Annotated in this window: 33 protein-coding genes, 1 tRNA gene and 1 riboswitch; of the genes, 18 read left to right on the forward strand and 16 right to left on the reverse strand. The window is 62.9% G+C overall.

The features are described 5' to 3' along the window. The first annotated feature begins 182 nt into the window (after positions 1-182). The 6 genes from JW929_08845 to JW929_08870 all read left to right on the forward strand — a co-directional run bounded on the left by JW929_08845 (position 183) and on the right by JW929_08870 (position 9,335). On the forward strand, positions 183-1,403 hold the full coding sequence (locus JW929_08845; GenBank protein MBN1439503.1) for a carbohydrate kinase family protein: 1,221 nt from the start codon (positions 183-185) through the stop codon (positions 1,401-1,403). A 126-nt stretch (positions 1,404-1,529) separates the two neighbouring features. Next, positions 1,530-3,395 (forward strand): glycoside hydrolase family 3 C-terminal domain-containing protein, encoded by a 1,866-nt coding sequence (locus JW929_08850; protein ID MBN1439504.1) that lies wholly within the window; start codon positions 1,530-1,532, stop codon positions 3,393-3,395. 34 nt (positions 3,396-3,429) lie between these two features. Further along, entirely contained in the window at positions 3,430-5,997 is a 2,568-nt protein-coding gene (locus JW929_08855) for a hypothetical protein (GenBank protein ID MBN1439505.1), read from the forward strand. Then, complete coding sequence (locus tag JW929_08860; protein MBN1439506.1) at positions 5,994-7,193, forward strand: endo-1,4-beta-xylanase; 1,200 nt, start codon at positions 5,994-5,996, stop codon at positions 7,191-7,193. The genes JW929_08855 and JW929_08860 overlap by 4 nt, the downstream gene beginning before the upstream one ends. Positions 7,194-7,338: 145 nt before the next feature. Further along, a complete protein-coding gene (locus JW929_08865; protein MBN1439507.1) occupies positions 7,339-8,937 on the forward strand; it encodes a hypothetical protein in 1,599 nt (532 codons plus the stop codon). Between the two features lie 86 nt (positions 8,938-9,023). Then, positions 9,024-9,335 carry a hypothetical protein gene (locus tag JW929_08870; GenBank protein MBN1439508.1) on the forward strand — a complete coding sequence of 104 codons (312 nt, stop codon included), beginning with the start codon at positions 9,024-9,026 and terminating at the stop codon, positions 9,333-9,335. A gap of 59 nt (positions 9,336-9,394) precedes the next feature. Here JW929_08870 and JW929_08875 read toward each other — a convergent pair whose 3' ends face one another. Continuing rightward, positions 9,395-10,408 carry a flippase-like domain-containing protein gene (locus tag JW929_08875; GenBank protein ID MBN1439509.1) on the reverse strand — a complete coding sequence of 338 codons (1,014 nt, stop codon included), beginning with the start codon at positions 10,406-10,408 and terminating at the stop codon, positions 9,395-9,397. A 59-nt stretch (positions 10,409-10,467) separates the two neighbouring features. Between JW929_08875 and rdgB the strand changes: the two genes are divergently transcribed. Next, on the forward strand, positions 10,468-11,085 hold the full coding sequence (gene rdgB / locus JW929_08880) for an RdgB/HAM1 family non-canonical purine NTP pyrophosphatase (GenBank protein MBN1439510.1): 618 nt from the start codon (positions 10,468-10,470) through the stop codon (positions 11,083-11,085). 43 nt (positions 11,086-11,128) lie between these two features. Here rdgB and JW929_08885 read toward each other — a convergent pair whose 3' ends face one another. Both JW929_08885 and JW929_08890 read right to left on the reverse strand, forming a co-directional pair. Further along, positions 11,129-11,764, reverse strand: a complete 636-nt coding sequence (locus JW929_08885) for a hypothetical protein (GenBank protein MBN1439511.1) — start codon at positions 11,762-11,764, stop codon at positions 11,129-11,131. Continuing rightward, positions 11,764-13,500 (reverse strand): GAF domain-containing protein, encoded by a 1,737-nt coding sequence (locus JW929_08890; protein ID MBN1439512.1) that lies wholly within the window; start codon positions 13,498-13,500, stop codon positions 11,764-11,766. Before JW929_08890 ends, JW929_08885 begins: the two co-directional genes overlap by 1 nt. Before the next feature lie 116 nt (positions 13,501-13,616). Between JW929_08890 and smc the strand changes: the two genes are divergently transcribed. Then, positions 13,617-17,219 (forward strand): chromosome segregation protein SMC, encoded by a 3,603-nt coding sequence (gene smc / locus JW929_08895; GenBank protein ID MBN1439513.1) that lies wholly within the window; start codon positions 13,617-13,619, stop codon positions 17,217-17,219. Between the two features lie 215 nt (positions 17,220-17,434). Continuing rightward, a riboswitch (SAM riboswitch) is annotated at positions 17,435-17,533 on the forward strand. Positions 17,534-17,683: 150 nt separating this feature from the next. After that, positions 17,684-18,607, forward strand: coding sequence for a homoserine O-succinyltransferase (gene metA / locus JW929_08900; protein ID MBN1439514.1), 924 nt, complete (start codon positions 17,684-17,686; stop codon positions 18,605-18,607). Between the two features lie 302 nt (positions 18,608-18,909). Here metA and JW929_08905 read toward each other — a convergent pair whose 3' ends face one another. The 10 genes from JW929_08905 to JW929_08950 form a co-directional block, all read right to left on the reverse strand. Next, entirely contained in the window at positions 18,910-22,158 is a 3,249-nt protein-coding gene (locus JW929_08905) for a PAS domain S-box protein (GenBank protein MBN1439515.1), read from the reverse strand. A gap of 136 nt (positions 22,159-22,294) precedes the next feature. Then, entirely contained in the window at positions 22,295-23,218 is a 924-nt protein-coding gene (locus tag JW929_08910; protein MBN1439516.1) for an ABC transporter ATP-binding protein, read from the reverse strand. Then, positions 23,215-24,162, reverse strand: coding sequence for an ABC transporter ATP-binding protein (locus JW929_08915; protein MBN1439517.1), 948 nt, complete (start codon positions 24,160-24,162; stop codon positions 23,215-23,217). The genes JW929_08910 and JW929_08915 overlap by 4 nt, the downstream gene beginning before the upstream one ends. 89 nt (positions 24,163-24,251) lie before the next feature. After that, complete coding sequence (locus tag JW929_08920; protein MBN1439518.1) at positions 24,252-25,598, reverse strand: efflux RND transporter periplasmic adaptor subunit; 1,347 nt, start codon at positions 25,596-25,598, stop codon at positions 24,252-24,254. Between the two features lie 72 nt (positions 25,599-25,670). After that, positions 25,671-26,804, reverse strand: a complete 1,134-nt coding sequence (locus JW929_08925) for an ABC transporter permease (GenBank protein ID MBN1439519.1) — start codon at positions 26,802-26,804, stop codon at positions 25,671-25,673. Between the two features lie 2 nt (positions 26,805-26,806). Continuing rightward, on the reverse strand, positions 26,807-27,424 hold the full coding sequence (locus tag JW929_08930; GenBank protein ID MBN1439520.1) for a TetR/AcrR family transcriptional regulator: 618 nt from the start codon (positions 27,422-27,424) through the stop codon (positions 26,807-26,809). Between the two features lie 399 nt (positions 27,425-27,823). Continuing rightward, positions 27,824-29,383 (reverse strand): hypothetical protein, encoded by a 1,560-nt coding sequence (locus JW929_08935; protein ID MBN1439521.1) that lies wholly within the window; start codon positions 29,381-29,383, stop codon positions 27,824-27,826. 22 nt (positions 29,384-29,405) lie between these two features. Then, on the reverse strand, positions 29,406-30,704 hold the full coding sequence (locus JW929_08940; protein ID MBN1439522.1) for an FAD/NAD(P)-binding protein: 1,299 nt from the start codon (positions 30,702-30,704) through the stop codon (positions 29,406-29,408). A 123-nt stretch (positions 30,705-30,827) separates the two neighbouring features. Further along, positions 30,828-31,952 (reverse strand): ABC transporter substrate-binding protein, encoded by a 1,125-nt coding sequence (locus tag JW929_08945; GenBank protein MBN1439523.1) that lies wholly within the window; start codon positions 31,950-31,952, stop codon positions 30,828-30,830. Further along, positions 31,949-32,425 carry a redoxin domain-containing protein gene (locus tag JW929_08950; protein MBN1439524.1) on the reverse strand — a complete coding sequence of 159 codons (477 nt, stop codon included), beginning with the start codon at positions 32,423-32,425 and terminating at the stop codon, positions 31,949-31,951. Before JW929_08950 ends, JW929_08945 begins: the two co-directional genes overlap by 4 nt. A gap of 481 nt (positions 32,426-32,906) precedes the next feature. On the opposite strand from JW929_08950, the gene JW929_08955 reads away from it, so the two are divergent. Then, positions 32,907-33,509 carry a hypothetical protein gene (locus JW929_08955; protein ID MBN1439525.1) on the forward strand — a complete coding sequence of 201 codons (603 nt, stop codon included), beginning with the start codon at positions 32,907-32,909 and terminating at the stop codon, positions 33,507-33,509. 108 nt (positions 33,510-33,617) lie between these two features. Here the strand turns inward: JW929_08955 and JW929_08960 are convergent, their stop codons facing one another. Together JW929_08960 and JW929_08965 are read right to left on the reverse strand one after the other, a co-directional pair. After that, positions 33,618-35,117, reverse strand: a complete 1,500-nt coding sequence (locus JW929_08960; protein MBN1439526.1) for a DUF2867 domain-containing protein — start codon at positions 35,115-35,117, stop codon at positions 33,618-33,620. Positions 35,118-35,120: 3 nt separating this feature from the next. Then, positions 35,121-36,065 carry an aldo/keto reductase gene (locus JW929_08965; protein MBN1439527.1) on the reverse strand — a complete coding sequence of 315 codons (945 nt, stop codon included), beginning with the start codon at positions 36,063-36,065 and terminating at the stop codon, positions 35,121-35,123. 105 nt (positions 36,066-36,170) lie between these two features. Between JW929_08965 and JW929_08970 the strand changes: the two genes are divergently transcribed. The 8 genes from JW929_08970 (at position 36,171) to JW929_09005 (ending at position 41,601) form a co-directional block, all read left to right on the forward strand. Further along, positions 36,171-37,208: a hypothetical protein gene (locus JW929_08970; protein MBN1439528.1), complete on the forward strand. Its 1,038-nt coding sequence runs from the start codon at positions 36,171-36,173 to the stop codon at positions 37,206-37,208. Positions 37,209-37,269: 61 nt separating this feature from the next. Further along, positions 37,270-37,341: transfer RNA gene (locus JW929_08975), tRNA-Gly, on the forward strand. Positions 37,342-37,398: 57 nt separating this feature from the next. Continuing rightward, the gene (locus tag JW929_08980) at positions 37,399-38,310 is read left to right on the forward strand and encodes a tyrosine-type recombinase/integrase (protein MBN1439529.1); all 912 of its coding nucleotides are present in this window, start codon (positions 37,399-37,401) and stop codon (positions 38,308-38,310) included. Positions 38,311-38,412: 102 nt separating this feature from the next. Beyond that, positions 38,413-38,994 (forward strand): hypothetical protein, encoded by a 582-nt coding sequence (locus tag JW929_08985; protein ID MBN1439530.1) that lies wholly within the window; start codon positions 38,413-38,415, stop codon positions 38,992-38,994. Positions 38,995-39,171: 177 nt separating this feature from the next. Then, a complete protein-coding gene (locus JW929_08990; protein ID MBN1439531.1) occupies positions 39,172-39,774 on the forward strand; it encodes a hypothetical protein in 603 nt (200 codons plus the stop codon). Between the two features lie 84 nt (positions 39,775-39,858). Beyond that, positions 39,859-40,053 carry a hypothetical protein gene (locus JW929_08995; protein MBN1439532.1) on the forward strand — a complete coding sequence of 65 codons (195 nt, stop codon included), beginning with the start codon at positions 39,859-39,861 and terminating at the stop codon, positions 40,051-40,053. A 431-nt stretch (positions 40,054-40,484) separates the two neighbouring features. Continuing rightward, entirely contained in the window at positions 40,485-41,246 is a 762-nt protein-coding gene (locus JW929_09000; protein ID MBN1439533.1) for a helix-turn-helix domain-containing protein, read from the forward strand. Continuing rightward, positions 41,221-41,601: a hypothetical protein gene (locus tag JW929_09005; protein MBN1439534.1), complete on the forward strand. Its 381-nt coding sequence runs from the start codon at positions 41,221-41,223 to the stop codon at positions 41,599-41,601. The genes JW929_09000 and JW929_09005 overlap by 26 nt, the downstream gene beginning before the upstream one ends. A 1,235-nt stretch (positions 41,602-42,836) precedes the next feature. Here the strand turns inward: JW929_09005 and JW929_09010 are convergent. Further along, entirely contained in the window at positions 42,837-43,595 is a 759-nt protein-coding gene (locus JW929_09010) for a hypothetical protein (GenBank protein ID MBN1439535.1), read from the reverse strand. Positions 43,596-43,902 lie beyond the last annotated feature (307 nt).

Genomic DNA, 43,902 nt, shown 5'->3' on the forward strand with positions numbered 1-43,902 from the left:
AACTCCGGAATGGGTGGCCGGATAACTCCGGAATCACCGGCCGGATAACTCCGAAACGGGCGGCCGGATTAGGCCGGAAAATGCACGGAAAAAAACCGGGCAAAATGTCTTTTTTGCTTGACACGCCTCTATGTAAGCGTTAACATACGCAAATTCCACGCTTATTCAAGGAGCTCCTGTAGATGAACAAGGATATCGACATCGTCGCCGCAGGCCATACCTGCCTGGACTTGATCCCCGCGTTCACCATCGACGGGACCGTCGACAAGCTGACCGACGTGCTCGTGCCCGGCAAGATGATCAACATGGGCGAGTGCGTGGTCGTGGGCGGGGGGCCGGTCACCAATGCGGGGGTATCGATCCGCCGGCTGGGTGTGAAGACCGAACTGATCGGCAAAGTGGGTGACGACGATTTCGGCAAGCAGATCCTGCAGTGGTACGAGGACAAGGAAGGCCACTTTGCGGGGATGAGCGTGGTCAAGGGCGAATCGACCTCCTACACCATCGCGATCTGCATCCCCGGAATCGACCGCTTCTACCTGCATCACACCGGCGCCAACGACACGTTCGGCTATGAAGACATGAACTGGACCATCGTCAACCGGGCCCGCTTGATGCTGTTCGGCTACCCGCCGTGGATGCGCAAGATCTACGAAAACACCGGCGCCGAGCTGACAAAGATCCTCAAGAAAACCCGCGAACTCGGAACCACCACCGCCCTCGACATGTCGATCCCCGACATGGAAAGCTACGCCGGGCGGCAGGATTGGTATGCCATCTGCAAGGCCTGGGTCCCGCTGACCGACATCATGGTCCCCAGCGCGGAAGAGCTGTTCTTCTTCCTATATAAGGACCAATTCCTGAAGAAGAAGGCCGCCCTCGGCCCGAAGGAAAGCGTGCTCGATCACCTGAGCGTGGCCGAAATCTCGCAAATGGGCAAGGACCTGCTGGACATGGGCACGGGGGTGGCGATGGTCAAATGCGGGGTCCGCGGCCTGTACGTCCGCACGGCGGGCAAGGAGCGGCTGGCCAAGTTCGGCGCGGCGGCCTGCGGCGACCTCGACAACTGGGCCGAGCGCGAGCTGTGGTTCCCGGTCTACGAGGAAGAGAAGTTCGTCGGCGCGCTGGGTTCGGGAGATTCGGCGATCGCCGGGTTCCTCTCCGCTTTCGTGCGCGGCCACACGATCGAATCCTGCCTGCGCTACGCCAACGCCGCCGGCAGCATGAACGTGACCGTCCCCGACGGCCTCTCGTGGAACAAGGGATTCGATGATCTGACCCGCCGGATCGAATCCGGTTGGAAGACCAAGCCGATGAAGATCGCGGAATCCGGCTGGAAGAAGGAGCGCGAGTTTTGGGCCGGGCCGAACGACCGCGGCAAGTGGGAAGCCGCAAAACCATAAGCGCCCTTCCGGAGACCCCGGCGTAGAAGGGCCGGAAGCCCGCTCCGCAAACCTCCCCGCCGGGAGGCGGGGGCGGCGCGGTCCGACGGCGTTTCGGCGAAGAAGCACAATTCCAGGAGGAAAGCGATGTCGAACGGACGGGAAGAATTCGTTTCCAAAAAGCTGGCCCAGATGAGCCTGGCGGAAAGGGTCGGGCAGCTGCTCACCTTCACTTGGCGCGGCGCCTACCTCACCCCCTCGGGGATCGAGCAGGTCACCAAGCTGAACGCCGGCGGCTTGTGCTTGGAGCCGTACGGCCTGGAAACCTGCAAAAACCTGTATTGGGGCCACTCGCAGGTGGACAAGACCTTTAAGAAGCCGAAGGACTACTTCGACATCGCCCACACCTACTTCGACGACCACAACTACGGCGTGTCCGTCACTCCGGAGGAGCTGACCGAGGCGCTGAACAACCTCCAGAAGATCGCCCTGGGCCGGCCCTCCGGCATCCCGCTCCACATCACCATCGACATGGAGGGGGATTTTAAAAACGACTACACCTCCGGCGGGATCCGGCAGTTCATCCCCCCAATGGGCCTCACCGCCATCGGCGACATCGACCTCGCCTACAAGCTGGCCAACGCCCTGGCGCGGCAGATGGCCGCGATCGGCGTGACCCAGTTTTACCACCCGGTGTGCGACATCAACATCAATCCGCTCAACCCGGAAATCGGCGTGCGTTCGTTCGGCGACGATCCGGAAGTCTGCGCCCGGTTCGTCGAAGCCACCGTCCGCGGGTACCAGGATGCCGGCGTCGTCGCCACCGCCAAGCACTTCCCCGGCCGCGGCGATTCGGCCACCGACGCCCACGACGTGCTCGACGTCTGCCGCGCGGACCTGGCGCGGATGAAAGCCGTCGAGCTGGTCACTTTCGCGGCCGCGATCCGAGCCGGGGCGAAGGCGGTGATGACGGCCCACACGATCTACCCGCCCTACGACAAGACCTACCCCTCGACCCTATCCCCGGCCATCCTCACCGACCTCCTGCGCCACGAACTCGGCTTCCAGGGCGTGATCGTCTCCGATGCGATCGGCATGGCCGCGATCCTCAAGAAGTGGCCGCTGCCCAAGGCCTGCGCGATGGCGATCAAGGCCGGGGTCGACACCATCCTGCTTAAAGCCGACGATGAATCCCGCTCGCAGTGCTTCTTCGGGATCAAATCCGCCGTGGAAAGCGGCGAGCTTTCGGAAGACCGCGTCAACGACGCGGTCCGCCGCCTGCTGTCGATGAAGTACGACCAGGGTCTGTTCGAGAAGGTCGGCCAGAACGACCCGGCCAAGACCACCGCCGTCGCCCGCGGCCGCGAGATCATCGACCTTTCGCGCGAGGCGGCGCACAAGGCGATGTTGATCGTGCGCGACGACAAGCATCTGCTGCCCCTTTCCAAAGAAAAGAAGATCCTCGTCATCGAGCAGTGCATCCCTTACCCGTTCCTGGGCAAGGACCTCTACAGCCATCCGCACATGTTTTGCGAGGCGATGACCAAGCACTCCACCAACCTGATCCTCGACGACACCGCCTTCCACGCCGACGAGGAGGAGGGCGAGGTGAAGGAAGCCCTCGAGCTGGCGAAGCAGACGGACTTGGTGGTGATGACCAACTACTACGCGCGCATCGAAAAGCGCGGCAACAATTCGCACTTGGTCAAGGCGCTGAAGAAGGCCGGGCACACGGTCGTCGTCGTGACCAATTCGCCCTACATTATGGGCACCACCCGCGAAGCCGACGCGGTGCTGTGCAACTTCAGCGGATCCCCCGATTCCATCCGCCTTTCGGCCGACATCCTCTTCGGAGCGATCCAACCGTATCCGACGACCAAGATGCCCGTCAAACTGCCGCCCGTGGCGCCGGAGCCTCCGGCCAGAAAATCCGCCGCCAAGAAACCGGCCGGCAAGAAGGCCTCGAAGAAGTCGGCGCCCAAGAAGGGTTTCGCCTTCGGCGGGAAGTGCTAGGGGGTATCCGGAGCCACCGACAAGGGAAACGCCGATGCCGAAATCCGCTGCCTTCCGAGTGAGCGACATCTTCACCATCACGGGCTCCAAAGCCGCCGCCGTCTACGAAAAGAACAAAATGACGGTGCACTTTCAGGGCATGTCGAAGACCCTGCAGTTTCCGCAGACGGTGGCCCTGCAGGGCGCCCCGACTTGTTCGGTCGGTATTTCCCCCTACGGCCTCTACAACCGCTTTAACGACGCGGGCCGGCTGATCCTGTTAAACCAGAAGGCGATCCAATTCGGATCCGCCCCGTTCGTCCGGATCGGCGAGAAGTTTTTCATGCTCACCCAGCTGCCGCCGCAGCGCGCCGAAGTCCCGGACGACATCCCCGCGGTCGAGAACTACTACCATCCCCCGGTAGCCGAAAGCGCGGTTTCCATCACCATCGCCCCGCCGTCGCTGGTCCTGGCGTACAAACTGGGCAAGGTCAAGGTCACCCGGACTCTGATCTCGCCCTTCCTTTCCGGCGGCGGGCAGACCCTGATGCCGCTCGGCGTGGAGGAGTATGAGGTCGCCAACGCCTCCGACAAGCCGCAGGAAATCACGCTCGTCGTCCCGCGCCCGTCGCTGGTCAACCTCCAGGAAAAGGAGCTGAAGCCGACCGACCAGGACAGCATCTACATCTGCTCGGCGCCGGTCCATGGCCACCGGCATGAGGAGATCCGCACCGCGGACGTGCAAGGCGTGGTGATGGGCAGCGCGGAAAGTCCGAACCGGATGGCGCTGGCGGTTCCGGGGGAGTTGCCAGACGTGGCGGTGGATGTCCAGCCCTACTTCTGCCTGAACCGGCTGGCGCAGGACCTGCTGTTGAACGACGACGGCAGCTTCTACGAAAAACGCGAACCGGTCCTGCGCAGCGACTACGGCGCGGCCGTCAGCCTGAGGTTCACGCTGGAGCCGAAGGAATCGCGGAGGATCCCGGTCGCGGTCGTGCTGGATTTTCCGGAACAGGTCTACATCGACGGGGTGAAATTCGAGCGCAAGTACGTGAAGAGCTTCCCGGAGGCCGAAGGGCGGACGGCCGCGATGGCCGCCCTCGCGTTGCGGGAATACCCCCGCTGGCGGGAGCGGACCGAGTCGCTGCAGAAGAAAGTCTGCGAATACCTCCTGGCCGGCCCCTCCTACAAGGGCGACCGGGCCGGAGCCCTGCGCCTCACCCGCCTGATGTTGAACGAGTTCCACTTCCCGCTTTCCAACGCCGCCGTCTGGGTGGAGGACGCGCGGCACGGCGAACGCGCCCGCTTCCTGGAATGCTTCGACTACTCCTACATCAACCCGTCGGACGTGGATTGGTATTCGATGGTGCTGCTGATGCTGTTCCCGCGGGTGGAAAAGGAGCTCTGCCAGAGCTTCATTGATTCGATCCTGGCCGAGGATCCCACCCCGCGCTTCTACCACTACCATTCCTCGTTCGTCGAGGCGCGCAAGCACTTCTTCGAGCACCCGGAGGAGTACGAGGGCGAATCGATGACCCAGATCCGCGGCCCGTTCAAGGTCAAGGGCAGCGTCGCGCACGATGTGGGCATGATGACCAAGGGCCACCCCTTGCGCAACGTCAGCGACTACTCCTGGTACAACAATAACTACTGGGTCGACCTCTTCCCCAAGCTGGCGATGCGCGTGATGCGCAACGTCAAGTTCACCGGCGATACCGAATTCCTGCGCCGGAATTGGGAGACGCTCAAGTTCGGGCTGGATTCCCTGCTCCAGCTGGATTTCGACGGCGACGGCGTGCCCGAGGGGTATCCGGACGAAGTCAAGAACACCTTCGACAACCTGGTGCTCTTCGGCGCCGACGCCTACGACGCCACCCACTTCCTGGCCGCCTGCCAGGTGATGATCCGGATGGCGGAGATGATGGACGACCGGGAAGCCAAGCAGTGGATTCAACGCGCCTTCGACAAGGCCCGCGAAAGCCTCGAGCTGTTGTGGCGGGATTCCAAAAACCGCAAAGGCGAACGGCTCCAGTACTACATCACCTGCTACGATCCGCAATCCGGAAAGACCAACACCGACGTATGGACCAACCAGCTCGACGCCCTGTGGTACCTGATCGCCATCGGCGAGGAGCCGGCCTTCATCCCCGAGGACCGGGTCCGCAAGATCCTGCGCACGATCTACCGCAACAACCGCACCTTCATGGGCTGGGCGATGACCCGCACCGAGAACGGCGGAAAGGTCGAATCCGAACAGGGGCAGGACGTCTACACCACCTCGAACTACGTGCTGGCCCAGCTGTTGGATTATTACGGAATGGTCCGGGAAAGCAAGGACGTCTACAAGCATATGGACCGGGTGGTGTTCGAATACGGCAATTCGCTGATCACCCCCGACAACCTGCGGGCCGAGTTGGAAAAAGAAGCCGGAGAGCCCAAACCCGGACCGCACTACATCGTCGCCGCCTATCCGCGCCCCGGCGCCGTCTGGACCCACTTGGTGCTGCAGCACGTCAAGCAGCAGCAGGCCAAGCGGAAAACCCGGACGGTCGATTCGCCGTCGTTGATTTCCTTCCTCGCGGATTTTTGGAACGGCCGCGCCGAACACACGGAGCAGGAATGACCGAGAAGAAAACCCCCCCGGCCGGCCTTCCCGCCGGCTTCTCCCCCGAAGCGGTCCAAAGCCGCATCCGCAAACTTCGCATGGGAAAAATCTCCGTCCAGACCAAACCGGGCGCCGAGGTTGCGGTGCGCCAGACCCGGCACGAGTTCCTGTTCGGTACGGCGGTCCCGGATTCGCTCGCCGAGAAGGCGCGCCCTTGCATGCGCCCGGCGGACCGCCGGCGGTACCTGGAAACCCTGGAGCGGAATTTCACCTTCGCGGTCCACGAAAACGCGCTCAAGTGGTACGACTGCGAAACGCGCCCGGGCAAGGTCGATTATTACCTGGCGGACCGGATCTGGGAGCTGTGCCACGAGCGCAACATCCCGATGCGCGGGCACTGTCTGTTCTGGGAAAAGGAAGAGCTGAACCTGCCATGGGTCCGGGAGCTGGGCAGCGACGAATTGCGGGCGGCGGTCGTCCGCCGCGCCCTGAGCGTCACGGGGCATTTCAAGGGCCGGATCCGCGAGTTCGACCTCAACAACGAAATGATCAACGGCGAGTTTTTCCAGCGCCGTTTCGGATACGGGATCATCAGCGAGATGGCCTGGATGGCCAAAGCCGGCAATCCGGAGGCCGTGCTGTACGTCAACGACTACGGCATTCTCTACGACCGCGGCTTCAACCTCGATTCCTACGTGATGCAGATCCGCAACCTGCTGGCCAACGGCGTGCCGATCGGCGGAATCGGGGTGCAGGGGCATTCCGCGGCCCTGCACCAGCCCGGCCTCTCAGAGGAGCACGTCCAGGACGCGCTCGACCGGCTCTCGGTGTTCGGCCTGCCGATCAAGATCACCGAATGCCTGTTCGACGTCGACGACGAGCAACACCAGGCTTCGGAACTGCGGAAGATCTTTCCGGTGTTCTTCGCCCACCCGAACGTCGAAGCCATCCTGATCTGGGGCTTCTGGGCGGGCGATCATTGGCGGCCTTGGTCCGCGCTGTGGCGCAAAGATTGGTCGATCACCCCGCAAGGGGAGGCGTTCCGCGACCTGGTGTACAACCAATGGTGGACCCAGGCATCGGGGAAGGCCGACCGCTCGGGGATGTTCCAAACCGAAGGCTTCTTCGGGGAGTATCAGATCACCTCGGAAGGCAAGACCCAAAAGGCCGCCCTGCGCAAAAAGGACAAAGCCCTCAAGGTCGCGTTCTCGTAAACGGGAACAACCGCCGGATCTGCACCGGCGCCAGCCGTCCTTACCAACTCCATTTCATAGAAAGGAAGCCCTCGTTTCATCCCGGCCTTCCGGCGGCGGGGGAACCCGTCCCGCCGCGCCGGGAAAGGGTGAGGGAAAAACCATCATGCTATCCCTGGGAATCGAATTCAGCACGCAGTCGGTGAAACTGATCGTCCTCGACCTCGAACGGAAGCAGGTCGCCTACACCGGCAAGTTCGACTACGATGCGACCTTCCCGCACTATAAGACGTCCGGCGGGATCCTGCCCGCCGCCTCACCGCAGATCCGCCACACCTCGCCCTACCTGATGATCGAGGCGCTCGATTTCCTGTTCCAGAAGCTCAAGAGCGACGGGGTGGATCTGGCGCAGATTAAAGCGGTCAAGGCCGACGGGATGCAGCACTGCACGCTGTATTTCGGCGCGGCGTTCGCGCGCGCACTGGGCGCGCTTCAGCCGGAAAAGAACCTGCTCGACCAATTGCAGGGTACCCTTTCCCGCAAGACGGCCCCGATCTGGGAAGACCGCAGCACCGGCGCGGAAGCCCGACTGCTGACGGATTTGTTGAAGGGTAAGGGCGGCGTGGAGAACCTGACCGGCAACCGTGCGGAACTGCGCTTCCCGGCTTCGCAGATCATGAAGTGGGCCAAGGAATCGCCGGAGGAATACAAGGCGACCGCCAACATCCTGCTTCTCAGCGCGTTCCTCACCTCGGTCCTGGCGGGGAAACTCGCGCCGGTGGATACCGGCGACGGCTGGGGGACGAACCTCAACGCGCTCGACATCGACCATCCGCAGTGGAACAAAACCGTCCTCGAGGCGATCGACGGCTACCTCAAGCCGCTCGGCTTGGACGGGCTCGCCCCGCGGATCGGCGGCATCGATCACTACGACGCGCCGGTTGGAAAGATCAGCTCGTATTTCGCCAAGAAATACGGCGTCCATCCCGACGCCGACGTGCTGGCCGGAACCGGCGACAACCCCGCCACCCTGCTCGGTTGCGGCGGGCAGATCGTCATCTCCCTCGGCTCGAGCTACACCGTCAACGGCGTGATGAAGAAGCCGGTCCCTTCGGCGACCGAGGAGTACAACGTCTTCGGCTACACCAAGGGCAACGCCATGGCGCTTTCCGTCATCACCAACGGCGGAAAACTGCACGAAGCCTTCCTGCGCAAGTACATCGTCCGCTCCGACGATAAGCCACTCAGCCGAGCGGATTGGGACGCCTACAGCAAGGCCGCCGGCGGGGCGGCGCTCTCGGCGGACGAAAAGCTGATGCTGCCGTACCTGTTCGACGAATCGGTTCCGCTGTGCAAGGCCGGGATCGTCCGCCAGGGCTTCGGCGAGGACGACGCGGCCGCCAACATCCGCGCGCTCTACGTCTCGCAGACCCTTTCGCTGAAGGCGCACTCGGGCCACCTGAGCAACATCGGCAGCTTCGCCATCGTCGCCGGCGGCTCCAAGGATCCGTTCTTCCGCCAGCTGATCACCGATTTGTTCGGCGCGGAGAGCTTCATCATCCAGAACTCCGACTACGCCGCGCCCCTCGGCTGTGCGATCAGCGCCGCCAAGCACGCGCTGAACGTCTCCTACGAGCAGGCGGCGGATATGTTCGTCGTCAAGGATAAAAACAGCTTCCTCAAGCCGATCAAGGAAAACGCCGCGGTCGTCGGCCGGCTCCTGGAACGCTACAAGATGCTGGAAGAAGAGCACGTAAATAAATAGCCCGAATTCGAGAATCTCATCACCGCAAGAGGAAAGCGCGAGAAAACACAAAAGGCACAGAAGGCGCATGGATTTATGCGCCTTCTGTGCCTTTTTCTGGCCGGTCGCTGGGCGAGGCGGGATTCGGCCGCATCGGCCGCAACGATTACTGCGCCGTTGAAGAAATCAAGGCGCCGTTTGTCTGCCGGGCGGGTTGGGCGGACAAGGCGGCGGCGCTTTTGCGCGGGCTGAATCCCTGCGAAGAACTGCCGTGCAAATCCGCGCCGGGGGATGTGAACGCGAAGTGCCGGATGGGTAGATTTTTTGCCGTACGCCATGGCAACCTGATGTTGGTCCCGGAAGCCGAGCCTTCCGCCATGCAGCTGCTATTGGATTTTCTAAAGGAAACGGTGGGGTAGGTATGGGCGTTGCAGACCTGTCAGGCCTGTGCCAAAACCTGACAGGTCTCGGACGGCGGTCAGTCCGCCTTCACTTCCGCCTGAATCTCTTTCACCGACAACCCCTCGCGCAGCCAAAAGAATCCCCCCAGCAGCGTGATCGGCAGCCACAGCGCGGCGTGCAGGACGACGGTGTAGGCCGAGGCGACGGCATGCTCCACCCCGTAGGCCTCCAGCACGGCGATCCCGGCCGCCTCGAAGGTCCCGATGTATCCGGGCGCGGAGGGGATGATCGTCACCAAATTGGCGATCCCGTTCATCAGCATCAGCGCGAAGAAGGAAACGCCGAAGGCGAAGGCGTGCATCAGGAACCAATACTTGCCGGTCTCGAACAGCCAGATCAGGATCGAGGTGAACAGGACCATCAACACGTCGCGCGGCGAGCGCAGGCTGCTTAATCCCTCCAGCAGTCGGTCGACAATCCCCTGCGCCTTCGGGCGGAAGCGGGCGGGAACGAAATGGGCGATCAGCCGGCCGGACGCCCGGGCCGTGACGGCCGGAAACATCGCCGCCAGGATGAACGCGACCAGCGCGCCGAAGAACAGCACCGTTCCGTAGAGGGCCAATTGCTCGATCGTCCCGGCCACCCCGGATCCTCCGGCGCCGAGCCGGGCCAGCTCGGGCAGGTTGACGAAGACGAACAGCATCATCACCACCGCGTCGAAGGTGCGCTCGATGAACACGATGGCGAAATTGGCGCTGAACGATACGCCCTCCTTCTGCCGGATCAGGTACGGGCGGATGAGCAGTTCGCCGGCGCGCCACGGAAAAATGTTGTTGCCCATGTAGGCAATGCACACAATCGGAAACAGCGTTCGGGTGGGAACCTTCTTGATCGGCCGCATCAGGTAATGGAGGCGCCAGGCGCGCACCGCTACGCCCATGAAATATACGGCGATGGCGGGGATCAACCAAAAGTATTGTGCGCCGCGGATGGAATCCCACAGTTCGGCCCAATTTTGTTGGCGGATGAGAAAATAATACAAGCAAACGATGCTGATCAGCAGGCCGACCCAGAATTGCCAGCGCTTCATCGGGTCCTCTTCGCGGTAGAATGTGGTTTGAATTCTACCATCGGAGGAGGATGGAGAACATGACCGGAAAGCCCCGCTTGCTGATCGCCACCGCCAATCCCGGCAAGCAGCGCGAATACCGCGCCCTGTTGCGCGAAGCGACGGCCGAGATCGTCTTTCCGAACGACCTTGGAATGACGCTTGAGGTGGACGAGGACGGCGCGACGTTCGGCGAGAACGCAGCCAAGAAGGCCGTCGCCTTCGCGCGCGCGGCCGGGCTTCCCGCCGCGGCGGACGATTCCGGACTGGAGGTGGATGCGCTCGGAGGCGCGCCGGGCGTGCTCTCCGCGCGCTGGGCGGGCGCGGAGGCCGACGACGCGCGCCGCCGGGCGCACCTGCTGGAGCAATTGAAAGGCGTCCCCGCGCCGCGCCGGGCCCGCTTCGTGTGCGTGATCGCGGTCGCCTCTCCCGCCGGCGCGGTGGAATTCGCCGAGGGCGAGTGCCACGGGGAGATCGCCTGCGCCGAGCGCGGAACGAACGGCTTCGGCTACGATCCGGTGTTTCGGCCGGCGGGGCGCGCGGCGACGATGGCGGAGATCTCCGCCGAAGAAAAAAACGAAATCAGCCACCGGGCCCGCGCCGTGCGGGCGGCGATTCCGATCATTCGACGAATGCTGGAAAAAGGCCGGAAGAAGTAGACCGGATGGACAGGATCTCGCAGGAGTGGGCAGCCGTCCGCCCTTACTGTTTTCTGATGCGGGCGGCGGTTCCCGCAACGCGCGAACAGATATCGGGTTGGGACGCGACGACCGCGGTCAGATAAAACAACATCGCCAGGAAAAAATTGTGCGTCAGGAGGAACAGCACCGCCGAACAGCCGGCGTGGGCCAGGAACAACAATCCGATTGAATCGAACACTGGGCCGCCCTCGAGCTTGCGAACGAAGGCGAACTCCGCGCCCGCCGCGGTCAGCGCCGCCGCGACCGCGAGCGGCAGGTGCGCCACGAGCGGCCAAGCCGCGGCGCGGTACAAGGTCCATCGCGCCTCGTCGCCGACCACTCCCCACCCCAATCCGTACTTAAGCCGGTTCGAAATCCGTCCCAACAAGATACCAAGCAAAATCGCGGCGGCGGCCCCAAGGATCCACTCCGCCGGAGTGTGGCCGGTTATCCCGTAATCCCTGGTGGAAATCCATCCCAACAGCAGGCCGAGGTAGGCCGGACCGATGTTGCAGATCCACGGCGCCCAGGCAGGCAACCACGGCGCCCGCGCCGCGGCGGCGGAGAAGAACCGCGGCGGGAACAGGCGCAGGGCGGGCGGAAGGATCCACGCCGCCAGGGCGAGGATCAGGCCGGGAACAAACGGGGTGACGGCCATCAGGCTTTGGGAGCGGAGGGCTCGGCGGATGCGAGGAGTTGCAGGGGCACCCGGACCTGGACCCGGGTTCCCTTGCCCGGGGCGGAGAGGATCTGCAGGTTGCCGCCGGCCAGCTCGGCCCGCTCGCGCAGGTTGACCAGGCCCAAGCTGCTGCGCTCGGTGTAGTGTTTTTCCACTTCGGCGAGGTCGAAGCCGACCCCGTCGTCGGCCACTTCGAGGAAGAGAACGTCGACCTCTTTGTGCATGCGGATCCAGATATGGGCGGCTTTGGCGTGCTTGCGCGCGTTGCCAATCGCTTCGTCGACCAGGTTGAACAGGACGCCCTGGCGGTTGATATCCAGCTTGTCGGCGGCGTCGGGCTCCAAGTCGAGGAGGATCTCCTGGTTGAAGGTATCGCGCGTTTTTTCCGCGAGTTGGCGGAGTGCGGTGGCCAGGCCCTGGGTCTCGAGGACCAGCGGGCGGAGGGTGAAGAGCATATGGCGCATTTCTTTGGTCGCCCGCCGGGCGAGCTCCTCGATCTCGAACAGCTCCTCGCTGGTGGTCTCCGGGCGGCGCTGCAGCAGCCGCCGGGCGTAATTCACCCGCATGGCGATCGCGGCCGTGGCCTGGATCGGCCCGTCGTGCAGGTCGCTGGCCAGCTTCTTTCGCGCCTGCTCCTCCACTTCCACCAGCCGGTCGCGCTCTTCGCGCAAAGCGGTGAAGAGCTCCGCATTGCGCAGCGACGAGGCGGTCTGTTTGGTCATCCCTTCCACCAGTTCGAGGAAATCGCCTTCGATGAAGCGCGGATCCGGATGGGCGAAGAGCAAAGCGCCGCGCACCTCGTCCTCCACCACCATCGGCAGGAGGATGCCGGAGCGGCAGGCGTGCAGCGTAACCACCTGCGAAAGCTCCGGGTCCTCTTCCGGCGAATCCGCGCGGGTGGGCATGCGCGACCGCAGAATGCGCGACAGCGCCCCGGCGTCGCCGGGGAAGGTGGCGCGCAAGTCGGCGCGGGTCAATCGGCGGGCGGTGGCGGTGAAAAATTCGTTCTGGTCGCGCAGCAGGGCCATGCTGATCAGGCGGCCGGTGCTGCCCTTTTCGCCGCTGCCCTCGGTTGCCAGGTCGAGCGCCGTGTCGAGGATGCGCAGCGGCTCCAGGCTGCCGGTGATCGCGCTGGCCATCCGGTAGACCGAGCGGTTCATCGTCTTCAGGCGGTCGAGCTCCTGGTTGAATTCTTCGTCGCGTTTGCGGCGCGCCAGCATCAGCCGGTAATCCAGCCGCTGGGCGAGATTCCCCGCTCCGCCGGCGATGATCATCAGCGGAACGCTCCACACCAGCGCGAAGACCGCGGGGGTGATGTTTTCCGGGGACAATTGGAGGAAGACCTGGGCGGCGGCCATGAAACACCCGGTCAGCACGCCCCAGATCGAGCCGAAGAAGATCGAAAACGTCGCCGCCGGCAGCAAGCCGATCCAGAAGACCGCGCCGGCTCCGCCGCCCGCCCGCAGGTACACGGGCAGGATCAAGAGCGCGTCGAGCAGGGCGATCCCGATCCACGAAAGGCGCGGCAGGCGCAGGTTGATGTAGCTGCTGATGCTGAGGACGACCTGGAGGACGAAGAGGAAGATCAGCGCGAGAAACGACTCGGGGGGCAGGGGGCCGCCGATCGGCGCGAGGATCGCCGTTGCAAGCAGCATTGCCCAGCGCAGGGTGATGGTGGTGCGTTCCAGCGATTCCGAAGCCTCGGGCAACCTCATGGAACAATCATATCCTCTCTCCGCGGCTTTGCCAACCCTGACCCACCTCGCGGCGGGTTGTGCTATAATCCGGTTTGCCCCGCCCGGAGAAGGACGGGGCATCTTGCGCCGTCCCCATGTCTCATCTGAAATCGCTCGAACTCCACGGATACAAGACGTTCGCTTCGAAGACCCGCTTTGAGTTCGCGGAAGGCATCACCGCGATCGTCGGGCCGAACGGAAGCGGAAAATCCAACATCGCCGACGCCATCCGCTGGGTGCTCGGGGAGCAGGCCTACACCCTTCTGCGCGGGAAGAAAACCGAGGACATGATCTTCTCCGGAAGCGAACAGCGGCCGCGGGCGGGCATGGCTTCCGCGCTGATCGCCTTCGACAACGCCGACGGCGGCCTGCCGATCGAATTCAGCGAAGTCACCGTCGGCCGCAGCGCCTACCGCGACGGATCGAACGAATATTTCCTCAACGACGCGCGCGTGCGCCTGAAGGACATCGACGAACTGCTGGCGCGCTGCGGCCTTTCCGAGCGCACCTACACGATCATCGGCCAGGGGCTGGTGGACAGCGCGCTGTCCTTGAAGCCGGAGGAGCGCCGGCGGCTGTTCGAGGAGGCGGCGGGCATCGGCTTGTTCCGCACCCGGCGCGAAGAATCTCTGCGCCGGCTGGAAACCACCAAGCGCAACCTGGAGCGGGTGCTCGACATTCTGGCCGAGCTTCAGCCGCGGGTGGAAAGCCTGCGCCGCCAGGCCAAGCGCGCCTCGGAATACGAAACCGTCCGCGGCGAACTGAAGGACGTTCTGTTGCAATGGCACGGCTACCACTGGCGGATCGCCCAGGAGGAATTGGGCGCGGCGCGCACCACGGCCGAAACGGCCGAGAAGGCGCTGGCCGCCTTGCAGGAGGCGCAGGAACAAAGCGACGGCCGGTTCGCCTCCGTGCGCACCACGCTCGGCGCCCTGCGCGCGCAATTGAACTCCTGGCACCGGCAGGCGTCGGAACAGCACCGCTCGCGCGAAACCCTCAGCCGCGAATTGGCGGTGAACGAGGAGCGCCTGCGACTGCTCGAGCGTTCGCAGGCGGAGGCCGCCGCGGCCCTGACCGCGGCCGAGGCGGAAGCCGCCGCGCTGGAGGAGCGGGCGGCGGAACACGGCCGCGAACTCGAACGGATCCAAGCCGAGCGGGAGGAGATCCGCGCGCAATTGGAGCGGGCGGAATCGGCCCGGCAGAACCTGGAGGCCGAGCGCCGCGCCCAACGCGAACGCCGTACGGCCCGGCAGGCGGAACTCCAGGAGTTGGAAGCCGAGCTGATGCGCAGCGACGCGCGCGCCGCCCAATGTTCCCTGCGGCGCGGCGAGTTGGTCCAACGCGAGGAAGCGGTTATGGAGAGCCGCCGCACGGCGGCCGCCGAGGCCGAAGCCCACGCCGCCAAAGCCGCGGAGTGCGAACAATCTTGGGAGCGCGGAAAAGAAGCCCTGGAAGCGGCCCGATCGGACCAAGACCGGGCGCAGGAAGCCGCGGGCGCCCTGAAAGCCGCCGTCGAGGACGCGCGGCAGGCATTCTCCCGGAAGCGCGAGGAGGAAATCCGCTTGCGCGCCCGTTCCGACGTGCTGGCTCAGGCGGAAAAAGAACTGCTCGGATACGGGGGCGGATTGCGGCACCTGGTCGGAGCCTCGCAACAGGGCGCGCTTCGCGGGGTGCTTGGGGCGTTCGCCGCCCAACTCGAAGTGAAGGCCGAACATGAAGCCGCAATCGCGGCCGCCCTCGGCGAATTCCAGGATTCGGTTCTGCTCCAGGAGACGGATTCCCTCGAGGCGGCGCTCGAATCCCTGGCGGCCGCCGCCGCCGGCCGGACCGGTCTGCTCGCCCTTCCCGTATTGATTCCGCCGGAGCCGGTGCCCCTGCCCGCGGCATCGGATCTGGTCGGGCGGGCCAGCGAATTGGTGAAAGCATCGGCCGCGCTCCGCCCGGCCTTGGATGCCGTGCTGGGAAACGTGGCGGTGGTGCGGAGCCGGGCGGCGGCGCGCAGCTTGGCGGCCGGCCTGCCTCCGCAAGCCAAGGTGGTGACCCTTTCCGGCGAAGTGTTCCATCCCGCCGGCCCGGTGGTGGCCGGGCGGGGCGAGGGTTCGTCGGCCCTTTCCCGGAGCAGGGAGATCCGCGAGCTTTCGCATGCCCTGCGGTCGGCGCAGGAAGCGGCGGCCCGCGTTGAAGCCGGGCTTGCCGAATCCGAAAACAAACATCGGGAAGCGGTCGCGCGCGCGGAGGAATGCGCCCGGCTGCTTGCGGAGAGGCAACAGGCCGAACAAGAATTGCGCCGGCTTTTGGAGGAGGCGCACAAGGCGCAGGCGGCCAAAACGGAGGAGCTCCGTTGGCAGGAGGTCCGCCGGCAGGAGATCGAAGGCGAGCGTACGGCGGTGGCCGAGGAGGAAACCCGCTTGGCCGCGGAAATGGAAGCGCTGCGGGCGAAGATCGAGGCCGTGCGCGCGGAATGCCGTGCGATGGCGGAGGCGCCGGAACCCGAGGAAGCGGCCGAAGCGGGCAGCGACATTTCCCACTACCAGACCCGGCTGGCGCTGACCGGTCAGGCCCTGCAGGGCGTGGAAGCCCGGCGGTCCGACGCGCAGGAAACCCTCGAGCGGGCCCGCCGAGCCGTCGAGGACCGGCGCGGCCGCACCCAATCGCTTCGGGAGGAGCAAGCTGCGCTGGAGGAGGCGATCCGCGGCCTGCGCGAGGAAGAAACGCGGTTGTCGGACTCGATCCGCGAAACCCAGCAGCAAATCGAGCCGGCCGAAAAACAATTGGCCGAAGCCGAAGCCGAGCAGGGGGCGCTCGAGGAAAGCGAAGCCGAAAGCCGCCAGCGCCTGCATTCCGCCGAGCGGCAGTACACCCAGGCGCAGGTGGAGCTGGCCCGGCGCCAGGAGGAACTCGAAGGCCTGCGCCGCCGGATCGAAGACGACTTCGGCTTGGTGGAGTTCGAATACGCGAGCGAGGTGACCGGCCCCAATCCGCTCCCCCTGGCGGACCTGGTGGAACGGCTGCCGCACGTCCCCGAGCTTACCCCGGAAGTCGAGGATCTGGTCAACCGCCGCCGAAGCCAGGTGCGGCGGATGGGCGCGATCAATCCGGAGGCGATCCGCGAGTATGCGGAGGTGAAGGAGCGCTTTGAGTTTCTGAATGCGCAGGTCCAGGACCTGCAGAAGGCCGAAACCCAATTGCGGGAGGTGATCGCCGAGCTGGATACGATGATGCGCGAAGCCTTCCAGCGCACCTTCGCCGCCGTGGCCGAGGAATTCCCGAAAATTTTCGTCCGCCTGTTCGGCGGCGGATCCGCCAAGCTGGCGTTAACCGAGACGGCCGACGGCGTGGGCGAAGGCATCGAAATCACCGCCAAGCTTCCCGGAAAGCGTTCGCAGGGTCTGGCGCTGCTTTCGGGGGGCGAACGCAGCCTCACCGCCGTCGCGCTGGTCTTCTCCCTGTTGAAGGTCGCCCCGACCCCCTTCTGCGTGCTCGATGAAGTGGACGCCATGCTCGACGAATCCAACGTCGGGCGGTTCCGCGAACTGCTCCTGGAGCTCAGCCGCCAAACCCAATTCGTGATCGTCACCCACAACCGCAACACCGTCCAGGCGGCTCAGGTGATCTACGGCGTATCGATGGGATCGGATTCGGCGTCGCAGGTGATCAGCCTGAAGCTGGACGAGTTTGCCGCGCAAGCCGCCGAGTAGACGACGGGCTTTCGGCGGCATTCCCGGGATTTTATTGCCGCATAACGCACAACAGGCGCACACAGGGGATGGCGATGTACGCTGTTCACGTCTTCTGAGGCGAAACCGAGGTCGTCGAAAAGACACATGCGGACGCGGATCACAGGGCGTTCACTTGACACGGTTTCCAGGCGGTAGTATAAACTCGGCCATTCACAAACCGATAAGCGCGCATGCTCTTATCCAGAGAGGCGGAGGGACCGGCCCGACGAAGCCTCGGCAACCTGGCAGACGCCAAGGTGCCAATTCCGGCAGATGTTTCTGGAAGATGAGAGGCTAAAGGACGCTACGTCTATTCGCCCCTTCTCAACCGGAAGGGGCTTTTTTCCGCGCGGCGCCGCCGCAAAGACCGGATCGCTGGATGGCCGGCCCGCCGGCCGCACCATGCGGCTCCGCGGAATGATGCAACGCACTTTGGAGGCATGATGCCCGTTTGCATTCCGGAATCCCTTCCCGCCCGAACCACCCTGGAGAGCGAAAACATCTTCGTCATGGGGGAGGATCGCGCCCGCCACCAGGATATCCGCCCGCTGCGCGTGGCCATGCTGAACCTGATGCCGACCAAAATCGTCACCGAAACGCAGTTCCTGCGCCTGCTGGGCAACTCCCCGCTCCAGGTGGAGATCACCCTACTGCACACGGCCACCCACCGCGCCAAAAACGTCCCCGCGGAGCATCTGATCAACCACTACAAATCCTTCGCCCAGGTGCGGCGCCGCAAGTTCGACGCCCTGCTGGTGACCGGCGCGCCGGTGGAGGATCTCGCGTTTGAGGATGTGGACTACTGGCCGGAGCTGACCGAACTCATGGACTGGGCGGAGACGAACGTGTTCACCTCGCTCTACATTTGCTGGGGTGCGCAGGCCGCGCTGTATCATTTTTTCGGCGTCCCCAAATATCCGCTGCCCGAGAAAATGTTCGGGGTCTTCCCGCACCGCAACCTCGAACCGAAGCACGAATTGATGCGCGGGTTCGACGACGAGTTCCTGGCCCCGCATTCCCGCCACACGGAAATCCGGCGGGCGGATATCGAGAAGGTGCCGGAACTGCTCCTCCTGGCCGAATCCGAAGCGGCCGGGCTTCACATCCTTGCAACGCGCGACGGGCGCAAAACCTTCGTCACCGGACACGCGGAGTACGACGCCCTCACTCTGAAGCAGGAATACGAGCGCGACCTCGTTAAGGGTCTGCCGGTCCGCGTTCCAGTGAATTACTTTCCGGACGACGATCCTTCGCGGCCGCCCGTAGTCCGCTGGCGGAGCCATGCGGCGATGTTTTTCGCGAACTGGCTGAACTACCACGTGTACGAAAATACGCCGTACGACTTGCGCCGATTGCCGGGCGGCTGACCGGCGGGCTGGACCGGACTTCGCGATCTGAATCCGGTCTTGCGAAGACCGGCTGCCGCCGAACTGCCGCCCGTCCGCCCCCCGCTTGCCCCTTCGGGGTGAACCGCCGTTGGGGTTTGGCCGAGCGGGCCATCGTCATCAACTTTTTCGAAACGATCCGCCGCGGACCGGAAAAAACCGTCGCGCCGTTTGGTTTGCCCGAGGCCGGGTGCGGAAACCGCGGTTCTTTCCGCGCCCTGCGGATTCGTCATCGGTCCGGCGCGCCGCTCGGGTGCGGGATATCCCACTCTCCCGCCTTCGCTTCAGCTTTCCGGACTGTTCCCGTCGGGCGGCGGTTTGTCTGCTATCGCCCGGTCTTTCGGCAGGGTGAAGGAGAATGCCGCGCCTTTGTCCTCCTCCCCCTCGGCCCACACCCGGCCGCCGTGACGGTGAACGATCCGCTGGACGATCGCCAATCCGACCCCGGTTCCTTCGAACTCCGCGGAATTGTGCAGGCGCTGGAAGACGCCGAAGAGCCGGTCGGCGTAGTGCATGTCGAATCCGGCGCCGTTGTCGCGGACGGAAAACACGTCCTCCTCCGGCGTGCTTCGGCATTCCACTTCGATCCGCGCTTGCTCCCGTCGGGCGCTGAACTTCACCGCATTGGAAATCAGGTTGACCCAGACTTGGCGGAGGAGGGTCGGATCGGCCGACGCCTTGGGCAACGGCCCCAGGCGGAAGTCGATCCGTGCCCGGCTTTCCGGAGTCGTCAATTCCTGGAACACCGATTGGACCATGGAGGAGAGGTCGGTGGGGATGCGCCGCATCTCGGTTTGGTTCAGGCGGGAGAGCGCCAGCAAATCGTCGATCAACTCATGCATGTGGCGGGTGTTGCGCCGGATGACGGAGCACAACCGGCGGGCGTCTTCGTTCAGAGTCTTTCCGTAGTCCTCCGCCAAGGCACGGGTGAAACCGTCGATGGCGCGCAGCGGGGCGCGCAAGTCGTGGGAGACCGAGAAGCTGAAGGCTTCCAGCTCCTTGTTGGCGGCCTCCAGCTGGGCGGTCCGCTGGAGGACCCGCTGTTCGAGTTCGGCGTTCAGCGAGCGGATTTCCTCCTCGGCCTGCTTGCGGTCGGTGATGTCTTCGTAGGTGCCGAGGACTCCGACGATGCTGCCGTCAAGGTTGTGGAGCGGCACCTTGCTCGTCCGCAGCCAAATCCGCCTGCCGTCCGCCTGGGTTTGCTGCTCCTCGTACCCCAATTTCTCCCGTCCGGTCTCGATCACGGTCCGGTCGTCCGCCCGATACCTGTCCGCCTGTTCCACCCAGCCCATTTGAAAATCGTCCCGCCCCAAGAGCTCAGAGGGCGAGGCGAATCCGGCGTCCCGGGCGAAGGGCTTGTTGCATCCCAGGTAGCGGGAATCCTTGTCCTTCCAGAAGACCCGCACCGGGATGGTGTCGAGGATCATTTCCAGCATTCGGCGGGATTCCCGCAGCGCCTCTTCCGTCCGCCGGCGTAGGCTGATATCGCGGATGGCGGAAAGGTGCACCGGTTCGCCGTGCCAGGAGAAATACCGGCTGGTGATCTCCACCGGAAACACCGAGCTGTCCTTGCGGCGGTGGAGGCGGATCGGCACGGTGATGACGCTTTCCGGAGACAGCGGCGTGGTTTGGGTCAGCTTGCGGGTTTTTTCGGGTTCGGCGGAGAGGTCGGTGTTTTTCATCGTCCGCAATTCTTCCCGGCTGTATCCGTACAGCGCGGAGCAGGCGTTGTTGGCCTCCAGGATCCGCCCGCTCTTGTTCTCCACCAGGATGATCGCGTCGGATTCGGCTTCGAACAGATGGCGGTACCGATCTTCGCTTTCCCGCAGGGCCGACTCGCTGCGCAGACGGCCGACGGCGTTGCCGATCTGGGCGACCGTGGTCTCAAGAATTTCGCGCAGGGAGGGGGTTATTTCCGCCATGGATGCGGAGACGAGGTTGAGGCAGCCGATGACTCGGGTTTCGTGCCGGATCGGAATCCCGATCATGATCCGGAAGTTCTTGTAGATATCCGGGGCCGTGGGCATGCGCGCCTTCAAGGTTTGGCCGTCGGCGTAGATCGGTTGGCCTTCCATCATCCAGCGCGCTTCCGGCCGGTCGGGTTCCAACCTCCGGACGACTGCGAGCATCTCGGGGGGAATTCCTCTGTGGACCGCCAAGTCCATCGCTCCGCTGCGCGGATCCACCACATAAATGCCGCCGGCCTCGATCCCCGTTACCCGCATCGCCGTCTCGAGGCACAGGCGCAGGCCCTGCTCCATGTCGATCGTCGCGTTCAGGGCCACAGCGAGATCGTGCTGGGCGCGAATCTGGAGTTCGGCTTCCTTGCGTTCGGTGATGTCCTGAACCAAGCCGTCATAACTCAACAACCGGCCTTCCGCATCGCGGTGCAGGACCGGCGTGTTGCGCACCCAGCGGCGGATCCCGTCCTTGCGCCGGATCCGGTGTTCGATCACCGGCGCCTCCCGTCCGGATAGAATCCGGCGCACCTGGTCCTCCACCAGCGGTCGGTCCTGCGGGTCGATCATCCGGATCCATAAACCCGGATCGTGGTTTAATTCCTCCGGCGCATAGCCCGTCACCGCCGAACAACGCCGGCCGTGAAACGTTTCCACGGCTTTTCCGCCGTCGATCCGGACATGGTAAATATAGTCGGTGATGGTCCGGATCAGCCGGCGGTAGCGGGCCTCGCTTTCCTCCAGCGCCTGATCCGCCAGTTTGTGTTCGGTGATATCCTCAAAGGTCCCCAGAATTCCGCGGCTGCCGCCGGCCGGGCTGGGCAGGGGGATTTTGCTCGTGCGCAGCCAGCGTGTGCGGCCGTCGGATTGGACGACCGGCTCCTCGTAGAGCAGTTTGGCATTTCCGCTTTTCAGCACCTCGCGGTCGTCCGCGCGGACCAGGTCCGCTTGGGATTTTGGGAGAAAACAATAATCGTCGCATCCGACGATTTCCGCGGCGGAGGAACACCCCGTGGTCTGGACGAAAGCCCGGTTGCAACCGCAGTAGGTTAACTTGGCGTCTTTCCAGAAAACGCGGACGGGGATGGCGTCGAGGATGGTTGCGAGCATCTGGCGGGATTCCCGCAGTGCGTCCTCCGCCTGCTTGCGGTCGGTCATGTCGCGGGCCGAGGCGAAGACAAATTTTCCGGCGCGGTAGGCTTTCCACTCCAGCCAGCGGCAGCTTCCGTCCCGCAGGAGGATCCGGTTGACCACCGCCGGGACTTCCCGTTCGGCCACCGCCTCCCGGTAGGAGGCCAGGGTGTGCGCCCGGTCGTCGGGATGGAAGAAGTCCAGGAAATATTTTCCGGCCATTTCCACCGGAGACCGGCCGATCAGCGCCTCCAGTTCCGGGTTGGTTTTCAGAATGTATCCATCGGGGTCGAGGATGCACAAAAGGTCGAGCGGTGCGTTGAAATACGCGCTGAGGTCCCGGGGAAGAACTCCCCGGCTCGACCGACGGCGCGGAGCGGACGGAGGCTTCTTCTTGCGCGGCGAGGGGAGGCGGTTCCGGGGGGACGGCTTGCGGGTCTTCATGGCGGCCTCCGCGGTAAAGGAAATGGGATGCCGAGGATCGCGCGGGATTCGCCGTTTTCCCCTTCGCCGATTCCGAAAGGGAAAGGGCGCTTCCATAATAGCATGAATTGACGAAAAGGCCCGCCGCGCGGAGGGATCAGCGGTCGGGATTGGACGAGGCGGTCAGGGTGAGGAAAATGTCTTCCAGGCCGGGTTCCGCCGGCTCGATTGTCCGGAGGTCGATTCCCTTCCGCCGGAGGCAAGCGGAGAGTTCCTCTGCGGGGCTTCCGACCGGGGTGATCGCGCGCAGGTGGCCGCCGGCCAAACCGGCGCGCGAAACGATCGGACAATCCGCCAGCGCGGTCAGCGCCGCCAGCAGGGGCTCGGCGTGGATATCCCAAGCGCGTCCCGGCAGGGCGTCGCGCTTAAGGGCGCGCGGGGAATCCAGCGCCAGCAACCGGCCGCCGCTCATGATCCCCACCCGGCTGCAGTATTCCGCCTCGTCCATGTAATGCGTGGTGACGAGCGCGGTGATGCCTTGCTCGACCAAGCGGTAGATGAGATCCCAAAAGGTGCGTCGGGCGGTGGGATCCACGCCCGAGGTGGGTTCGTCAAGGAAAAACAATTTCGGCCGGTGGACGATGGCCGTGGCCAGCGCCAGCCGCTGACGCCAGCCGGTGGATAATCCGCCGACCAGGAGATCGCCGAAGGGGCCCAATCCGACCAGGTGCAACACGTCTTCCAACCGGACCGGATCGGTTACGCCGTACACGCCGGCGTAGAAATCCAGGTTTTCGCGGACGGTCAGGTCGCCGTACAGCGCGAATTTCTGGCTGACGTACCCGACCCGTTCGCGGATTTCCTCGGCGTTGGCGCAGATGTCGAATCCGAGCACCTCGCCGCTTCCCGCAGTCGGCTGCAGCAGGCCGAGCAGCATGCGGATGGTGGTGGTTTTTCCGGACCCGTTGGGGCCGAGGAACCCGACCACCTCCCCGGCCGGGATTTCGAAGCTGACCCGGTCCACGGCGGTGAATTCCCCAAAACGTTTGGTCAGGGATTCGACCCGCACGACGGGTTTCATCGGCTCGTCTCCAGGAGGAAGATGAACACGTCCTCCAGCCCGGCGGCGATCGGCCGCACCCGTTCGACCGCCGTCTGTCCTTCGGCGGCCAAGCTCCGGATCCGCCCGGCGACGGCTTCCCGGGCGCCTGCGTGCGTCCGCACGTGCAGGCGGTCGCCGAACATCTGCGCATCCTCCACTTCCGGATCGGCGCGGAGAATTTCCCGCAAGCGCGGGAGCGGCGCACCGACCACTTCGAGGACGCGGTCGGCGAGGGCCGCCCGCAGACGCGCGGGCGGCCCTTCCACCACCAAACGGCCGGATTGCAAAAATCCCACCCGGTTGCAGCGCCCGGCTTCGTCCATATAGGGCGTGCTGACCAGGACCGACAGCCCGCCTTCCGAGACCAGGCGGATGATCAACTGCCAAAAGGACTGGCGGGTGTTCGGATCCACGCCGGTGGTGGGTTCGTCGAGCAGGAGGATTTGCGGACGATGGACCAGCGCGGCCGCGAGCCCGAGTTTTTGCTTCATCCCGCCGGAGAGCTGTCCGGCCCGCCGGCGGGTGAACGCCCCCAGTCCCACAAAATCCAGGATCTCCCCGCTCCGCGGCAGCCAATCCCCGCCGGAAAGTCCGCGGACCTCGGCAAAAAATTTTAGATTCTCAAGGACCGTCAGTTCCTCGTACAACGAGAACCGCTGCGGAAGGTAGCCGATGCAGGAACGGGCCTGCTCGACTTGCTTGGGGATCGGCCAACCGGCTGCGGCGATCCTTCCCGAGGTGGGTGCGACCGCCCCGCACAGCAGGCGCATCAGCGTGGTTTTGCCGGCGCCGTCCGGGCCGACCAAGCCGTAAATTTCGCCCGCCGCCACGCGCAGGGTGACGCCGTCGACGGCCCGCGTTCCGCCGAAGGCCTTGACGACGTTTTCCGCTTCGATCGCGTTTTTTTTCTCTGCGTCTGTCATTTGCTTGCGTATCCATCCCCCCTCTCCCATCCCCCCTGCCCGTTATACGGGCAGGGGGGATGGGAGAGGGGGGATGGGGCGGCGTCCGCTTATTCGCCGAAGGTCACATCCGCCGGCATCCCGGGTTTGAGGTCCGATCCCGAGCCGGTTACGGTGATTTCCACAGCGAAGACCGTCGTCCGGCGGCCTTCTTCGGTCTGGACATTGCGCGGCGTGAACTGCGCCCGATCGGCGATGCGGGTCACCGAACCGGAAAAGGTCCGTCCGGGGAAAGAATCGACCGCGATCGCGACGGTCCCGCCCAGCCGGATCTCGCCGTAGCGGTCCTCCGGGATGTAGACGGTGATGGTCAGGCGGTCGAGCCGGCCGAGAATCAGCGCGGTGGAGCCGGCGGCGGCGATCTCGCCCGGTTCGACGCTGCGAACGATTACGGTGCCGTCCGAGGGGGCGGTCACGGTCAGCTTGCCGATCTGCGCGTCGATCGAATCGAGCTGGGCCTGCGCTTGGGCAACGGCCTGCTCCGCCTGCGCCACGGCCGCTTCGGCCTGTTGAACGGCGGCCGCGGCGAGTTTCACGGCGTACGAATCCTCGCCGGTGTGCAGCCGGGCGAGCCGCTCGAGGGCGGCCAAGTAGCGTTCCTCCGCCGCGCGGAGACGGGCCCGGGCTTCGATCAGCGTCCGTCCTTGCTCGGTTTGGAGCGATTCGTCGTAAGCTTGCTGGGCGCTTTCCAGATCGTCCCGTGCGGAGTCGAACTGCTCCTGGGCGGCGTCGATCAGATCGGAATCCCCGGCGGCTCTCGCCTTGGCGAGCGCGTCCTGACTCGTGAGGTACGCCGCGCGCGCCTGCGCCAGGCGCTGTTCGGCGGCGAGGATCCCGGCGTAATCCGGATCATTCATCAGGCGCTGCAGGTTTTCGCGCTCGGTCTCGAGGGCCTTGCCGGCGGCTTCCACCTCCGCTTCCATCGCGGCAATCTGTTCTTGCTTGGTGAAATACCAGGCCGGCAGTTCGAACTCCGGCGGCTGGTAACCCGCGGGCGATGGCGTGCACGAAGGCGATTCAGCCAGCCGGGCGGCCTCCAGAATTTGTTGATATTGGATCTGCGCGGTTGTCGAAGCGGCGCGGGCGGTTTCCAGCCCGGCCTGGGCGGCGGCCCGGCCGGCTTCCGCCTGAGTGCGCTGGGCTTGAAGCAGCGTGCCGTCCAGCCGGAACAGCGCTTGGCCGGCGGCGACGGTCTCCCCCTGGTCGACCATTACCTCGGCGACCTTGCCGGAAAATTCCGGCGAGATGACCACCTCCACCGCCTCGACGGTTCCGGAAGCGGTGATCGGGCCGCGGGTTTGGGACCCGTTGCGGGAAACAAAATACCAGGCGGCGGCGGCTCCGGCCAGGAGCACGACGGCCGCCGCCGGGAGCAGGCGACGCAGGTTTGCTTTCATGGCTGCACCTCTTGAATCCATTTTAGATTGCCGAATCCTCCCCGGCCTTCGGTTGCCGGAGATGGGAAGCGGTTAATCCAACCGCTTGCGGAACCTCAGCGCGGCGATTCCCATGATCACCACGCCGAATGCCGCGAGGGCGACGATCTCCCGGGAAAAAGCTTCGATGCCGACCCCTTTGAGCATCAGCGAGCGGATGATGACCAGATAGTAGCGGAGGGGGGTCAGATGGGAAATGATCTGCAGCGCGGGGGGCATGGCTTCCAGCGGGAAGAAGAAGCCCGAGAGGAAGATGCTGGGCAGGAGGGTCATCCAGACGGTCAGCATAGCCTCCTGCTGGGTGTTGGCCAAGGTCGAAGCGAGAATTCCAATCCCCAGGCTCGACAGCAGAAACAATCCCGAAAGCAGGGCGATCAACACGAGATCGCCGCGCACCGGAACGCCGAACCACCAATGGCCGAGGGCGATCACCTCAAAGGTGTTCAGGAACGACAGCAGCACGTACGGCAGGAGTTTGCCGATGATGAGTTCCAGCGGGCGGATCGGGGTGACGATCAGCTGTTCGATCGTGCCGCGTTCCCGTTCGCGGACGATGGCGGTGGCGGTGAGGATCGAGGTCAGGGCCTGCAAAATCACACCGATCACCCCGGGAATGGAGAAGTAGGCGCTGACCAAATCCGGGTTGTACCAGACCTGGGTGAGCACTTCGAGCGGCGCCTCGACGGCCGCGACGGAGCCGCGGCGGGCCATGCGTTCGGCCAGGACGGAGGCGGCGTGGGCTTGGCCGATCATTTGGGCGGCCGAGAGGGCGGTCGAAGCGACGGTCGGATCCGAGCCATCGAAGACGAAGGCGATCTGGGCTTTTGCGCCGCCGGAGATCAACTCCCCGTACCCGGCGGGGATGATCACCCCGGCGCGGGCGATCCCGCCGTCGATCATCGCCCGCAATCCTTCCTCCGAATCCGCGTCGCCGATCAGGCGGAAATAATCCGCCGCCCGGTAGGCGTCGAGCAGCGCGCGGGATTGGGGGCTGCGGTCCTGGTCGAGGACGATCAGCGGCACGTTGCGGACGTCGTTGGTGGCGGCGTACCCGAGCAGGAGCATGTTCATGATCGGGATCGCGATCACCAGCACCAGCGTGCGCGGATCGCGGCGGATTTGGAGGAATTCCTTGCGGATCAGAGCCAGCAGGCGCGGGAGGGACATGCTCACACGGCTCCTGCAGGGGCCGGCGCCAGCACCCCGTGAAGGTAGATTTCGATGAAATCGTCCAGGCAATCGGTCCGCATGGATTTGGGGAGGAACTTCCAGATCATGATTTCCGATACGTAGTAGGAAATGAACAGGCCGCCGAACGAGCGGATCAGGACGGGCAGAGGGATCGGCCGCAGGCTGCCCTGCTTGCGGGTCACCGACCGGGTGAATTCCACGAGGCGGGGGATGAAATCGGAAAACAGCGCCGGGATGTGGCGGCTGTCGAATTCGACGATTTCGATCAGCATCAGGCGGAGAAAGCCCGGCTCCCGGTCCAGGACCTGGAGGATCCGCCGCGCGGCCTGGCGCAGAAAATCCTCGACCGTATCGCCCCGGACCTCGGCCAGGGCGGGGAGGATGTGGGTGTAGGGGTGGTGCTCGTGCAGGACGGCGACGAACAGGTCGTCCTTGTTTTTAAAGTGGTTGTAGGCCGCGGCGACGCTTAATTTTGCCCGGGCGGCGATGTCGCGCATGCTTGTCGCATGGTAGCCCCGCTTGAGGAACACCGCATACGCCGCCCGGAGGATGGCGCCGCGGGTCTCCGCTGGTTTGACGTCCCTTTTCCTGGCCATGGATTCCTCCAAGAAATAAACGAACGTTCATTCATTATAGGACGAACGGGATTTGTGTCAAGAGGGGCATGGATATTGGCGGGCCAATAAGAGCAATCCCATGCTTCTGGATCGTCGTCCCGATCCAAGCTCATGACAGGCGGCCGCCCTTGCCCATCCGCCGGCCTCGCGGAATACTCCGGTTCCCGGTTGTTGGGAACCGGAGTGTCTGTGAAGCGGAATATTCATGGCGGGAATGCGGCCGTTGCATCCCTGGATCCCGGCTTGGAACTCGCCGGGATGACGAACCAATTCCTGCATGGGTTTCTCCAAAAACGCCGTCCTCTCGGTTAATGGACGGCCGCGGGCGGACCGAATCACAAAAAAAGAGCAGAAGCGGGGATTTCCAACGCGGGGCGATTAATTCGGAGTCACACGCAGGATCGTAATTGCTCCGGAGGAAAAGACTTGCGGCTGTAGGCCGTCCGCGGAGGCGCCGCAGGAGGGTTGATCCCCCGGACAGAGGACATACTCCACCCGCCGATCGGCGAGAATGCGCGACCGGACCGCCGGATCCGCGGTTTGGTAGAACGCCTCCACGTCCCGCAGCGCCCGGACGGCGTCGGGAGTCTCCATCGGATGGCCGTAGACCACGCGCACGCCGGCCAAACCGGGCAGCCATTTGCCGAGCTCGGGGGGAGCCAAGACGACCGACCCGCCTGCGTTGGCGTTCAACCAATCCGCAGCGGCGGCTTCGTCGCGGCTGAGGAACAGCGCCGGGTTGCGGGCAAGCCCCGCGGCCAGGAGCGCCAACAGGAAAACCAGGTTGGTTATCAGCAGGGGAACGCCGGCGGCCAGCAAGCGTCCGCGGGATAGGGAGGGGCGGAAAACCCAAGCTTCGAGCTTCGGGGCGGCCAGCGCCGCCAGGGGGATCCACATCCCCAGCATCAGCCGCCGCTGGAGGGAAAACGGCGCGTAGAGGAGGAGGAGGTTGACCGCGAACCACACAATCAGCAGGAAGCGCTTCTCATCGATCGACCGGAGTTGCTCCCGCCACGGCGCCCTGATCCGCAGCCTGTCCGCCAAGGAAACCAAAACGGCCGCGCCGGGCAGGCCGAGGGAAAGCGCGATGTCCCACACCGGCGGCGTGGGCGTTTGGTTTTGCGAGAACCAGTCCGCAAAGGCGGGCAACGCTCGAAGGATCCAGAAATCGTACAGAATCCAAGGAAGAATCCCCGCCGCCGCGGCGGATATTCCCGCCAGGGACCCGTCCGGAAAACGGCCGCGGGTCAGGCGCATCCATGCCGCCCAAACCGCGAGCGCGAACCCAAGCGGAAGAAAGGCGAACGGCTGGATTGCGCCCAGCGACGTTCCGCAGAGAAAAACCAAGGCCAGCGAAAGCGGAGATTGGCGCCGGGCCGGCAGGGCGATCCGCATCGCCAGCAGCAGAACCAGCGCCGTTGCCAGCGGGAAATGCGCGCTCGTAAACATCCCCAGGAAGGGAATGTATTCCGCCACCCATAAGTCGGCGGTGAAGGATCCGAAGACTACGGCGAGGAAGCCCAGACCCGATCCGAAGCCCGTGATCAGCCAGGCGGCGGCACGGGCGCGCGGGGAGAATCCGATCCGGCCGAAGAATTCCCAGGCCGCGGTCAGGAAAAAAACGCCTCCCAGGATCCGCGCCGCGTGCCACACGACGATCAGCGGCAACCCCAGCAGGCGTGCGCAGTGGCCGAGGAAAAGGTAGAAGGAGAAGATCAGCGCGCCCGGGCCGGGATCCTCGGTGAAGGCCAGCGTGTAGAGGTATTGTCCGTCGTACCCCTGGCGCATCTTCGCCAGGTAGGAAGCGGCGTCGTAGGGATTGAACAGGAATCCGGAAAAGCGCATGTCGCCGGCGGAGGCGTACGCGGCTGCATAGGGGATCAACGTGAGCAGGGCGAAGAGAAGCGAAATTCCGATGATCGGCCAACGGGATCGCATGCGTGTCCCTCCCCGGCGCGGGTCAACGCATCCGCGCGGCTCGCCATCGGCGGCGGAGGGCGTCGCGCCCCCAATCCGCCAGGTCGCGCGGCCGGAGCGTCATGCGGAACAGATCCCGGTAGGATTCGTCGCCGGTGAGCATGCCCCAGATCGTCCGCGCCAGGATCTTTTTCTGCTCCGGCCGCCGCTCGTCGAGCCGCAGACTGTAGAGGAAGGCGGAGGCGAGGCGGGTGTTTTTCATGATCGTGTTGCTGATTCCGAACAACAATTCACCGTAGCGGTTGTCGGCGGCGATCCGCCGCGCGCCGGGGGCGTAGCCGGATTCGAACGCCGAGGCGCTGACGCCCTCGCGGAGGGCCGCGTCCATCGCCAGCCGCGACGTGATGAAGGCCGAATGGATCCCGTCCTTGTACAGCCGGGCGACGGCCGAATCCCCCACCGCCACCCACCGGTCCCCGAAGAAGCGGCTGGCGGCTTGCAGCGGGACCCGCGGCCCGCAGCCGCAGCGGCTTTCCGGTGCGGCGGGAAGGTATTCGGAGAGCGGCTGGCGCTGGGCGCGGAAGAATTCTCCGATCGGGTCCGGCCCCAGGCCGTGCCCCAACAGCGAGACGTTGAGGTAATCCCGTTTGGGAACCAGCACCCCGAACAACAGGCCTTTGGGATCGCCGAAGAAGGCCGCCACGGTGTGGGCCGGCCAGCCGGGGGGTTTGGGGATCTCATCCTGGGCCATGATCTCGACCGGCGGCGGAACGTACCCGTACACCGGATCGAGGACCGGGCGGCTGTTGACGCCGTGGGCGACGACGACCAGGTCGGCGGCGGTCGATTCGGAATCAGTGTGCACGACGGGCCCCGCCTGCCACCCGACGGAACGCACCTGCTCCGGGACGTAGACGGCGCCGCGCGCCCGCGCTTCGGCGAGCAGGAAGGCGTCGAAGCTTTCGATCGGTTCGCCGGCGTGGATCCGCGGGCCGCGGCCGCGGTAGACGCTGAGGATCCTGCGCCCCGGCCGGGGTTGGGGCAGGCGGATGACCTTGCCGAGGATGTGGACCCGGTATTCCTCGATGGTCTCCTGGATCACCTTGGGGGGTACCTGCAGACCGATGGATTCCATCGCCAGCAGCGCGTTGGCCGAGACGATCCCGGCGCAGCCCTTGCAGCTCGCCGCCCCGCGCGCCTCGCGGACAAAGCGCGGATCAAAGATCCGCACGTCCAGGCGCCGCGAAGCCGCGCGGGCGCGTTCCAGCAGATGGATGGCGGCGAAGCAGCCGGCCGGGCCGCCGCCGATGATGCATACCCGGCTGTTCTCCTGCAACAGCATGTCCACTCCTTGGGGAGGATGATAGCATCCCGGCCGGGAAAACGAAACCCCGGGTCGGCGGCAAGGATCACCAGCGGCGGCCGGAGAGAGTCAACAACCGTCGGGGTTCGCCGCGAATGGGGCTCAGGACGCCGGAATCCACCGGCCGGGTAGTTCCTTTGAGGGAATCAAAACCGGTACGCGGTTTGGCCGTCCGCCGGCGAGAAGGTATTCGCCGGCGACCCCTTTCCACTCCGCGCCGGACCGCCAATAAGAGAGAATTTCCGCCCGCGGCGGCGGCCGGCGGATATCGGCCGCGGAACCTTGCATCAACGGCAGAAGGCAAAGGGTGACGGAATCGTAAACGAGCGCGGCGAGCGGAGGCGGCTCCACGCCGTGGCGGTTTCGGAAATCCTCGGCAAAAAAGCCGGTTGGGCCATCCGCCTCAATGCCTTGGGCGGCGGGTGAGTAGTACAGGGCGATGCGGTTGGAATGAATCCCCGGCGAAGGAAGACCTTGCGCCGCAGGGGCCGCGAGGAACAGGGCGCCGTTGTATTCCGCGGCTTCCAAATCCGCCAGAAGAACGGGGGCGTAATCCAGGTCTCCCGCAGAATAAACCAACTGTGGCGGCGCCGAGCGCAGGGGAGGGATCCAGGGGGAAGTCCGCCGGTCCGGCGAGAGCTCATATTCGGAGATGTCCAATCCAAGCTGCAAGGCGCGCAGGCGGAAACCGTCGCCGACGGCCCGGGAACGTCCTTCGGGATCCGCCAACAGGTACACCGTTGTGAAACCTTGTGCGGCGGCCCATTCGGCGTCGGCTGCGCCGTGCCGGCCGGCTTCCGGAGCCAACCATAGGAGTTCCGGCATCGGGGCGGCTTTTGGAAATGAAGCGGTTTCCGCCGGCAGGACGGCCGGAATTCCGGCCGCATGGAGGACTTCGGCGGCGGCCAAGTTGCCTGCGGTCGAGGTGTGCAGCACGGCGCACAGTGTGTCGGACCGGGCGGCGATCCGGGACACGGCGGCGGAGAGGGCTGCCGCTGAATCGGGCGCATCCACGGCGGTGAGGTCGATCCGCCAGCCGGCTTGGATCAGCGCGGAAGACATATCCTCCAGCGCCATTCCAGCGGCCAGCCGGATTCCCTCGCCGGAAGCCGCTTGCGGTCCGGTCAGGTCGGTCAGCAGGATGATCTGATGGGAACGGGTGGTTTCGCTGCAACCGGCAAGGATCCCCGCCCACAGCAGAACGAGAGCGATGGAGCGGACCGTCATCGATCGGAGACTTCCCAGTTGATGCGGTCCAGTTCCGCCAGGAGGATGTCGTTGGAGGGCAGATCCGGCGCGGAAGCGCCGTCGTATCGGTAGCGAATCCGGCTTGCGCGGTCCACGAGGACCACGCTGGGCAGCCGTCCCTTGTCGAAAATGTCCACCCGCTGCTGATAGAGTTCGGCGACGCGGTTGTCGGAATCCGAAAAACCCGGAAAGGGGAAGTTCTCCCGCTGCCAATAATCCTGGATCTGATCGGGCCGGTCGGGGTCGATGACGAGAATCACCGCCCGGCGCTTCTGGAACTCCTCGTATCCACGGCGCAGTTGGGAAAGATGACGGCGGCAGAACGGGCAGGAAAGGCCGCGGTTGAACACCAGGACCAGGTTCGCATGGCCGTGGAAGGTGGACAGGGTGACTGGATACCTGTGGGTATCCACGAGTTGGAAATCCGGAGCGGAGGGAAAGGTATCAGACAAGGAACGGCCTCCCGATGCGGCGGGGACAATCCGATTATATATGCAATCCGCGGAATGCGGATTCCGCCGTCCCTCCGAGGAAAATCGTCGAGGGGCCATGATATAATTTTCTCTTACGGCGCAAGCGGTTTATTTTGACAGAATAATTTCAACCTACCATCACCGGCGTTATTGGTTCTGCCCGTCACCCCGGCGCTTGCCCTCGCGCCTGCCCTCGCGCCTCCCCTCGCGCCTGCCCTCGCGCCTGCCCTCGCGGAGCGGGGGGAGCGGGGGGAGCGGGGGGAGCGGGCGGAGCGGGGGTGCTCGAAGCCGGGGTCCGGTATTTTTCAAAGTGGCAATGGATGCCGGCTGAGATCGCCCCCGGCGAAGAACACGCCGAGGGCGGGCGCCGGCATGACGATCGCTGGCCGAGCAACGACGTTTTTCTTAATCGTTCGCAGGTGAAGAATCCCATCGGAACCGGAATGGCGGAAGGGAAGGAATGCGCGGCAAAGCGTACCTCTTGATCTTCGCCCTGTGCGCCGCCGCTTCGGCGGGGTGCGATTTCACCCTGCTCGCCCCCGCACCGGCCTTCACGCCGACCGCTACGCCCACGGACACCCCGCTCCCTACCGTCACGCCGTCGCCGACCGATACTCCATACCCTACGCGCACCGCTTCCCCCACGCCGATCCCCGGCATCGAAGAGCCGGTGCAGGTCGGAGAAGCCACCCTGCGGATCACCAAAGCCCTCCGCCGGGATGTCTACCGTTGCGGAGATACCTCCGTGGCGGTGGAAGATCCGGAATCGAAGGAATTCCTCGTTATTATATGGAATGTCGTCAAAGGGCCGCAGCTTGCCGCGGCCGAAGTGGAGGAATGGCTGCGCGACAACGACATCGATGGGATCCGGCTGGAATTTCGAAACGGCGCCGGTCAAACGTGGAGGGAGCACATCGGATACCGTTGCCCCATTCGCAACCGCAATACGTACGTGATAACCGAAATCCATACGGCTTTTCTCGTCGATCGGGATGCCGAGCGGTTTATCCTGATTCTGCCGGAAGGAGGGGAAATCCCTTTGGAATCCCTCCTGCCTTCCTGATCCTTCCTTTTTCCGAATCCCGCACATTCACCTTGGCCTAAACGCCCGCCGCGGAAGGATGCGGCCGATAGAGTACCGCCGGATCGGCGCCGGCGGGCTTCGGAGGATTTAAGCGGCGATCTTGGAGAGGCTCTCCGCGCGGCGGCAAATGGCGCGAATCAGGCCGGAAAAAATTGCGGAATGGATCGGTTTGAGAAAATGCCAATAGAGGATTCCCAGGAATCCCTTGGGCAGGTAATACGCCGTAAGCAGCAGGCGGGTTTTTCCGTTTTCGAACGGCAGGGCGAGGAACTCCAGCCAGCCCAATCCGAACATGCGCATCTCCGCGCGCAGGCGGAGCATCCGCCCTTGGTCCACCTTCTCCACCCGCCAGAAATCGATCACGTCCCCCGGGCGCACCTGATGGGGATGCCGGCGGCCGCGGATCCGTCCCACTCCGCCCGCCAGCCGGTCCAGCCAGGCGCGGAGGCGCCAAAGCCAATCCATGTAGAACCATCCCTGTTCGCCTCCAAGGGAGGTGAACACGTGGAACACTTCCTCGGGGGCGGCGGCGGCCAAACGCTGACGGTGCTCGAGGATCAGCCCTTCTTGGGATTCCAAATGGCCGGGCGGCAGGTCCCCCTGGCTGCTGGCCAGCGCGTCGGACCAGGCGGTCTCCACTTTTCCCTGTTCCATCCGCTGGATCGCACGGCGCAGAGATTCGCGGTAATGCATCAGCGGCAGACGACCGAAGACTCCTTCGGCCGTGTGCGTGTTCACCACCGCCGGCCGGCGGAGGCTTTCGATCCGGGTGCGGGCAAGCTCGTCCGGGATGGGCGTCATCCAGTGCACCCACTGCGCAGAAATCCAAGGCAGGTGCGCGGGCAGGGGGATCATCCAGCGCCGCTCGCCGCGTTCCTGCGCGTAGGCGCGCATCATTTGGAGCAGGGTGGTCACCTCCGGCCCGCCGATTTCGATCACCTTGCCCCGCGCGGTCGGCGTGCAGACGGCTAGCAGCAGGTATCCCAAAAGGTCGCGGATGGCGATCGGCTGAATGGGGGTGAAGAGCCACTTCGGACAGAGGATCACCGGCGAGCGCTCGGTGATGTAGCGGACGATTTCGAACAGCACGCTGCCGCTGCCCACCACCGGCCCGGAGCGGAACTCGGTAAGGGGGACGCCGGACCGCCGCAGCGCGCCGGCGGTCCGGCGCTGGGAGGCGAGTAAGCCGGAGCGGTCGCCGGTTTCATCGCCCAACCCGCCGAGGAAAATGATCTGACGGATTTGGGCCGCGCGGGCCGCCTCCGCAAACCGCTCCGCCACGGCAAGGTTGCGCTCGAGGAACGCGGTTCCCCCGCGCTGGGAATGGAGCAGGAAAAACGCGGCGTCGACGCCGCGCATGGCCTCCGTCAGGGGCGCCCTTTCCCGCGCGTCGCCGGCGGCGACGTCGACCTTGCCGATCCACGGCCGGCCGGCTAGGCGGTCCCGATCGCGGACCAGGACCCGCACGCGGTAGCCGGCCTCCAGCAGGCGCGGCGCCAGGCGGCCGCCGATGTAGCCGGTGACGCCGGTGACGAGGATGCGCGGAGTTTTTTCCTCCATCACGGATTCATCGTCCGAGGGAATCATGGATCACCGCTTCGCCGCCGCTTCGCCGGCCGAATCCAAGCGCGCTATTTCTTCCGGCTCCAGCCGCCACCGCAACGCGCCGATCACATCCTCCGCCTGGCGCCGATTCTTCACCCCGGGAATGGGAATCGCGCCCTTGCCGATGCCCCAGTTCAGCGCCACCTGGGTGAGGGAGGCGCCGCCGTGCGCTTGGCCGATCTCGCGCATGGCGAACAGCAGCGGCTGGACCCGGAGCAGGTACTCGCGGGGAAACCGAAAGCGACGGAACCCCGACGGAGGATCCTGGGCGGAGTACCTTCCGCTGAGAATTCCCTGCATCAGCGGGCTGTAGGCGATGACGGCGATCCCGCGCTCGCGGCAGAGGGAAATCAGGCCGCTGCGTTCCGGCGCGCGTTCCAGCAGGCTGTACGCGATCTGATTCGAAGCCAGGGGGATTCCGCGCCGGGCGAGGGCTTCGTATGCCGCCCGGGTGCGCCGGGCGTCATAATTCGAGACCCCCGCCGCAAGGATCAGGCCGGATTGAACCGCGTCGGCGAGCGCGTCCATCCAGACCGGGATGGGAACCGGGGGAAGGGGTCCGTGTATCTGGTACAGGTCGATGCGATCCAGTCCGAGCCGCCGCAGACTGCCGCGCAAGGCGCGGAGCAGGCTGCCCTTGCCCAGCCGGTGCGGAAAAGGGAAGAACTTGGAGGCGACGACCGCCCGGCGGTTCCCTTGGGCGAGGAACTTCCCGAGCAAGGTTTCCGATTTTCCGAGCCCGTACACTTCGGCGGTGTCGAAGAAGCCGATTCCCGCCTGCAGGCAGGCATCGAAGGCGGCGCGGATATCTGCTTCGTGATAGCCTTGCTCATACCCCCAGAACATCTTGTCGCCCCATGCCCAGGTTCCGATCCCGAGCGGCGGAACCCTTAGGGTTGTCTGTCCAAGGGGAAGGACTGGCGGATTCATGGATTTCTTATTATATAACCGTCGCGCCGGCACACGGGGGCGGCCGGTTCCCGGGGGTGGGGATGGGCCGGGGATTAAATGGTAAACTCAGCGCGGAGGGCGGAGATGTCTCTGGGAAACGTCGCCATCATCAGTTCCGGAGAAACCTCGCCAAGCGGGGGGATTGTCTACCGAAAATTATTCTCGTCCACGCCGCACGGCCTCCGAATCGCCATCCTGGAGACTCCGGCGGGTTTTGAACTCAACTCCGCCCGGGTAGCCGGGCGGGTGGGGGATTACATTACGCTGCGGGCGGGCGAGTTTTCACCGCGGGTCGACGTCATCCCGGCGCGCAGGAAAGGGACGGCGTTCAGCCCGGACGCGCCCGAAATCCTGCAGCCGCTGGCGCATGCCGATTGGATTTACCTGGGAGCTGGAAGCCCGACCTACGCCGTGCGGCAGCTGCGCGGCAGCCTGGCATGGAGGCAATTGCTCGCCTGTTGGCAGCAAGGAGCCGGTTTGGTGCTGGCCAGCGCCGCCGCGCTGGCTGTCGGCGCCTTCACCCTCCCGGTCTATGAAATCTTTAAAGTCGGGGAGGATCCCGAATGGAAGCCGGGGCTGGACCTGTTCGCCGGATTGGGGTGGAAGCTGGCGGTTGTCTCGCATTGGAACAACACCGACGGCGGGGAAGAGCTGGACACCAGCCGATGCTTTATCGGGCGCGAACGGTTCGACGTGATGCTGGGTATGCTCCCCCCGGAGGCGGCGGTTCTCGGATTGGACGAGCACACGGCGGCGATCCTGAATTGGGAGTCGGGCCGGGCCAGCGTGGAAGGAAGGGGGGCCGTCACCGTCCTGCGCGGCGGAGAGGAACGGGTTCATCCGGCGGGAGAGGAATTCCCGCTTGAGGAATTGGGTGAATACCGCATGCCGTCTAAGCCGTTCGGCGCGGGGGAAGACGTCTGGAAGGACGTTTCCGACCGCCGATCGGCAGGAGAAACGGTCCCCGTCCCGCCGGCGCAGGTCGCGGAAATGATCGCGCGCCGCGAGCGGGCGCGCCGCACGGGGGACTACGCCGCAGCCGACGCCCTGCGGACCGACATCGAACGGCTGGGGTGGACCGTGATGGACACGCCGCGGGGATCGCTGCCGCGCCCGAAGTAAAAAGGTTGACTCGCTCCCGGCGGCTGGCTATAATCAACGGGCTGAGCGCAGGACGATCGTTGCGGGTGTAGCCAAGTGGTAAGGCACTTGCTTCCCAAGCAAGCATTCGCGGGTCCGAATCCCGTCACCCGCTCAGGAAGAGAAAACGCGGTGCCCTTTTCGTGTGTGAAGTCTCCTCATCGGAGGAGTCATGCGAGAAGGGCACTTGCTTTCCCCGATTCGAACGTCGGTTAATCTCACCCTCAGCACTTCCCCGATACGGCAAGCCTTCGAGGATTTTCTTCTCTCGCGCGAGGCGATGCGATGCACTCCCGCAACCTTGGAACACTACCGCTATTCGGCCGGAGCGTTTATCACTTGGCTGGAGAGGCAGAACGTCAAGCACCCCGAAGAAGTTAAATCTTCTCACGTCCGGGAATGGTTGGCGGGAATGCCCAAGGCGAAGGATACAACCCTCCATGCGAAGGCGCGGGGCGTGAGAACGCTTCTCCGTTTTTGGCTGGCGGAAAAATACCTTACCGATGCCGTGACGTTTCAAATGCCAAGACTCGAAAAGAAACGGCTTCCCTCTCTCACGCCGGAGCAATTTCGTAAAGCATTAAAAGCCGTACCCACGGCGCGGGATAGGGCAATCCTTTTACTTCTCGTGGATAGCGGCATTCGACGGGCCGAAGCCCTGGCGCTGAATTGGGGAGACGTGAATTTCCAAACGGGGGCGGTGCTGATACGCAAGGGCAAGGGGAACAAGGCACGGATAACCGCAATCGGGGCGCGCACCCGGAGGGCGTTGATAGCACTGCGGCGCGGTCGTAAGATTGCGGATACCGACCCTATATTTACGACCGATGAGGGAATGCGAATAACGGCCTTCGGCCTTCGGAGCGTGTTTGTAAGGTTGGGCAAGCGGGCAGGCTTTCCCATCAGCCCGCACATGCTCAGGCGGACCTGCGCAGTGCAATCCCTGACGGCTGGTATGGACGTTATCACCCTGCAGAAAATTCTCGGGCACGCAGATGTGAGCACGACGGCGATTTACTGTAATCTCTTGACCGATGACGTGCTATCGGAACACCGGGCGCACGGTGCGGATAGTTGGTTATAGGAGGAATCGAAAACACCCAATAGGTTTATACTCATCCTTGGAAACTATGGCCGAACAAAGGAGCATATAAACAGGGGAATTAAACTAATTGAAGGAGGAAATATGAAACGCTATGTAGCAATAGGAATAGCCGTAGTGGCTGTGGTTATAATCGGAATATTGTCGGGTTTCTTGATTAGTACAAATTCGGAATTGGGGCAAACGCGTAATGCACTCTCTTTTCAAAAGCAAACAGACACCGCTGCGTCCTCCGCTGCAGATGCTACACAAGAGCGTCAATTTGGTTTATCTACAGAGGCGGTTTCGACGCTAACGGCCGAGAACCAACAATTGGATTCGTCTCGCAGTACACTTGAGGCGCTTAACATAGAATTGAATGAGGAGAATGCGAATTTAAAAATTCTCCAGAATGCCGCCTACTGCAATTTGCCATTCCCGAAAGTAGATTTCACTAGTAACGAAACGGTCTCAAAAGCATTGGTTGAATGGGTTAGTCATGACGATGGGCCCAATCTTATCGCCGATTGGCAACTCATTTGGAGAAATTCGGACGCGGCAATTCATAGAATTTATGGGGATTATTTGTGGGTTTACATAGTGACTTTCAATGATGGAATTGCCAGCCGCGATTCGATTCTTGATTTACAGCAGCAGTGCTTTCTGTATCTTGAGAGTTGGAAGTAACTATGCCATTGATATTACTTTTTCTCAATTAATTACATAGAAAAAGAACTGCCCCGCGAGACGCGAATCTCCGGGGCGGCGGCCAAAGCGATGAGAGCGCTCCGACGAAAGCAAGCATAGCATAAAAGAGAGCCGTTCGCATATCGCGGGCGGTTCTTTTCTTTTGGAGGGTGAAAGATGTATAAAAAAAATGACCCAATTATTCGGAAGTGTACACCCCGTGAATTTTGGATGTGGTTTCAGCTTGAGATAATTCAATCCCGAAAAAGATTCTCCTCCCCGGATGAGGGTATCTTCCTCCTAGACATTCCTTTACCATCCGGCGGGCTGGATGACGCAAGGGTGGAGATTACGACTAAGGGTAATTACTCTATGCCTCCAGGACTTACCCCGCCTCCGTCTTATACAGGACCAGCGGCACAGGTAGAATATTTTCATAATGAGATATTACCGAAGATAGAAAAGGTAGTTATTAATTTTTCGTTCGTAAAAGTGGATGCTGAGCAATTCGAGATTACTTCTCAAGTTAGCGGGCCGGAAACGATAGTCGATTATTACGAGAATGATTTATTGCGGAAGATAAAAGATAAGTGGCCGGAGCAGCCTGAGCATGCTCAATTGAAAATAAAAGGACAGTCAAGCCGGTTAAAACAAAAAATAGAAGAGCGAAAAAAACGCGTCCATCACTGGCGTGCTCAGGGGATGACTATTAGCGAGATAGCGGAAAGGGAAGACATGAGCGAAGTACAGATAAAGCGTGATTTAGGACTGCGAAAATGACCCCTTAAATGACCTTTTATTTGACCCCCTCGCCGGGTTACTGTGATTATGCAGTAACCCGGTTTCTTTTTCTGGAGGTCAACCATGCCCAAGGTAGAAATTATCTTAAGTGAATTGGAACATTCCGCCCTTGAGCGTTTGTCTCGAAGTGAAGGCAGGACGACAAAGAAGCAAGCGGCGGCGGTTATTCGAGAACGATTGAAACGGCGCGGTCTTCTCCCCAAGTCAAATCCAACCCCCCAACCATCCATGACGCAACCGATGAGCAACCAAGCTTAAAAAACCACCGTCCGGTGACAGGCCGGGCGGCATAGGAAGGACACTTACGATGCTTACTCAGTATAGCACTACTACCAAGGAGCGAAAGCCAATCCCCATCCATGGAAAACCCCTCTTCGTGGGAAGCCGCTGTATCGGAGAGATTGTCGGAAAAACTCTCCGAAAGCAAATTCAACCCTCAGGATTCCTACGGATACCACCGGCCATAGCGTGGGCGGTGGAGGCAATACGCGCAGCGCAGGCGGCCGGGGTGGAAAGGCTGGAAGTGATTTGCGGGGGGGATATCTATCGCCTAACGATGGAAGAATTTCTTCGTCATGCGTTCCCCGTCCATCGGGGCGGCTGGGAACCACAGCTTGCTGCAGCCTTACACGTTTGGCACATCCAACGGCAGGGCGAACCGGCGCAATTGGCGCTGCCGATATAAGCCGATGCGGAAAGATGATTATCTCCCCCACGAAATCGCAAAGGCCGTAACCCAGGACGGGCGTGAAGTCTGGCAACCCCGGTTTATCAAGTTGGATACGGCTTTCCGGCGCGAGACGCTGGCGAAGCTGAAGGGCTGTAAGCTCTCGGTTTACTTTGACCTGGCGGAGCACATGAACCGCGAGGGCGAATGCTGGCCTTCGATGGAAACCTTGGCTAAGGAAACCGATTATTCACGGAGGCAGGTAATCCGCGCGATAAAGGAATTGAAAGCGATGGGAATAATCTCCGTGGAACGCGGTGGAGCGGCGCACGGGCGGAAGCCGGTAAACCGGTACCGCGTCAATTCCTACGTCCGGTATTGTGATGAGGGCTGGCGCGAGGAAGACGCCCCGGAGTTATCCATAGGTGCGGAGCATGTCGGAAATGTCACTATGGATGGTGACATTTCGAGCATAAAAAGCATGTCGGAAATGTCACTAGAAGAAGACTTTGTATTTAAGAAGACTTTATCTGAAGAAGACAGCCCGCCGAAAATCACGGAAGGGGCTGCGCTGCGCGGCGCAAAAAAGCAACCCCGCGCCGCCCGCGCCACCTCTCCCCGGTCGGATGACGAAGTATCGCTTGCTATCAATGAAACGGAAGAAGAAATCGTCAAACGGCGCCCGCTTACGCCTTCCGAATTGGGGCGTTATAAAGCACGGGGTGTTTGGGGACCGCTGGCGCGGTTAGAAGCGGAACATGGTTCCCAGAATATCGGAGGTTGAAAATGAGCTGGCGTTTCAAATCAAGGCGGCTGGTTTACCCGTTCCGGCGCGGCAGGTGCAGATTATCCCGGCGCGGCGTTTCCGGTGGGACTTCGCTTGGCCTTCCGCTCACCTGGCGGCGGAGGTGCAAGGCGGCCTCTACTCCGGCGGGGCCCACGTCCGGGCGTGGGGAGTGACCCGGGACGCGGAGAAGAACAACCTGGCGGTCCTGGCCGGCTGGCGTGTGCTGTACTTCACCAGCGAGGTTGTCAGGTCCGGACGGGCGCTCTCCATCCTCGAAGACGCGTTGAAAACCCCTCCAGGAAGCAACAGGAAGCCCCAGGACAGGCGGGAAGGCGGGGTGGATACTTCGTGAACGGCATCACAAGTCAAGCTTGATGAACAATGGGTTAACAATGCGGAAATAGTGATAAGATAAATACGACCCGAACGAGCAAACGTCCGGGCCGTAAGAGCAAGCCGGGCAAGCGGCCTGCAAGGAAAAGTATAGCACCCGAAGCCGCTTCCGGTCGATACGTCGGAGGCGGTTTTTTCTTAAGGCACTTGCCCCGGCGTTTTCGAGGAACGCTTCACAATCGAAAAGGGCTGAATTGCAGGAGCGGCGCCTGCAGGTAAGGCACTTGCTTCCCAAGCAAGCATTCGCGGGTCCGAATCCCGTCACCCGCTCAGGGTCACACAGACTGGATAAAAGCATCCAGTCTTTTCTTTTCATGGGTAGTAAACGGAAATACCCGTCCCGCAATCCGCAATTTCCTTGGAAGGATATAAACCAAAAAGGGGTCTGCTCAACCTATTCAACATTGAGAAGAAATCCTGCACTTTTCCATCCTCGCCCCTATCCCCTGGCCCCTTCCCCCTCTCCTGACTTATGTCAGGAGAGGGGGAAGGGGTTTGGGGGATTGGAGTGAGGAAAGCGGTAGGACGGTAGGTGGAGGAGATCCATTAAAAAGCTATCTCCAAACATGATGGAAATACGGCGACAATCTTGGCATTTGGATTGCGGGAGCACCCGCTCGGGAATACACGGATTGGATAAACACATCCAGTCTTTTCTTTTCATGAGTAGTAAACGGAAACACCCGCGCCGCAATCCGCACTCTCCTGCGCCAAGGATGAAGGCATACTGAGGATATTCACGGACAGATTAAGAATTCGGTCGTAATGTGCGTATTTGGACTTCGGGATCAACCGCTCAGGTTGAATCCGAGTAGAATGACGCGTCCGATCCGATTGTTTTATAAGAAGGGGTATGAAGATCCCCATCCCGCAAGTCAACCTTTTCAAAGTATGTTTTCAACGGAACGCCGTTGGGAAGAGCAAAAAGGCGTGGTGATTATTTACGGATAAGCCTCTCCGCAAGAAAAAATTCCTCGGCGACGGCCCCCCCTGAAATTTTTATTTTTACCGCCGCTGGGCGGACGCATGCCGCTGAGATTTTGAATTGCCGCCCTGCCATCCTGTGCGCATGGCGTCGTACCGGGGTGTTGTTACAAAACTGTAACAACGCAGGCAAGAAACACCGGCGATTTTTATGTCCTGTGTTAAAACTGGCACGTGGAAATCCTTCCATACCGATGTAAAACGCATAGACTATTCACATCCGAATGCCGTCGCGCGTCTCCGATGAAAATGACAAACGGTAGGATGGATGAAACGACGAACGACAAACACAGATTCGCAGGCAAACCGTTGGACGGTTAATGTGCTTGGCTCTTTTCCCGTCCTGTCGTTGCTTGCTTTTCCGGCAGAATCCGTCAGCCGGGCCCAGGCAATCGACCCTTGGGCCGTCAGCCCCGAGGCGGGCGGCGTCGCCAATTTTCCCATCCGGCCGATCCGCCGGACCCGGACGAAGAAGCCGAAACTCACATCGACCGTATTAGTTTCCCAAACCCCAGCCGGGACGCCTCGGCCGATGCAAAAAGGGAATTTGACAAATACCGCGACACCCGCCGTGCCGAACGGGCAAGCCTCGACCAGACCGACGCAAACGACAACCATGATGCGGACGGCTACTCCAAGAGTTTTTATTCTTAATCCATGGTTAGTGGGAAAGAAACGGCGGTTAACAATGCGTGATGGTTGTTTTCCAATTGCGGCGTCAGCTTGGGAAACCGGCTGGTTGACGGTCTGGACAATCGACACGCGAAGGCGGTTTCTTTCCAACCTCTCGCCTCGGGGATATTTTTCGGAATCCAAAACCATAAAGAAGGGGGAGATGAAAGGAAAAAAGTATCTACTTAACCAGGTATTTCTATGCCTGCGCCAGCACTCGGCGTGTTCTTCACCGGGGGTAAATTTAACCGACAGACATTGAATGATCGAAAAACACTGGACCCCGGTTTCGAACACCCCGGCTCCGCGAAGGCGGGTGCCGGGGTGACGAACACAACCAAGAACTCCGGTGACGATATGTTCTGTTTATTCCCTGGGAATAGCCAGACCAAGCGGATACAGAAAAAAGGAAGCGATAACCATCAGGGAAAAAAGTTCCTTTCTTCATATGACTCCCCTGCAAAAAGTGGTTTTTAAAATGCCCATTCCGGCTTTCGCGTGAGAATCCAGGCGCGGCGCGAAAAAAAGAAAAAGGAAGATCCGTATTCACCCTTTCGGTCTGCCTGATTTTTCCTCCGTTCCGCTTCCCTGACCTGCTTTTCCG

The organism is Anaerolineales bacterium, from assembly GCA_016928575.1.
In the GTDB taxonomy this organism is placed as follows: Bacteria; Chloroflexota; Anaerolineae; order Anaerolineales; family RBG-16-64-43; genus JAFGKK01.

Coding starts and splice junctions, on each gene's coding strand:
- JW929_08845 (MBN1439503.1), top strand. CDS start 183: ATGAACAAGGATATCGACATCGTCGCCGCAGGCCATACCTGCCTGGAC.
- JW929_08850 (MBN1439504.1), top strand. CDS start 1,530: ATGTCGAACGGACGGGAAGAATTCGTTTCCAAAAAGCTGGCCCAGATG.
- JW929_08855 (MBN1439505.1), top strand. CDS start 3,430: ATGCCGAAATCCGCTGCCTTCCGAGTGAGCGACATCTTCACCATCACG.
- JW929_08860 (MBN1439506.1), top strand. CDS start 5,994: ATGACCGAGAAGAAAACCCCCCCGGCCGGCCTTCCCGCCGGCTTCTCC.
- JW929_08865 (MBN1439507.1), top strand. CDS start 7,339: ATGCTATCCCTGGGAATCGAATTCAGCACGCAGTCGGTGAAACTGATC.
- JW929_08875 (MBN1439509.1), bottom strand. CDS start 10,408: ATGAAGCGCTGGCAATTCTGGGTCGGCCTGCTGATCAGCATCGTTTGC.
- rdgB (MBN1439510.1), top strand. CDS start 10,468: ATGACCGGAAAGCCCCGCTTGCTGATCGCCACCGCCAATCCCGGCAAG.
- JW929_08885 (MBN1439511.1), bottom strand. CDS start 11,764: ATGGCCGTCACCCCGTTTGTTCCCGGCCTGATCCTCGCCCTGGCGGCG.
- JW929_08890 (MBN1439512.1), bottom strand. CDS start 13,500: ATGAGGTTGCCCGAGGCTTCGGAATCGCTGGAACGCACCACCATCACC.
- smc (MBN1439513.1), top strand. CDS start 13,617: ATGTCTCATCTGAAATCGCTCGAACTCCACGGATACAAGACGTTCGCT.
- metA (MBN1439514.1), top strand. CDS start 17,684: ATGCCCGTTTGCATTCCGGAATCCCTTCCCGCCCGAACCACCCTGGAG.
- JW929_08905 (MBN1439515.1), bottom strand. CDS start 22,158: ATGAAGACCCGCAAGCCGTCCCCCCGGAACCGCCTCCCCTCGCCGCGC.
- JW929_08910 (MBN1439516.1), bottom strand. CDS start 23,218: ATGAAACCCGTCGTGCGGGTCGAATCCCTGACCAAACGTTTTGGGGAA.
- JW929_08915 (MBN1439517.1), bottom strand. CDS start 24,162: ATGACAGACGCAGAGAAAAAAAACGCGATCGAAGCGGAAAACGTCGTC.
- JW929_08920 (MBN1439518.1), bottom strand. CDS start 25,598: ATGAAAGCAAACCTGCGTCGCCTGCTCCCGGCGGCGGCCGTCGTGCTC.
- JW929_08925 (MBN1439519.1), bottom strand. CDS start 26,804: ATGTCCCTCCCGCGCCTGCTGGCTCTGATCCGCAAGGAATTCCTCCAA.
- JW929_08930 (MBN1439520.1), bottom strand. CDS start 27,424: ATGGCCAGGAAAAGGGACGTCAAACCAGCGGAGACCCGCGGCGCCATC.
- JW929_08935 (MBN1439521.1), bottom strand. CDS start 29,383: ATGCGATCCCGTTGGCCGATCATCGGAATTTCGCTTCTCTTCGCCCTG.
- JW929_08940 (MBN1439522.1), bottom strand. CDS start 30,704: ATGCTGTTGCAGGAGAACAGCCGGGTATGCATCATCGGCGGCGGCCCG.
- JW929_08945 (MBN1439523.1), bottom strand. CDS start 31,952: ATGACGGTCCGCTCCATCGCTCTCGTTCTGCTGTGGGCGGGGATCCTT.
- JW929_08955 (MBN1439525.1), top strand. CDS start 32,907: ATGCGCGGCAAAGCGTACCTCTTGATCTTCGCCCTGTGCGCCGCCGCT.
- JW929_08960 (MBN1439526.1), bottom strand. CDS start 35,117: ATGATTCCCTCGGACGATGAATCCGTGATGGAGGAAAAAACTCCGCGC.
- JW929_08965 (MBN1439527.1), bottom strand. CDS start 36,065: ATGAATCCGCCAGTCCTTCCCCTTGGACAGACAACCCTAAGGGTTCCG.
- JW929_08970 (MBN1439528.1), top strand. CDS start 36,171: ATGTCTCTGGGAAACGTCGCCATCATCAGTTCCGGAGAAACCTCGCCA.
- JW929_08980 (MBN1439529.1), top strand. CDS start 37,399: ATGCGAGAAGGGCACTTGCTTTCCCCGATTCGAACGTCGGTTAATCTC.
- JW929_08985 (MBN1439530.1), top strand. CDS start 38,413: ATGAAACGCTATGTAGCAATAGGAATAGCCGTAGTGGCTGTGGTTATA.
- JW929_08990 (MBN1439531.1), top strand. CDS start 39,172: ATGTATAAAAAAAATGACCCAATTATTCGGAAGTGTACACCCCGTGAA.
- JW929_08995 (MBN1439532.1), top strand. CDS start 39,859: ATGCCCAAGGTAGAAATTATCTTAAGTGAATTGGAACATTCCGCCCTT.
- JW929_09000 (MBN1439533.1), top strand. CDS start 40,485: ATGCGGAAAGATGATTATCTCCCCCACGAAATCGCAAAGGCCGTAACC.
- JW929_09005 (MBN1439534.1), top strand. CDS start 41,221: ATGGTTCCCAGAATATCGGAGGTTGAAAATGAGCTGGCGTTTCAAATC.